General features: G+C 71.3%; 42 protein-coding genes, 2 tRNA genes and 2 pseudogenes. 21 read left to right on the plus strand and 25 right to left on the minus strand.

Annotation, left to right across the window (positions count from 1 at the left end):
• The first annotated feature begins 24 nt into the window (after positions 1 to 24).
• Positions 25 to 786: a DUF3566 domain-containing protein gene (locus tag IE225_RS29975; RefSeq protein ID WP_190060796.1), complete on the plus strand. Its 762-nt coding sequence runs from the start codon at positions 25 to 27 to the stop codon at positions 784 to 786.
• 176 nt (positions 787 to 962) lie between these two features.
• Positions 963 to 1,039, plus strand: a tRNA-Ile gene (locus IE225_RS29980).
• Positions 1,040 to 1,094: 55 nt separating this feature from the next.
• Here IE225_RS29980 and IE225_RS29985 read toward each other — a convergent pair.
• The 13 genes from IE225_RS29985 to IE225_RS30045 form a co-directional block, all read right to left on the minus strand.
• Positions 1,095 to 2,252 carry a site-specific integrase gene (locus tag IE225_RS29985; protein ID WP_190060797.1) on the minus strand — a complete coding sequence of 386 codons (1,158 nt, stop codon included), beginning with the start codon at positions 2,250 to 2,252 and terminating at the stop codon, positions 1,095 to 1,097.
• On the minus strand, positions 2,252 to 2,440 hold the full coding sequence (locus IE225_RS29990) for a helix-turn-helix domain-containing protein (RefSeq protein ID WP_190060798.1): 189 nt from the start codon (positions 2,438 to 2,440) through the stop codon (positions 2,252 to 2,254). The genes IE225_RS29985 and IE225_RS29990 overlap by 1 nt, the downstream gene beginning before the upstream one ends.
• On the minus strand, positions 2,437 to 3,828 hold the full coding sequence (gene repSA / locus IE225_RS29995; protein ID WP_190060799.1) for a replication initiator protein RepSA: 1,392 nt from the start codon (positions 3,826 to 3,828) through the stop codon (positions 2,437 to 2,439). The genes IE225_RS29990 and repSA overlap by 4 nt, the downstream gene beginning before the upstream one ends.
• Positions 3,825 to 4,067: a hypothetical protein gene (locus IE225_RS30000; protein ID WP_190060800.1), complete on the minus strand. Its 243-nt coding sequence runs from the start codon at positions 4,065 to 4,067 to the stop codon at positions 3,825 to 3,827. The genes repSA and IE225_RS30000 overlap by 4 nt, the downstream gene beginning before the upstream one ends.
• Positions 4,064 to 5,110, minus strand: coding sequence for a DNA cytosine methyltransferase (locus IE225_RS30005; RefSeq protein ID WP_190060801.1), 1,047 nt, complete (start codon positions 5,108 to 5,110; stop codon positions 4,064 to 4,066). The genes IE225_RS30000 and IE225_RS30005 overlap by 4 nt, the downstream gene beginning before the upstream one ends.
• Positions 5,107 to 5,277, minus strand: coding sequence for a hypothetical protein (locus tag IE225_RS30010; RefSeq protein WP_190060802.1), 171 nt, complete (start codon positions 5,275 to 5,277; stop codon positions 5,107 to 5,109). Before IE225_RS30010 ends, IE225_RS30005 begins: the two co-directional genes overlap by 4 nt.
• A gap of 5 nt (positions 5,278 to 5,282) precedes the next feature.
• Positions 5,283 to 5,465 carry a hypothetical protein gene (locus tag IE225_RS30015; RefSeq protein ID WP_190060831.1) on the minus strand — a complete coding sequence of 61 codons (183 nt, stop codon included), beginning with the start codon at positions 5,463 to 5,465 and terminating at the stop codon, positions 5,283 to 5,285.
• A gap of 95 nt (positions 5,466 to 5,560) precedes the next feature.
• Complete coding sequence (locus IE225_RS30020; RefSeq protein ID WP_190060803.1) at positions 5,561 to 6,106, minus strand: GGDEF domain-containing protein; 546 nt, start codon at positions 6,104 to 6,106, stop codon at positions 5,561 to 5,563.
• Positions 6,107 to 6,111: 5 nt separating this feature from the next.
• Complete coding sequence (locus tag IE225_RS30025) at positions 6,112 to 6,417, minus strand: SpdD protein (RefSeq protein WP_190060804.1); 306 nt, start codon at positions 6,415 to 6,417, stop codon at positions 6,112 to 6,114.
• Positions 6,418 to 6,435: 18 nt separating this feature from the next.
• Entirely contained in the window at positions 6,436 to 6,621 is a 186-nt protein-coding gene (locus tag IE225_RS30030; RefSeq protein ID WP_190060805.1) for a mobile element transfer protein, read from the minus strand.
• A gap of 22 nt (positions 6,622 to 6,643) precedes the next feature.
• Complete coding sequence (locus IE225_RS30035; protein WP_190060806.1) at positions 6,644 to 7,297, minus strand: DUF2637 domain-containing protein; 654 nt, start codon at positions 7,295 to 7,297, stop codon at positions 6,644 to 6,646.
• Positions 7,298 to 7,500: 203 nt separating this feature from the next.
• Positions 7,501 to 8,838 (minus strand): FtsK/SpoIIIE domain-containing protein, encoded by a 1,338-nt coding sequence (locus tag IE225_RS30040; RefSeq protein ID WP_190060807.1) that lies wholly within the window; start codon positions 8,836 to 8,838, stop codon positions 7,501 to 7,503.
• A 2-nt stretch (positions 8,839 to 8,840) separates the two neighbouring features.
• A complete protein-coding gene (locus tag IE225_RS30045; RefSeq protein WP_190060808.1) occupies positions 8,841 to 9,170 on the minus strand; it encodes an SCO3933 family regulatory protein in 330 nt (109 codons plus the stop codon).
• Positions 9,171 to 9,360: 190 nt separating this feature from the next.
• Between IE225_RS30045 and IE225_RS30050 the strand changes: the two genes are divergently transcribed.
• Complete coding sequence (locus IE225_RS30050) at positions 9,361 to 10,119, plus strand: GntR family transcriptional regulator (protein WP_190060809.1); 759 nt, start codon at positions 9,361 to 9,363, stop codon at positions 10,117 to 10,119.
• A 3-nt stretch (positions 10,120 to 10,122) separates the two neighbouring features.
• On the opposite strand, the gene IE225_RS30055 is transcribed toward IE225_RS30050, so the two are convergent.
• The gene (locus tag IE225_RS30055; RefSeq protein WP_190060810.1) at positions 10,123 to 10,737 is read right to left on the minus strand and encodes a nuclease-related domain-containing protein; all 615 of its coding nucleotides are present in this window, start codon (positions 10,735 to 10,737) and stop codon (positions 10,123 to 10,125) included.
• 1,374 nt (positions 10,738 to 12,111) lie between these two features.
• Here IE225_RS30055 and IE225_RS30060 point away from each other — a divergent pair.
• Positions 12,112 to 12,369, plus strand: a complete 258-nt coding sequence (locus IE225_RS30060) for a hypothetical protein (protein WP_190060811.1) — start codon at positions 12,112 to 12,114, stop codon at positions 12,367 to 12,369.
• A 437-nt stretch (positions 12,370 to 12,806) separates the two neighbouring features.
• On the opposite strand, the gene IE225_RS30065 is transcribed toward IE225_RS30060, so the two are convergent.
• Both IE225_RS30065 and IE225_RS30070 read right to left on the minus strand, forming a co-directional pair.
• Positions 12,807 to 12,989, minus strand: coding sequence for a hypothetical protein (locus IE225_RS30065; protein WP_190060836.1), 183 nt, complete (start codon positions 12,987 to 12,989; stop codon positions 12,807 to 12,809).
• Positions 12,986 to 13,345, minus strand: coding sequence for a hypothetical protein (locus IE225_RS30070; protein ID WP_190060812.1), 360 nt, complete (start codon positions 13,343 to 13,345; stop codon positions 12,986 to 12,988). The genes IE225_RS30065 and IE225_RS30070 overlap by 4 nt, the downstream gene beginning before the upstream one ends.
• 227 nt (positions 13,346 to 13,572) lie before the next feature.
• Between IE225_RS30070 and IE225_RS30075 the strand changes: the two genes are divergently transcribed.
• The 3 genes from IE225_RS30075 to IE225_RS30085 are packed head-to-tail and all read left to right on the plus strand — an operon-like array spanning position 13,573 to position 15,204.
• Positions 13,573 to 13,833 carry a hypothetical protein gene (locus IE225_RS30075; RefSeq protein ID WP_190060813.1) on the plus strand — a complete coding sequence of 87 codons (261 nt, stop codon included), beginning with the start codon at positions 13,573 to 13,575 and terminating at the stop codon, positions 13,831 to 13,833.
• Complete coding sequence (locus IE225_RS30080) at positions 13,805 to 14,332, plus strand: DUF6879 family protein (protein ID WP_190060814.1); 528 nt, start codon at positions 13,805 to 13,807, stop codon at positions 14,330 to 14,332. The genes IE225_RS30075 and IE225_RS30080 overlap by 29 nt, the downstream gene beginning before the upstream one ends.
• Positions 14,333 to 14,355: 23 nt before the next feature.
• On the plus strand, positions 14,356 to 15,204 hold the full coding sequence (locus IE225_RS30085; RefSeq protein WP_190060815.1) for a helix-turn-helix domain-containing protein: 849 nt from the start codon (positions 14,356 to 14,358) through the stop codon (positions 15,202 to 15,204).
• Between the two features lie 699 nt (positions 15,205 to 15,903).
• On the opposite strand, the gene IE225_RS30090 is transcribed toward IE225_RS30085, so the two are convergent.
• The 3 genes from IE225_RS30090 to IE225_RS30100 form a co-directional block, all read right to left on the minus strand.
• A complete protein-coding gene (locus tag IE225_RS30090) occupies positions 15,904 to 20,052 on the minus strand; it encodes an nSTAND1 domain-containing NTPase (RefSeq protein WP_190060816.1) in 4,149 nt (1,382 codons plus the stop codon).
• A gap of 457 nt (positions 20,053 to 20,509) precedes the next feature.
• Positions 20,510 to 21,313, minus strand: a complete 804-nt coding sequence (locus IE225_RS30095; protein ID WP_229880166.1) for a glycosyltransferase family 2 protein — start codon at positions 21,311 to 21,313, stop codon at positions 20,510 to 20,512.
• Positions 21,314 to 21,717: 404 nt separating this feature from the next.
• Positions 21,718 to 22,122 carry a DUF6344 domain-containing protein gene (locus IE225_RS30100; RefSeq protein ID WP_190060817.1) on the minus strand — a complete coding sequence of 135 codons (405 nt, stop codon included), beginning with the start codon at positions 22,120 to 22,122 and terminating at the stop codon, positions 21,718 to 21,720.
• A 302-nt stretch (positions 22,123 to 22,424) separates the two neighbouring features.
• On the opposite strand from IE225_RS30100, the gene IE225_RS33620 reads away from it, so the two are divergent.
• Together IE225_RS33620 and IE225_RS30110 are read left to right on the plus strand one after the other, a co-directional pair.
• Positions 22,425 to 22,553: a DLW-39 family protein gene (locus tag IE225_RS33620; RefSeq protein WP_003999697.1), complete on the plus strand. Its 129-nt coding sequence runs from the start codon at positions 22,425 to 22,427 to the stop codon at positions 22,551 to 22,553.
• A 453-nt stretch (positions 22,554 to 23,006) separates the two neighbouring features.
• The gene (locus IE225_RS30110; protein ID WP_229880167.1) at positions 23,007 to 24,320 is read left to right on the plus strand and encodes a hypothetical protein; all 1,314 of its coding nucleotides are present in this window, start codon (positions 23,007 to 23,009) and stop codon (positions 24,318 to 24,320) included.
• A gap of 91 nt (positions 24,321 to 24,411) precedes the next feature.
• Here IE225_RS30110 and IE225_RS30115 read toward each other — a convergent pair whose 3' ends face one another.
• Both IE225_RS30115 and IE225_RS30120 read right to left on the minus strand, forming a co-directional pair.
• Positions 24,412 to 26,112 carry a serine/threonine-protein kinase gene (locus IE225_RS30115; RefSeq protein WP_190060820.1) on the minus strand — a complete coding sequence of 567 codons (1,701 nt, stop codon included), beginning with the start codon at positions 26,110 to 26,112 and terminating at the stop codon, positions 24,412 to 24,414.
• A 52-nt stretch (positions 26,113 to 26,164) separates the two neighbouring features.
• Positions 26,165 to 26,713: a helix-turn-helix domain-containing protein gene (locus IE225_RS30120; protein ID WP_190060821.1), complete on the minus strand. Its 549-nt coding sequence runs from the start codon at positions 26,711 to 26,713 to the stop codon at positions 26,165 to 26,167.
• A gap of 144 nt (positions 26,714 to 26,857) precedes the next feature.
• Here IE225_RS30120 and IE225_RS30125 point away from each other — a divergent pair.
• Positions 26,858 to 26,930, plus strand: a tRNA-Ala gene (locus tag IE225_RS30125).
• A gap of 105 nt (positions 26,931 to 27,035) precedes the next feature.
• Positions 27,036 to 28,901, plus strand: a complete 1,866-nt coding sequence (locus tag IE225_RS30130; protein WP_229880168.1) for a tyrosine-type recombinase/integrase — start codon at positions 27,036 to 27,038, stop codon at positions 28,899 to 28,901.
• A 204-nt stretch (positions 28,902 to 29,105) separates the two neighbouring features.
• Here the strand turns inward: IE225_RS30130 and IE225_RS30135 are convergent.
• Positions 29,106 to 29,601: pseudogene (locus IE225_RS30135) on the minus strand (transposase family protein); the annotation flags it as partial.
• Between the two features lie 14 nt (positions 29,602 to 29,615).
• On the opposite strand from IE225_RS30135, the pseudogene IE225_RS30140 reads away from it, so the two are divergent.
• Both IE225_RS30140 and IE225_RS30145 read left to right on the plus strand, forming a co-directional pair.
• Positions 29,616 to 30,148, plus strand: a pseudogene (locus IE225_RS30140) (transposase family protein); the annotation flags it as partial.
• Positions 30,149 to 30,356: 208 nt separating this feature from the next.
• Entirely contained in the window at positions 30,357 to 31,127 is a 771-nt protein-coding gene (locus IE225_RS30145) for a hypothetical protein (RefSeq protein ID WP_190060822.1), read from the plus strand.
• Between the two features lie 661 nt (positions 31,128 to 31,788).
• Here the strand turns inward: IE225_RS30145 and IE225_RS30150 are convergent.
• Together IE225_RS30150 and IE225_RS30155 are read right to left on the minus strand one after the other, a co-directional pair.
• The gene (locus IE225_RS30150; protein WP_190060823.1) at positions 31,789 to 32,433 is read right to left on the minus strand and encodes a hypothetical protein; all 645 of its coding nucleotides are present in this window, start codon (positions 32,431 to 32,433) and stop codon (positions 31,789 to 31,791) included.
• Positions 32,423 to 32,866 carry a hypothetical protein gene (locus IE225_RS30155; protein ID WP_190060824.1) on the minus strand — a complete coding sequence of 148 codons (444 nt, stop codon included), beginning with the start codon at positions 32,864 to 32,866 and terminating at the stop codon, positions 32,423 to 32,425. The genes IE225_RS30150 and IE225_RS30155 overlap by 11 nt, the downstream gene beginning before the upstream one ends.
• Before the next feature lie 536 nt (positions 32,867 to 33,402).
• On the opposite strand from IE225_RS30155, the gene IE225_RS30160 reads away from it, so the two are divergent.
• The 8 genes from IE225_RS30160 to IE225_RS30195 all read left to right on the plus strand — a co-directional run bounded on the left by IE225_RS30160 (position 33,403) and on the right by IE225_RS30195 (position 45,881).
• A complete protein-coding gene (locus tag IE225_RS30160; protein ID WP_185867795.1) occupies positions 33,403 to 34,140 on the plus strand; it encodes a DUF2786 domain-containing protein in 738 nt (245 codons plus the stop codon).
• A gap of 259 nt (positions 34,141 to 34,399) precedes the next feature.
• The gene (locus IE225_RS30165) at positions 34,400 to 35,623 is read left to right on the plus strand and encodes a single stranded DNA-binding domain-containing protein (protein ID WP_229880169.1); all 1,224 of its coding nucleotides are present in this window, start codon (positions 34,400 to 34,402) and stop codon (positions 35,621 to 35,623) included.
• A 151-nt stretch (positions 35,624 to 35,774) separates the two neighbouring features.
• Complete coding sequence (locus IE225_RS30170; protein WP_190060825.1) at positions 35,775 to 36,650, plus strand: hypothetical protein; 876 nt, start codon at positions 35,775 to 35,777, stop codon at positions 36,648 to 36,650.
• A 95-nt stretch (positions 36,651 to 36,745) separates the two neighbouring features.
• Positions 36,746 to 37,153 (plus strand): DUF6409 family protein, encoded by a 408-nt coding sequence (locus IE225_RS30175; RefSeq protein ID WP_190060826.1) that lies wholly within the window; start codon positions 36,746 to 36,748, stop codon positions 37,151 to 37,153.
• 191 nt (positions 37,154 to 37,344) lie between these two features.
• Positions 37,345 to 37,752, plus strand: coding sequence for a DUF6181 family protein (locus tag IE225_RS30180; protein ID WP_190060827.1), 408 nt, complete (start codon positions 37,345 to 37,347; stop codon positions 37,750 to 37,752).
• A gap of 337 nt (positions 37,753 to 38,089) precedes the next feature.
• The gene (locus IE225_RS30185) at positions 38,090 to 38,791 is read left to right on the plus strand and encodes a hypothetical protein (protein WP_190060828.1); all 702 of its coding nucleotides are present in this window, start codon (positions 38,090 to 38,092) and stop codon (positions 38,789 to 38,791) included.
• A 493-nt stretch (positions 38,792 to 39,284) separates the two neighbouring features.
• Positions 39,285 to 43,724, plus strand: a complete 4,440-nt coding sequence (gene mobF / locus IE225_RS30190; protein WP_229880170.1) for a MobF family relaxase — start codon at positions 39,285 to 39,287, stop codon at positions 43,722 to 43,724.
• 186 nt (positions 43,725 to 43,910) lie between these two features.
• Positions 43,911 to 45,881, plus strand: coding sequence for a hypothetical protein (locus IE225_RS30195; protein WP_190060829.1), 1,971 nt, complete (start codon positions 43,911 to 43,913; stop codon positions 45,879 to 45,881).
• Between the two features lie 58 nt (positions 45,882 to 45,939).
• On the opposite strand, the gene IE225_RS30200 is transcribed toward IE225_RS30195, so the two are convergent.
• On the minus strand, positions 45,940 to 46,387 hold a 448-nt coding region (locus tag IE225_RS30200), incomplete at its 5' end, for an SMI1/KNR4 family protein (RefSeq protein ID WP_190060830.1).

A 46,387-nucleotide genomic window follows, 5' to 3' on the forward strand; every position in this document is an offset into this window, starting at 1 on the left:
GAGTAGCACGAGGAGTGAGACAGCGTGAGCGGAGCCACGGGCGCCGGGTCCCCCGGTACCTCGACGGGTACCCCGACGGAGGACGGCGGCCGTGGCTCCGCCGCGTCCGCTCCCTCGCCCGACACGCATGGACCCCAGGGGGGAACTGTGACGGACACCCGAGGCCCGCAGACCCGGCAGCAGGCGGCGGAGGCGGGCCCGGCCGCGCAGCCGGCCGCCGCTCCGGTCGCCGAGGGCGCCCAGCCGCAGCAGCAGACGCCGCCGCCGGCCGAGGCCCCGCAGACGCCGCTGCCGCTGCCCGGTGAGCGCAAGCCCGAACAGCCCGCCGGGCCCTACCGCCCGCCGCAGGCCTACCCCTCGCCGGCTCCCGCCGACGCCGTGCGCCGCCCGCGCACCGGCGCCCGCACCACGCCCCGCACCCGCAAGGCCCGCCTGCGCGTCGCCCGGACCGACCCCTGGTCGGTGATGAAGGTCAGCTTCCTGCTCTCCCTCGCGCTCGGCATCTGCACCGTCGTCGCCGCCGCCCTGCTGTGGATGGTGCTGGACGCCATGGGCGTCTTCTCCACCGTCGGCGGCACCGTCTCCGAGGCCACCGGCTCCAACGAGTCCAACGGCTTCGACCTGCAGGCCTTCCTCTCCCTCCCCCACGTCCTGATCTTCACGTCGGTCATCGCCGTCATCGACGTGATCCTCCTGACCGCCCTGGCCACCCTCGGCTCCTTCATCTACAACCTCTCCGCCGGCTTCGTCGGCGGCATCGAGGTGACCCTCGCCGAGGACGAGTGAGGACCGGCGAGGACGGGTGAGAGCGAGTGGGGACAGGCGAGGACGGGTGAGGAGAACGGCCGAGAGAACGGCCGAGGCCGTGCGGGCCCCGCTGCGGACAACCGATTTTGGGACTGCGCACGCAGTGCGCTAATCTTCAGGAGTCAGCGCGCGGGACACCCCCCGCAGAGCGCGGCGGGGCTATAGCTCAGTTGGTTAGAGCGCATCCCTGATAAGGATGAGGTCACAGGTTCAAATCCTGTTAGCCCCACCAGCGAAAAGACCACCTACTCATGTGAGTAGGTGGTCTTTGACATCTACGGCTGACATCAGCCGATGAGTGGATCTTCCAGCAGTTCGGCGAGCATCGCCACGGCTTCCCGCTCGTCTTCGCCGACCACGTGCGTGTACACGTCCATGGTCATGCTGATCTGGCTGTGCCGGAGGATCGCCTGTGCCACCTTGGGGTGCACCTTCAGGAAGGCGAGCAGGGTGCCGCAGGTGTGCCGGGCGAGCCGGACCGTGATGCGGCGGACGCCGGCGCGCTTGACGAGGCGGTCGAAGGTGCGGGAGAAGCCCACCGGGTCGATCATGCCGCCGTGCTCGGAGGAGAAGATCAGGTCCTGATCCGGTTCCTGGTGCCAGTGGTCACCGGCGATCTTCCGTTCCAGCTCTTGCAGCTCCCGACGCTCCTCCAAGGCGCGGGCGCAGAACTCCGGCAGTGGCAACGTGGCCTGTGAGGACTCGGTCTTGAGGTCCTTCAGCACCAGGCCGGCGCCCTTCACCCGCTGCACCTGCTTGACCGGAGTGAACTGTCGAGCCTCGAAGTCGATGTCCTGCCAGCGCAGACCCAGGACCTCACTGCGACGCAGGCCGAGGACGAGGACGAGCACGCAGGCCGCGTAGAGGCGGTGCGCACGAGCCGCCCGCAGGAACGTGATCGCCTCCCGCGCGTTCCAGGCTTTGCCCTTGTCCTTGGAGACCTTGGGCATGTCGACCAGGAGGGCGACGTTGCGGGTCACCAGTTCCTCACGGATGGCTCGGTTGAGAGCGTTCCGGAGGACACGCAGCACCTCGAAGCGGGTGGCCGCGCCGACGTTCTCCCGCTTCAGAGTGGCCATGAAGGCCCGGATCTGCGCCGGAGTCAGCTTGACCAGCGGCTTCCTGCCGAGATGCGGCAGGAGGTAGAGCCGCACCTTGGATTCGTACTTGACGTACGTGTTGTGCTCGCGCTCCGGCTCCACGATGTGCTCAAGCCAGTAGGCGAGCCACTCGCCGACCGTCCACGAGCGGGACGGCACCGGGATGCCGTTGCGTTCCTGGTCCTGAAGCTTGCCGAGCTTTTCGTTCACTTCATCCCAGGTCGAGCCGTACACGTACTTCCGGACGCGGTTGCCGTCGGTATCGGTGACGTACGCGGCGCCCTGGTAGCGACCGTCCTTGCGCTTGGTGATCGTGCCACCGCCGTTGGGCCGACGCTTGGCCATCAGGCAGCCTCCCCCATCTGGCGGCGGATGAAGGACCGTACAGCCTCCTCCGGGATGCGCCGGCAGCCGTCCACCTTGATGGAGACCAGGCGGTGCGTGCGGATCAGGTCGTAGACCTTCGTCCGGCCGACCTTGAGCCGCGCCATGACCTCCGGCACGGTCAGGAGTTCGGCGGGGGCGGTGGTCATGCTGCGGCTCCTTCCAGGGCGAGCAAGGTGGGCAGTTCTTCGCGGGCGAGTTCGCGGCTTTGCTGGAGGTCGCGGCGGATGGTGGCGGCGAGCCAGGATTCGCCGGGGGTGTGGCCGTGGCCGGCGTAGGACCAGTGGGCGAGGGTGAGGGTGGTGGCTTCCTCGTCGTCGGGGTCGGGCAGGCCGAGGGCGGCGCGTTGCTGGGCGGCGCGGTAGTCGGCGCGGGCCTGGCGCAGGGCGCCGAGGGTGGTGGAGAAGCGGCGGGACTTGGTGGAGAAGTGGCCGCGGAAGCCGAGCATGTGGGCCCAGTCGCGCAGCTTGCGATCCGGGTAGAGCGGGTGCAGGTCCAAGCACGCCTCGATCAGCCGCCGCGGGTGGTCGGGCACGCCGAGCAGGATCAGGGCTTCCTTGTTGCCGATGCGGCGGTCCACGGTGCCGGTGGTCTCGGCGGCCTTGGTGGCGTACTTGGCGACGTAGGAGGCGACGGCCTGTTCGGTGATCTCCTGGCCGTCGCCGAAGGCCCGGATGGGGCGGATATCGAGCTGTGTGCCCCACCGCAGGGTGCGGGCCGGTTGGTCGCCGGCCGGGTCGACGTCGACGGCGACGCGGGCCGCGGCGGCGCGGATGGCGTCGGTGAGCAGACCGGTGGTGGCCCAGGGCGGGGGCGGGGTGTCGGGCCCGTCGGGTCCGTCGAGGCGGATCACGGCGTGGAAGTGGACGGCGCCGCGCTTTTGGTACTCGGCGACCTTGCCGAAGGAGACCCGGCACTGCTCGCGGGCCGCCTTTTGGGTCAGGCCGGCGCGCTTGGCGATCTGGCGGCGCAGGTAGATCGTGAAGTAGCGCCACAGCTCGGAGGCGTGGTTGTTCCACAGCACCGCACCGGCGTAGTCGTAGGACTCCGGGTCGAGCGGGGTGCCCAGCTCGGGCGCGTCCTCACGGTGGAGGGTGCCGCAGGCGCAGGGCCGGGTGCCGGGCCGGTTGTGCACCGGGCCGAAGGAGGGGGCGGTGAGGGTGGCGAAGACCCGCGGGTGATCCCGGATGGTCTCCGGGGTGCCCTTGGCGGGGTCGCCGACGAGGCCGGCGCGGATGAGGTGGTAGGTGTCACCGGCGTAGGTCCAGGCGCAGGCCGGGCAGCGCGAGGCGCGCCGGTTGCCGCAGGCCACCCGCAGGACGCCGCCCGGTTCGGTGTCGGTGGAGTACGCATGCAGGATGTGCCCGGTCGCGGCGTCGCGGACAACGGTGGAACCGTGCAGACGGATCGGGTCGGCGCAGCCGCCGGTGCGGCGGATCTGTTCCTGGATGCGGTCGAAGCCGGGGGACCCGGCCAGCCTCAGCAGGTCGGCGAGGGTGGCCGGGTCCAGGCCCGCCGCGGTTGCGGTGTCGGTCACGCGTCACCGTCCGCGGCGCTGTCGGCGATCCGGTCGAGGGCGGAGGCGGCTTCGTCGGCGGCACGAGCCAGGGCGCGCAGGGCGCTGGCGGTGCCCGGTCGGGCGATGAGCGCGAGGTCGACCAGTTGGCCGCCGATGCGGAGGCTGACGAAGGGCCCGCTGTCCTCGGTCGCGTCGAAGACGCTGACGCGGCTGGTGCTGTCGGGTTCCAGGTGGGCGGAGGCGGTGAAGGACTTCACGCGGCCACCTCCGGCGCGGCCTGGAGGACGGGGGCGAGGACGGCGGTGGCCAGGAGGGGCGGAACGGCGTTGCCGATCTGCAGCGAGCGCTGGCCCTTGCTGCCCTGGAAGGGGTAGCCGTCGCGGAATGACTGGAGGCGGGCGCCTTCTTCGGGTTCAAGGTTGAGGTGGCTGGCGGCTGCCTGCTTGCCGCCGACGTGGCCGATGGTGCCGGAGACCGTGTAGGCGGGGCGCTTCCATGCCCAGTGGTCGGGGTTGTCCATGGCCGCGCGCATGGCTTTGCGGGAGGTGTTGCCGAAGGGTTCGGCGCCGCCGGACCGGGTTCCGCCGCCCGTGACCGTGGGGGCGGGGCGGCGGGTGTAGCCCCAGCCGAGGGCATCGGCCATGGTGACCCACGGTTTCCGGGCGGGACCGAACAGGGTGTCCGGGCCGGGGTCCTTGGCATGGGTCGGCTCGGGAGGTGCCACCTGGACGGAGCGGGAGGCCAGGAGGAAGGCCCGGCGGCGGCTCTGCGGGACACCGTAGTCTGCGGCGTTCAGAACGCCCGTCCAGGCGGAGTAGCCGACGCTGCGGAGGACGCCGGCGATGTGCGCGAACAGCGGGGCGGCCGCGGGCACCTGCTCCAGGGCGATCCAGCCGGGGCGCAGGTCCAGGGCGTAGCGCAGGGGCTCGACAACGAGCACCGACCGCGGGTCAGCGCAGGCCGTCCGGAGGATGGCACGGGTGTCGCGCCCGCGGGCGAGGTCATCAAGGCCCTGGTGGCACAGGTCCATGTCACTGTGTCCGGCACGGCGGCCGGCGTTGCTGAACGGCTGGCAGGGTGCCGAGCCGATCAGCCCGTCGGCCTTCCCGCGAAGCGGGGCGGTGGGGTAGGCGGCAACATCAGCACGGATCGTGAGATGCCCGGCGGCGGCACGCGTGGCGCAGGCCACCGGGTCGATCTCGATACCGACATCCCGCAGCCCGAAGGGCCGCAGTCCCTCGGACCAGCCGCCGGGACCGGCGAACAGGTCAAGGACGCGAGGTGAGGACGTGGCGGTCACTTCTGGTCCTCCTCCTTCGGGTGGGCGTCGATCCACTGCTCCGCGCACACCTTGTGGACGGGCCTGCCGCGGTCGGAGCGCAGCGGGGTGGGCTTGGTGCAGATCACGCACGGCTTGTCGCCGGTGGGGTCGTAGTGCTCGGGCGAGCGCCAGTCGAGGAGCGCCACGACGGTCACCTCCCGGCGCGGGCGAGGCCGGCGGTGGCGGGGGCGTGGCCGGTGCCCCGGCAGGCGGGGCAGGCGACGCGGAGGGTGGCGCCGGTGCCGTCGCGGTGGCGGGTGCCGGTGGTGACGGCGACGGTGGCGAAGCCGTCGCAGTCGCGGCAGACGCGCTCCGTCGAGGTGGTTTCGGGCATCATGGGGCTTCCCTTTCGGGTCCGTTGGATTTGGAAGGTGGGAAGGCCGCCCGGAGCGGTGGAAACTTGGCGGTTGAGGCCGCTCCGGGGGCCGCTTAGCGGGTGTTGCGCCGGCCGTGGCCCTTGGCCCGGTACATCGCCACATCCGCGGCGGACAGGGCGTCGGTGAGGGTCGGGGCGGGCAGGTGCGCGGGGCGGCAGTGGCCGACCGAGGCGGAGACCGGCAGGAGGCGGCCGTCGTGCGGGACGGGCCGGTCCAAGGCGGCCTGGAGTGCGGGCAGGCCGGTGGTGTGGGCGGGGTCGGTGACGATGGCGGCGAACTCGTCCCCGCCGAGGCGGGCGGCGATGCCGTGGCGCCCGCACCAGTCGGCGAGGCGGCGGGCGGTGGCGGTGAGTACGGCGTCGCCGGCCGGGTGGCCGTGGGTGTCGTTGATGGCCTTGAAGTCGTCCAGGTCGACCAGGACCACCAGCGCACTCGGGTGCTTGGCCAGCAGGTGCTGGGCGCGGGTGGTCCAGCCGGCGCGGGTGTGCAGGCCGGTGAGCGGGTCGCGGCGGGCGGTGGAGAGGCGGCGCAGCAGCAGCCCGCCGTGCAGGGCCCAGCCCAGGGCCGGTAATCCGGCGGCGATCAGGTGGGTGTCCATGCCGCTCACCGCCCCTTGTGCAGGTCGTTGACGAGCAGGCGCAGCACGACGGCGACCACGGCGACGGAGACGGCGGTGATGGCGACCGCCAGCAGCATGGAGACCAGGACCGCGCCGACGACGAGGACGACGGCGCCGCCGCCGGCGGCGAGGGCGAGCGCGCTGCCGGGGGTGAGCTGCACGGTCGGCCGGTGCGACACCGGCGCCGGGACGACCGGGGCCGGAGTCGGCGCGGTGGCCGGGGCGGTGTCGGCCGCGGGTGCCGGGGTGGTGGGGGCAGTGTCCGGGGACGGGTACTTCGGGGTGAACACGGGCTCGTTCTCCTTGTGTCAGGCGGTGCAGCGGTGGGTGCGGGCGGAGAGTTCGGCGGCCGAGCGGTCGCGGTGGTCGGTGGAGAAGCCGCAGCCGGGGGCGGTGCAGGCGGCGGTGTGCCGGGTCTGGCCGCGGCCGTTGTTGTAGGTGCCGACCTTCACCGGCCCGATCTTGATCACGTGGTAGAAGCGGTTCGGGCGCACGGGGGTTCACCTCCCTTCGCGGTCAGGCGAGTTGGAGTTGGGCGACGATGGCTTGGCAGGTCGGGGCGGGCAGGCCGAGCCGGGCCGTCAGCGCGTCGGCGGTGATCTGCTCGCCGGTGGCGGTGCGGTGGGCGTCGGCGATCGAGCGGGCGTGGTCGAGCAGGGCCGGCGGAACCGTCGGGACGGCGGCGGGCGGCTTGGCCGGGGCCAGTTCCGGCGTCGGGGCCGCGGCCGGGTTGGGAGTGTCGGTGCGGTGCACCTCGACTTCCGGCGCCGCCGGTTCCTCGCCCGGCTCCCGCTCCGGGGCCGGGGTGGCCGCGGCGGGGGCGTGGACGAGGAGGGTGCCGCCGAGGAAGGCCAGCGCGGGCCAGCCAGCGACGAGGATGCGCAGCCAGGCGGGCACGTGGTGCAGGTCGAGCAGACCCGCGGTGGCGACGTTGGCGCCCAGCGACGCGGCCAGCGCGATGGCGAACCAGGTCCAGGACGACCGGTCCCGGCCGGCGCGGAGCCGACGCCAGGCGGCGACCAACAGCAGGTCGACCGAGACCGGATAGGCCCACGCCTTCCACCCGGACTGCCCGGCCGCCGCGGCCAGGTCGTGCAGGTGCGCGAAGGACAGCGCACCGGCGATCACGGCTTGCACCAGCACGGCATCCGGGCGGATCGAGCGCGGCATGATCACTCGTCCTCGTCTTCGTCATCCTCGGCGGCCACGCCGTACCAAGGGCAGTCGCGCTCGTCGTGGTCGACGCCGGTCTCGGCGCCGTCGAGGTCGCCGCAGTGCTCGCAGAACATTTCGGGCTTCCTTCCTGTGATCAGGCATGGGTCGGGCAGGGATATGGCGCGAAGCGGTCGCGCCGACCGTGGAACAGCGAGGGGTCAGACCGTGGCCGGGGCGGACTCGACTGGCGGGGCGTCGGCCGGAGCCGGGAGGCCGAGGGAGGGCCGGTACGGGTCGAGGGCGGGGAGGTCGGGGACCAGGTGGGCGAACCGCCGGCACACCGCCACGACCTCATCCCGCGAGGTGTGCGGGGTGCGGATCTTCGCCCAGCCCCCGGAGGAGTCCGCGGCGACCGCCGTACCGGGACGCTCCGCCGGGATCAGGGAGGCGACCACGACCGCATCCGGGGCCACGTCCGCGAGACCCATTTCCGCGGTCTGCTTGTCGTTGACCCGGTGCACCACCCGGCCGGTGAGCTGTGCGCGCAGCATGGTCGCGCCCTTGCCCAGCTCGGAGCCGAAGCGCTGCCCGCAGATCTCCAGATGGATGCCGACCGCGCGGGCCATCTGCGCCAGCCGGATCAACGCGGTGACGATCCGCTCGCGGCGCTCCTCGTCCTTCCGGGAGGAGATCAGGAACAGCTCCGCCACCTCGTCGACCAGGACGACGATGGGCACCGGCCGCACCGTTTCGGGCAGCTCCCACACGTCCGAGACCCGGTGCGCGCTCAGCAGGTCGAAGCGGTCTTCCATCTCGCCGACCAGCACCTCCAGCAGCGAGGCCGCGTCGTCCGGGGTGGTGGCCAGGGCCGACAGCCGCGGCGCGTACGCGGATTGCTCCACACCGCGCTTGCAGTCGATGCCGACCAGCGCCACCGGCAGCCGCGCCAGGCCCTTGATCAGGTTGCGCTGATAGACGGACTTGCCCGAGTTGTTCGCCCCCAGCGTCAGCGCCATGGGCACCTTGCGGTAGTCGCGGACGAACGCGGTCCCGTCCTCCCGCAGCGCCACCGGCACCGCCAGGCCCTCCGGGCGAGCCCCGCGCGGGAGCCGGACCCGGCGCAGCACGTCATAGCCGGTCATGCGCAACTCGACGTATCCCGGCTTGGTCTCGGCGACGGTCACCGCGTGCACACCCCAGGCGTGCCGCAGCCGCTCCGAGGCGGCCACCAGGTCGGCCGGTTCCAGGCCGGCGGGAAGCCGCAGCGTCACCCGCAGCCCCGTCGACGTCCCCCGCACCCGGCGCACCTTCGGCGGCACCGGCAGCACCTCACGTCGGGTCAGGTTCCGGGTAACGAAGGCCCGCAGACGGGAGGGCTGCACCGTCAGCCCGCACACGTCCATCGTGGAGCGGTAGGAGAGGGCGAACCGGCCCCAGGTGACCGGCAGTCCGACCAGCGACCAGTACACGCGCGGCGCGCGGACCTTCGCATACCCCAGACCGCCGGCCCCCGCGAGGGCGCCCGTGGCCTCCAGCACCATGGACAGATCCGTCATGGTCAGGCCGCCGGGGTGATCGCGACCGCGCGGAACGAGATGCCGTGCCGCTTCTGGCCGTTGAACTCGTTCTCCCAGTCCCGCGCCTTGAGCCCGACGACCTTGACCGGCATGCCCGGCGCCAGGCCCTCCGGGTAGCCCGTCTCGGGGATGGTGACCTGGTAGAGGTTGCCCTCTCCCTCGTCGGAGACCAGCAGGCCCACCGTCGACAGCGGCGCCCCGGTCTCCCGGTCCATCGCCCGCTCCCCCGTCTTGGCGTTCGCCAGCTTCGGCACCGGCGCGGTCGCCACGAACACCACCGCGGTCGACAGGTCGATCTTGAAGGACGGCATGCAGACATCCCCTCGTTCGCGAGGCCGCCCCCCTTGGGCTGCCTCTCTAGAGATGCCTCCATGGAACATCTCTAGAGAGGCACTGTCAAGACGTCTCTAGAGATGTTTCAGGTCGGTCACCGCGGCCCACCGGAAGTTGGGGTTAGGGAGATCAGCGCATAAGGTGTCTAGAGAAGAGAGGAGGGATCACATGGCCAGCCAGGGCGGAGATCGCCAGCCGAAGTACCAGCGCATCGCCGACGCGCTGAGGAATGCGATCCAGGCGGGCGAGTACGGCCCGGGTGATCGGCTACCAGGAGAGAACGACCTGATGGCCACGTACAACGTGGCTCGGATGACGGCACGCCAGGCCCTCAGCGTGTTGCAGAACGAGGGGTTGGCCGAGTCCCGCAAGGGCGCCGGCGTCTTTGTCAGGGACTTCAAGCCTCTACGGCGGCGGGGCATTCAGCGCCTGTCGCAGCAGCAGTGGGGTTCCGGCCGCTCGATCTGGTCCGCCGACATCGGCGACCGTGCCCTGACCGTCGACCAGGTACAGGTCACGGAGGAAGCAGCCCCGGAACGCATTGCCCAAGTGCTCGACATCGAGCCCGGCGCGGCCACCTGCGTCCGCAGCCGTCGATTCGTGCTGGACGACAAGCCGGTTCTGCTGTCGACCTCGTACCTTCCTGCCGACCTGGTGGCGGGCTCGGCGATCACTCAGGATGACACCGGTCCGGGCGGCACGTACGCCCGTCTGGCCGAGCTGGGGTACAAGCCCGTCCACTTCCGCGAGGAGATCCGCTGCCGGATGCCGTCGCAGGAGGAGGCAGCCCGTCTCAACCTGGCGATGGGCACGCCAGTGATCCTCATCTGCCGCACGGCGTTCGCCGAGGAGGGACGCCCGGTCGAGCTGAACGAGATGACCCTCGACTCGGCGTCGTACATCCTGGAGTACGACTTCGACGCGTGAGCGTCAGACCCAGGTCCGGGAATCGCGCGCCACCTCGTAGATGCGCGCGATCTGGTTTGCCGACAGGGTGGGCGTCAAGCCGGAGAGCACCCTGTCCAGGTCCTCAACCGCCAGGACCAGGACGGGAGGGGCCGCGGTCTTGACCGTGAGCCGTGCGGCGTGCACCACGGAGATCACGGGACGGACCGGGACGCCGGTGCCGCAGCGGCGAGACAGGGCTCTCGACACCCGGCGGGCTTCGCTCTGGCTGATCGTTATGTGACTCTTAGGAACACCGTTGACGGTGATCGCGAAGTCGCCGTACCAGACTGTTTTCCCCTTGTGCCGCTTGGAGTTGATGGAGAAGACGCCGGCCGGGCCGATGGCGAGGTGATCGATGTCGGCGCCGCTCGGCCAGGGCACGGCGTGAAGGACGAACCAGCCATGGCGCTTGAGCCTGCTCAGCCGTCGTCCGGTGACGCGTTCACCCACAAGACCGTCCGCCCAACTTCGGATCTCCGAGTTGCCGACGTAGCGACCGACGAGCCGCCGAAGGGGGTTCGGCTCAAGGTCCCGGATCTTCCTCCGCACCGCATCGCCCGGACGGTTCAGCGCTAAGTCTCGCGGTACCGGCTGCATCCCACTCCTCCCTAGCGGCAACGGCCCGTTGCCAGGCCACCACGGAGGCACAACCGACGCCAAGGCCCGTATTGGCCATGAGCTGTTACAGGTTTCTCTACCTCATCAAGGCTCGCTTCGCTCGCTGGTCCTGCGGCCAACAGCACTCTTGGATCGTCGCCAACCCGGCCGCCGCACCCTCCGCCCAAGCGCATCAATGGCCGCTGCCGGCCAGCTTGCCACCGCCACCACGATCCGGCCTCAGGAAGGGAAAGACGCAACAGCAGCTCGCCCCAACGCCCGCTACCGGGGCCACCGCGCACCCCTTTCCACCCGGTTGCCTACTTCCGGTAGGTCGGGATCAGGACCCGAGGGCCGCGCCAAGCGCGGCGGCGCCGGCCGGTCGCCGCCGCGCCGCCTCACTGTCTTCGCCACCGGCCGCACGTCGCCGCCCGTCCGTCGCCGCACGCAGCGGCCACATTCCAACACGGGCACGGGAACGAACGGTGATCCCCAACGGTGCAGGTCAAAGACGCTTTGTGTTACCGCAAGAGGCCGGATCGTGGTGGCGGCGGCATGCGGGCCAGCGCTGCCAGATGCGCGGGCGTTCGTACGGCCCGCTGATCCCGCACCAGGCCACCGGACGGACGCCAGGCGCGGCCATGAGGGGGAACCCAGCCATGGCTGCACCGCATAGGGCGGCCTTCGGTTCAAGCAGTGCCTCCGGCGGGGGATCGGCCGGCACCGGGATGGAGGGGGCGCCGTCGCCGACCGCGGGTTCGTCGTGGCGGATGCCGGGGGCTCCCATCCCGCACACCATCGACCCAGGCAGAGCCGAGCAGACGCGGCCCAGGGGCGTCAAGGTCGTTCGTACAGTGGCGCGCTCCACCTTGACGCCCCTGAACCACGCCCGCTCCACGGTGTGTGGGTCGACGGCGTACGGGATGGGAGCTGGGGAGGGTGGTGGGTGCTGGGGGTGTGCATCGAGATCGAGGGCGACATGGTCACCCTGGCACCGCAGACCGGATCTTCGTTGATCAGCCATCATCAGGTTTAGTGACGTTCATCACTCGCCAAATCGGGGCAAATGTCGTGTAGCTACACGCATCTATGGATGCGTTAGGGTGGGGATGGCCGCGCTTGTCAGTGCGGTGTGATATGGCGACGCAAAGCTGCAGGTCAAGCGGTCGCTGCCTCGTAGCTAGAGATAGCTCAAGTTGACCCTAGTTGGCCTGAGTTGGCACGCGGAGACCGCCATGCCAAGAACTCGGGCTTTGCCTTGGCGGAAACGTAGTGTCGCGGTCGTGCCCTACCGTTGGAGCACCAACACCGAAGGGCGCGCCCGCCTTTGGGAAGAGGAACCGGGCGCGCCCTTCTGACAACCAAGGAGGACGTATGCCCATCCTGGGCTTCGGTGGACTGTCGATGCTTGACACCCACCTGCTTGACACTGTCGCACGCGGGCGTCGCAGTATCAAGAAGATCATGATCCCGCTGACCGTGGTCATGGCGTGCGTGATCAACGCTGACGCGATGACCGCTCTCGTTCGCCAGGCTACGTGGCTGGTGGTCGCAGTGATCGTTCTGATCGTCGTGCAGGCGATCGCCGCGCGTCTCCCGCAGCCGCGTGTCAAGCCCGTCGTCGTTGCCTGACACCACCGGCTGACACCAACAGCGGCGGACACGACCGGACGAGAGCGGCCCCCAGCGGTCGGTAGGCCGTCGTAGGGCTGGGGTACCTGCAGTCCCCAGGCGGCCCGTGATCGACCTGATAAGGATGAGGTCACAGGTTCAAATCCTGTTAGCCCCACAGTGGCGAAGCGCCAAGTCAGAAGGCCGGTAGATCTCCAGGATCTACCGGCCTTCTACGTGTGCCGATCTTGTTACCCCGCTACTACCCCATGAACCCCACGTCCGAGCGGCCGTCCCCGACGGGGAACGGGGACGGCCGCCCTTGGCCCGCCGCCGGCCGGGATCCGGCGGGCGGCCGGCGGCGGGGGCTTGGGTGGCGGGCGCCGTACCGCACAGGCGGCGCCTGCCGTCCCGCCACGATCCGGTTCGCCGTCTGGGGCGTGGCGGGAGTCGGGTGGTCAGGGCCGCGACTGGTGGTGGCGGCGCATCCGCACGTTGCAGTCGCTGACGCGCGAGTAGTCACCGACGGTCTGCGCCTCGGCACGCTGCCGGGCCAGGTCGGCGCACCGTGCGCAGCCGGGCTGCGGCTTCGGCGCCTGAAGCGGGAACCCCAGGCGCGGCTCCGGGGACATGGTGGTCACCGCTGTCCCTCCCGCACGAGTCGGCACAGGGCGCGGTGGACGGCGCACCCGCCCCGGACGGTCTCGCACCCCGCGCAGCGTGGCACGTGGTGGTCGTAGAGCGCCTGCTGTGCGGCGCGGGCGAGGCAGCGGCGGTCAGCGCGTGGGAACCACTGGAACGGCTGCCCGAGCCGTCGGCCGGTGCGCGGCCCGAGGTCGACGGCCGTCGCGGTGCTCAGGGGCTCGCCTCCCCATACACAGCACCCGCCGCGGACCTGCTCCTCGGTGAGCCTGTCGAGCGACGGCAGGGTGAGCACAGCCAGAACGTCGGGCGGCGGGGTCTCGGTGACCGCCGGGACCGCTGTACTTTGTCGCATGTCGGCGCACCTCGCAGCGTCGGCCAAGCCTCGGGAGGTGACGGCCTCGCCGGGGTTTCTTCTTCTCCCGACGCTAGGAATGTGATGTGCAGCATGGCCAGCAATGTTCACGAATGTTCGCAATAATCATGTATTCCTGGTCACCGACATGTTCGCGCCCTTACCCTCATCATCCATGTGGACGAGTGTGTGTACATACGCGCACACACAGAGCGCTGGAGGGCACCGTGTCACTACGGTTCATCGGGATCGACCCGAACACCGGGCAAGGTGAGAGCCCGACCGTGTGGGTCGACGAGAACAGGGGAGAACTCGTCATCCAGGGATGGAAGCCGGACGCGGCAACGGAGGCGGAGTGCGCCCGCTTCGAGGTGCCCGGCCACGCCGTCGGTATCCCCGACCATGAGCAGGTTGTCCGGGTGCCGGCCCGCATGGTGCCGATTCTGAGGAAGGCATGCGATGTCGCAGAACGTGCCCAGCTTCGCTGAGCTGTTGGACGGCGCACGCGAGTCCGCCGTCCACCTGGAAATGCGCGACACGTACAGCGTCGCCTCCGAAGCTGACGCCTTCGCCCGCTGGCGTGAGACCGGTGAGGTCGACACCGACCCCGAGTCGCCGTACTGGGCGCCATGGACCCAGCTCATCCGCCGTACCGTCGCCCGCGGTGTGACCGTGCGCCGGGCCCGGATCGTGTCCGAGCCGGTGAGCGACTACATCCGGTACGAGCACGCGGGCACCGCCGTGAACGTCGCCGCCGGCGAGCAGGTGCGATGGCTGCCCCGCCGTCAGGCGTCCGACATCGCGCTGCCCGGCAACGACTTCTGGCTGATCGACGGACGCCTCATCCGCTGGAACCACTTCACCGGCGACGGCGTCAGCGCGCCCGGCGAGATCAGCGAAGACCCGGCCGCCGCCCGCCTGTGCGCCACTGCCTTCGAGACGGTGTGGGCCCGGGCGATCCCGCACGACGACTACAAGATCAACTAGCTCGAGGGGCCCAGTTGCATCACATGGCCACCTCCCCGTTCTCGTCAGCCCAGGAAGCACGCGAGCGTGTTGCACGGCGCCTGCGCGACCTCCGGGCCGACGCCGGCCTGACCGGGACCGAGCTGGCCCAGCGGTGCGGCTGGACCCATCCCAAGACCTCCCGCCTGGAGAATGCCCGCACGCCGCCCACACCCGACGACATCCGCCGCTGGTGCGCGGCCTGCGGCGCCGACGACCAGGCCGACGACATCATCGCCCAGTCCCGGGACGCCGAGTCCGCCCACATGGAATGGCGCCGGCAGGTGCGCGCCGGACTGAAGCGCCTGCAGGACAGCTACGTCGACCTCTACCAGGCCACCGAATTGTTCCGGGTCTACTCGCCCACTCTCGTTCCGGGCCTGCTCCAGACCGAGGGCTACGCGGCCGCCGTGCTGTCCAGCGTCGCAGAGTTGTTCGACATCCCCAACGACGCCGAGCAGGCCGCGGGCGCCCGGGTGCAGCGCAACCAAATCATTCACCAGCCCGGGCACCGCTTCGTCATGGTCATCGAGGAGGGCGTGCTCTACCACCAGATGGGCGACGCCGACGCGATGGCCGCCCAGCTCGGCTACCTGCTCACCGCCGGCGCCCTGCCCTCGGTCTCGCTCGGCATCATCCCCAGAACCGTACAGCGGACGCTGTGGCCGCAGGAGGTCTTCCACGTCTACGACGACCGACTGGTGTCGGTGGAGCTGCTGTCCGCCCGTGTCCGCGTCACCCAGCCGTCCGAAGTCGCCCTGTATCTCCGGGCCTTCGAGCAACTGCGCTCGATGGCCGTCTACGGCGCCGACGCCCGCACGCTGATCCTCCGGGCGATCGAAGCCCTGAACTGAGCCGGGCACGGCGAAGTGCTCCTCCCGCCATGCCCATGCGTGGTGCGGTGGAAGTTTCCCTGCATCATCAAGGCCCGCGCACGGCGCGGGCGCGCGCCGTCTCTGCGGCGCGGCTTGCCTCTTGTCTGTGCCCGTTGTGCGGTTGTCAGTGCGTCAGGCGGTGTGCCCGACGCGGCCACGGCATCGCATCCCTCAGACGCCGCCACCAACGCACTACCACCGGCGCGTCCACGGTGTAGTCGACGCTTGGCACGTGCTGCCAGTCCGACAGCGGGGCGAGCGGTGTTCCTTCGGGGGAGTACTTCCGGGGCACGTCGGGCATGGCTCCTCCCAACCGGACGATCAGCCGAGGACTCCGACAGGTTGACCGATGTCGCCGACTCCCCATGACCGACTTGATAGGGATGAGGCTACGCTTCAAACCCTGTTGGCCCCACAGCGGGAAGACCCCCGGCCGGTTCCGGTCGGGGGTCTTCGGGGTTCAGGTCGGTGTCGGCCGCCAGGGCCGGTTCGTGGAGGTGTCGTTGCCCGCACCCGCCGGTGCTTCCGGGCCGACTGTCGTTTGCCGCAGGTTTCCGCAGGGCCGTGAGGTCGCGTCGGCGATTCGTCAAGGTGCCGGTGAGGGAGGGCATGGAAGTGCCCGGTCGCTGACGACGGGGGAGACACCAGCGACCGGGCTCATGGCCAAGGGTAACAAGGTCAGTCGTCGCACGGGGGGTCGTAGGAGAGGCGGGGCAGGTACTCGTGCCAGGTCGCCCTGGTCAGGACGTTGCGGGTGGTGGAGCAGATGCGGTGGACCGCCCGGTCGGTGTCGAGGTCCCACAGGCGGATGGTGTCGGCGCCGCTGGAGACGCCGAGCATGCGGCCGCGCGGGCTGAAGGCGAGGAAGTTGCCGGTGCGGGCGTTGGGGCTCATGGACGGGCCGAGGGGCGTCGCGGCGAAGGGGCGGGCGACGTTCCACAGGCGGACGGTGTTGTCGTTGCCGCCGCTGGCCAGGGTGCGGCCGTCGCGGCTGAAGGTGACGGAGACGACCGCCTCGGTGTGGCCGGTGAGCGGGTGGCCGAGCCGGGCGGGACGCCGGGGGTCGGCGATGTTCCACAGCCGTACGGTGTCGTCGTCGCTGCCGCTGGCCAGGGTGCGGCCGTCGGGGCTGACGGCGAGGGCGTTGACCGGGCCCGTGTGGCCGTTCAGCGGCGTGCCGAGCAGGGTGGCGTGGCGGCGGTCGGTGATGTCCCACAGGCGGATGGTGTGGTCGGCGCTGCCGCTGATGAGGGTGCGGCCGTCCGGGCCGAACGTGAGGGCGTTGACGTAGCCCCGGTGGCCGGTGAGCGGGCGGCCGAGGCGGACGACGTGGGCGGGGTCGCCGACGTCCCACAGCTGGATGGTGCGGTCGTCGTAGGCGGTGGCCAGGGTGCGGCCGTCGGGGCCGAAGGCCAGCGCGCGGGGGCCCATGAACCGGGTCCGCAGGGTGAGGGGCGGTCCGTGGCGGACGGGCCGGGCGGGATCGGTGACGTCCCACAGGTACACCGCCCGGTTCGCCGTCAGCACCGCGAGGGTATGGCCGTCGGAGGAGAACGCCAGTGAGCGTTCGCTGCCGTCGCCGGGCATGAACGGGGCGCTCAGCGCCACGGGCCGGCCCGGCGTCCGCACGTTCCACAGCCGGACCCGGCCGTCGCGCGCGGCCGTGGCGAGCACCCGCCCGTCCGGGCGGAACGCGCCGGTGCGGCCGGTCATGTCGGAGGCCGGCACCGACCACAGGCGCACCTTGCTGTCGCCGCTGCCGGTGGCGAGGGTGCGGCCGTCGGGGCTGAAGCCGACGGCGTACATCTCGCCGCTGCTGCCCGCGAGTGGTTCGCCGATCTGCGAGGGGTGCGCCGGGTCGGCGACGTGCCACAGGCTCGCCGTGCTGTCCGCGCTGCCGGCCGCGAGCAGGCGCCCGTCCGGGCTGAACGCCACCGACCACACGGGCCCGGTGTGCCCGGTCAGCGGTGTGCCGAGCCGGGCGGGGCGGCGCGGGTCGGCCACGTTCCACAGCCGGATGGTGTCGTCCGCGCTGCCGGTGGCCAGGGTGCGCCCGTCCGGGCTGAACGCCACGGAGTGCACGGTGTCCGTGTGCCCGGTCAGCGGTGTGCCGAGCCGGGCGGGGCGGCGCGGGTCGGCCACGTTCCACAGCCGTACGGTGTTGTCGTCGCCGCCGGTGGCCAGGGTGCGCCCGTCCGGGCTGAACGCGACCGAGCGCACGGCGGCGGTGTGCCCGGTCAGGACGCCGAGCGGCACCGGCCGGCGCGGGTCGCGCACGTCCCACAGCCGCACGGTGCGGTTCTCGCCGGCGGAGGCCAGGATGCGGCCGTCCGGACGGAAGGCGAGCAGGTAGAGGGTGCCGTCGTGGCCGGTCAGGGGCGCGCCCAGCGGCCGCGGCCGGTCGGGGCGCCGGACGTCCCACAGCCGGATCGTGCCGTCGTCGGAGGCGCTGGCGAGGGTGTGGCCGTCGGGGCTGAACAGGGCGGTGCTGACCCAGCTGGTGTGGCCGGTGAGGGGGCGGCCCAGGGGGCGCGGGCGCGTGGGGTCGGCGACGTTCCACAGGCGGACGGTGCGGTCGTAGCTGGCGGTGGCCAGCAGCCGCCCGCCGGGGCTGAAGGAGGTGAGGTAGACGGCGCCGGTGTGGCCGGACAGGGGGGTGGCCAGCGGCGCGTTCACGATGGACAGCAGGCGGCTGCGCGCGCCCGCGTCACCGGGACGCAGCCGGTGCGCCACCAGGTCCAGCTGCGCGGACAGCGACGGGTCGGTGTACTGGACGCGGTCGGCCTCGGCGACCACCTGCTCGAAGACCGCGTCGTCCCGCTGCCGCCACGCCACCACCGCCGCCCCGGCCGCCACCAGCGCCAGCACCACCAGCGCCGCCACCGCGGCCCGGCTGAGCCACACCGTGCGCCGCCGCAGCCGGAGCGACGCGGCCAGGAAGTCCACGGCGCCGCGGGTGAGGAAGGCGTGCCCGGCGGACCGCGCCCAGGCGTGGGCCTGCTCCAGTCGCGACCCCCGGTACAGCAGCGAACTGTCGCGGCCCGAGGTCTGCCAGGCCCGGCTGTCCTCCTCCAGCCGCTGGCGCAGCAGGTTGCCGGCCCGGTCCTCCTCGATCCACTCCCGCAGCCGCGGCCAGGCTGTCAGCAGCGCCTCGTGGGTGATCTCCACGGTGTCCGCGTCCAGTGTGACCAACCGGGCGCGCACCAGCGCCTCCAGCGACTCCTCCGTCTTGTCCGGGTCGGCCGACTCCCGCGCCAGCTGCCGCCGCGTCGCCCGCCGGCGTGTGGCCTGCGTGTCCTCGGCGACCCGCACCAGCCGCAGCAGCAGGACGCGCGCGGCCCGGCGCGCCGCCGGGTCCAGCTCGGACCAGGCCCGCTCGGCGCTCGCCGCCACCGCGCCCTGGATGCCGCCCGCCGCGCGGTAGCCGGCCAGCGTCAGCCGGCCGCCCTTGCGGCGCTGCCAGGTGGCGAGCAGCGCGTGCGAGAGCAGCGGCAGGACGCCGGCGTCGTGCGCTCCGCGCGGACCGTCGGCGCCGACCTCCTTGACGATCAGCTCCGCGAGCCCCGGCTCCAGCTCCAGCCCCACGGCCTTGGCCGGTCCGGTCACCGCCTCGCGCAGTTCCGCGGTGGTCAGCGGGCCGAGCACCATGTGCCGGTGCTGCAGCGCGTCGGCCAGTTCGGGGTGGGTGAGGCACTGGTCGTAGAAGTCGGCGCGCACGCCGAGGACCACCAGGGCGGGCGGCTCCTCGCCGGGGGCGGCGGGCGAGCAGGCGGCGTGCAGGATCCGGACGAAGGTGCGGCGGGCCGCCTCGTCGGGGCAGAGAGTGAAGGTTTCTTCGAACTGGTCGACGATGAGGATAGGGCGGGTGGGAGGGCTGGGCTCTGATGGGAGGGTGGGAGCAGTGGGCCGTGTGGGATCGGCGGTGTGTGCGGGATCGAGAGGCTTGGCGGTGGGTTCCGCGGGCCGGGTGGGTTCTAAGGGGTGGGCGGGCCGGGCGTCCCGGTCCCGATGGCGGGCCCAGGCCGCCAGGGCCTCGCGTACGACGGTGGCGGCCTCGTCCTCCGCGGCGGTCAGGGCGGCCGCGAGGCCGGGGATGCGGGCGGTCAGCGCGGCGAGCGGGTCGGCGCCCGGGACGAGCTGGAGGACGGCGCGTGCCGGCCGTCCGTCCCGGTCGCCGGGCGCGCCGTCCTGCAGGGCGGGGACGAGGCCGGCGTTCAGCAGGGACGACTTCCCCGCGCCCGAGGCGCCGACGAGCATCACCAGCCCGCCGCCGCGCTCGGCCGCGCGCAGTTGGGCGAGGAGGGCCCGGGTGCTGCGTTCGCGGCCGAAGAACCAGCGGGCGTCCTGCTGCCGGTAGGGCGCCAGACCCCGGTAGGGGCACACGCCGCCGGGCAGCGGCGGGGCCGTGTCCGCGTCCGGCGCCGGGCCGCCGGGCGGGGGCCGTTCCTCCTGTGCGGGCGGCGCGTTCCGGGCGCCGGCCGGGTCGGCCGGGTCGGCCAGGGCCTGCTCCCACAGGCGCTGCCACCGCGCGAGGTCGTACAGGCCCGTGACCACCGGTGCGGGCCGCGCGCGCCGGGCCGGGGGGATCAGGACGTGCAGCACCGCGGCGAGCGCGGAGAACTGTGCCGGTACGTTCCTGCCGCGCCGCCAGTCGCTGATCCGCTGGGCCGACACGCGCACCGGCCGCCCGCGTTCGTCGAGCCGCTGCAACCGCACGACCGCCTCGGCGACGCGCCGCAGGGGAGGATCGCCGGCCTCCTTGTACAGCAGTGCGAGTCGTTCCGCGAAGGCCGTGCGCGCCCCTGAGCCGGAACCCAAGGCTTCCACCCTCCCTCCGCCCCCGTCTGGACGTCCGGACCGGAAAATTCACCTTATACGTCTGACCTGCGGGAACGCGGCGGCCTCGGGGGTGGGGATCTCGTCGGCGGGGGGGTCCGACTGGCAGGATCCCGACGCAGTGACGGAACAAACGCGCAGCGTCCCGGACCGGGGTCCAGCTCAGCGCGGAGACACGTCCGGTGACGCCGTACGTTCTCGGACAACTTCCCGGGGCGGGACCGGGACGGCGGCGGACGGGCTTGTCGAACGCGACGGAGAGCCGCCGAGGGCCCGCGGGTCCGGGGCCCGAGACCCGAGGCCCGAGGTCCGGGGTTCGGCACCGGTCTCCACGAGGGGAGAGACCGGTGCCGGACGTGTTTGTACGGGGGCTCTACGGGGGCTGTACGGGGGCGCGGTCCGGACGGGCGCCGGCCGGCTTCCGGCGACCGGCGCCGGGTGGCTGCCGCTAGCCTCCGGCGACTGATGCCGGACGGCCGCCGGTGACCGGCGCCGGGTGGCGCCAGCCGACGCGGGCCAGGGCGCGCGCCCTCGCCTCGACCACGGCCATCCGCACCGCCCGCTCGGCCGGGTCGACGTGCGCGGCCTGACCGGTCGCCTGCCCCTGCCACTTCCGGTACAGCAACCCCACCTCGCGCGTGAACCAGCCACGGCTCACGGCGCTGAGCGCGAGCAACAGCCCCGTGTCCTCCGAGGCCGGCAGCGCCATCCAGCCGCCCAGGGACAGCAGCAGCTCCCGGCGGACGAAGAGGGTGGCCGGGTGGACCGGGAGGCGGAAGCCGTTCGCCTTCCAGAAACGCAGGACGGCACCGCGCTCCAGGGGGCCGTGGGCGGGGTCGCCGGGGAAGCCGGCCGTCGAGCCGTCGGGCAGCAGGTCCAGGACCCGGGAGGTGGCCCAGCCGAGGCCGGGATCGGCCTCAAGGGCGGCCAGGTCGCGGGCGAGCGCACCCGGGGTGAGCCGGTCGTCGGCGTCGAGGACCTTGACGTAGGCGCCGTCGGCGTGGGCCAGGGCGAGGGTGCGGGCGACCCCGGGGCCGCCGGGCCGGCCCTGGCGGAAGGTGACGCGCTCGTCGTCGGGGACGTACGGGCGCACCTGGTCCGTGCGGCCGTCCTCCTGGATCACCCAGTGCCACTCCCAGCCGTCCGGCAGCTCCTGCGCGCACAGCGACGCGTGGGCCTGAGGCAGGAACCGGGCCGAGGGCGCGTGAACCGCGGTGACGACGATGACGCGCCGGCGCACGGCGGCACTCACCACCTTTCGGGGGGCGACCAACGGCAAGCAAGCCTACGGCCCCAACTGCCCCCGGCGTGACGGCCGGTGGCGCGGTGGTCGGCTCGTCGAGGGAGGAAACGGTCGGCACGCCGGGAGGAGCGGTCGGCGCGCCGGGGACGCAACGGCCGAAGGCCCGGCGGTCCCTCGGCGGGAGGGGCGGCCGGGCCTTCGGTGGCGTGCTGGGCGGGGAGACGACGCGGAGACAGGGGGGCGGGAGACAGGGGGCGGGAGCGGAAGGGAAGGAAGGGAGTGGACGGGGGCGGGGTACGCAAACTCGCCGCTACGTCATGTTCCGGGGAGGGACGGCAGGGTGTACCGGAGTACCGACGTACCGGTGTACCGGTGTACCGGTGTACCGGTGCACCGGCGTGCCGGCGCGCTGATCAGCGCAGCAGGCGGGTGGTGTCGTGCTCGGAACAGGTGGGGAGGTCCGGTGCGGCGCGGTCGGGAAGCGCGGCCGGGGCGGCGGCGGTCTCCGGGCCGACGGAGGACGTCGACGGGGCGCTCGCGCTCTCGACGTCGGTGAGCGGACGGTGCCGGCAGGTGGGGGTCTTGCCGTGGGCCTCGGCGTGGATGCGCTGCTTCATCGTGGGGGGCAGGGTCCTGGCATGGACCCGGGACCAGGGGAAGGTCACCGGCGCCGGTGGATGGGCGCCGCTGTTGCGTGGCGCGGCGGTCTGCGGTACGGCCGCGGCGGCGGTCGTCGTGACGAGTCCGAGCGCCGTGCAGAGTGCGAGGAAGGCGGTGACGATGGCGGACCACAACTTCGTGACCTTGTTCTGGTGCATGTCCCCTCACTTTCGGGTTGGGCGATTTGCGTACTTTGCTCATGATGTGTATGGGGGCCGCGAAGTGGTGGACCGACGCCCGTGGCGCGTCGATGTTCAGATGAACACCACCCGGACGGCCGAAGAGGGACCGAGCAGTCGCACAAGGCGGAGAGGAGGCTGCCGGACCGCCGGGCGGGGTCGCCCACTGCCCCGCCGGAAGGCGGAAGTTGGGCTGCGACGCAGGTCACCGGCCGATATCGGTCGGTGTGTATAGTCGGGCGCCAGAGGACATCGACGTCAAGGAAAGACGAGGTCGCGCGGTGAAGAAGCTTCTCCTGGTCGCACTGGCCGCCATCGGCGGGCTCCTCGTGTACCGCCAGATCCAGGCGGATCGCGCCGAGCAGGACCTGTGGACGGAGGCGACCGACTCCGTGCCCACCGGTTCCTGAGACCACCCGGAACAGCAGGCCCCGGCCGCCCCGCGGTCGGGGTTTTGTGCTGTCCGGAGCGGTACGGAACGGGATCGCGCGGGGCGCACGTGGTGGGCGGGCGCACGTGGTGGGCGGGGCGCGCGTGGTGGGTGTGGTGCCGCGCCGGGTGGTTTCGTGCGTTTCGCGCGTTTCGATCCCGTGCGTTTCGGCCGTCTGCGGAACGGGGACGGGTGGCGCGCGGCCGGGCGGGGCAGGATGGGCGGCGTCCTGCGTTCGGCGTTCTGCGTCTGGTGTCCGGTGCCCGGCATCGGGTGCCCGGCATCCGAAGGAGTGGGACCGACGGCCGTACGACGGGCGGGACGGCCGTACGAGAGATGCACGAGGGGCGGGTGGCACGGAATGCGGTGGGGTGGGCGTCGTACGACCGCCGGGTACGGGCCGTTGCGGCGCGGTGCCGCACTCGGTGCCGTTTTGGGCGTCCTGGCCGCCAGCCCGCTCCCGGCTGCGGCGGCCGCCGACGGCCCGCCCGCGTCGTACGCCCTCGCCGCCGACGGCACCCCGGCGCCGTATGCCTTCACCGCCGGGGCCCTGCCGGTCGCGGGCGGGGCGGGGCCCGCGGACGCCGTGCGGCTGGTGCCCGGCCGCACCTACCGCGGCTCCCTGCCGCACGACGGCAAGCAGTACTACCGCCTCGACCTGGACGCCGGCTCCACGGCGTACATCTCCGCCACCGCCGTGCCCCCGTCCGGCGCCGTGGTCTCCGCCGGCGACGGCGTACGGGTCTCGGTGCGGGACGCCGACGGCACCTCCTGCTCCTTCCGCGCCACGCGTTTCGGCGCCGGCCGCAGCCCGCACCCGATCACGGCGTGGGGCGTGCGCGAGAGCACGCCGGGCGCCCGGCTGTGCCAGGGCGCGGGCGCCTACTACGTTGTCGTCGAGCGCCTCGACGCCAACGGCTCCTCCCCCGGCGCCTGGGACCTGGAACTGACCACCGCCACCGAACCCCGGCTGCGGCACACCACCCCCACCGAGGCACCCGAGGCCACGGACACCCCCTCCCCGGCACCCATGACGGGGACGCCGGTACGGCGCGCGGGCGGCGCGGGCTTCGCGGGCGCGGCCGCCGTCGGACAGGGCGTGTGGACGACCGGCATTCGCCCTGGACAGACCCTCTTCTACAAGGTGCCGGTCGACTGGGGCCGCCGTCTCGGCGCCACTGCCGAACTGGCCGCCGCCGGCGGGACCGGCAGCGGCTATGTGACCGGCGCGCTGTCCCTGTCCCTCTACAACCCCGTACGCGGCTACGTCACCCAGGCCGCCACCGGTTACCGCGGCGTCCGCGAGTCGGCCGCCCTGGAGCCGCTGCCCCCGGTGGCGTACGCCAACCGGTACGCCATCCCCGACCAGGTCGCCGCGACGCGCTTCGCCGGGTGGTACTACCTCGTCGTCCACCTCGCCGCGCAGACGGCCGACCGGTTCGGGCCCGGCCCCTACGGACTCACCCTGCGGGTGCGGCTCTCCGGCACCGCGCGGCCCGGGCCCGGGTACGCGGGTGCGTCCGTGCCGCGGAGCCTCTTCGAGGTGACGGACGAGGACCGGGGCGAGGCGGCAGCCGCGGGCGCGGGCGGGGCCGCGAGCGCAGGCGGTGACGGTGGCGGTGACGGGGACGGCCGGCGGCTGCTGATGACGGTGCTCGCGGCGGGCGGGATCGGCGGGGGAACGGCGCTGCTCACCGTCCTGGGGGTGTGGACGGTGTCCGCGCGGCGGCGGGCGGGGGCCCGGTAGGCGGGATACGGGACGGGGGAGGCGGGACCGGACGGCCGTAGGGGGCCGACAGACGCAGAGGGCCGGTGGACGCAGAGAAAGGGGAGGGCGGCTACAGCTGCGTGAGCGCCCAGAACCCCACGGCGTAGCAGGCCAGGGCCAGGAGGAGGAGCGGGAGCGCGACCGAGACGGGCGGGCCGGGGCGGCGCCGCGCATGCCCGGCGGGAACGGTTTCCGGGGGACGGGCGGTGGGGGGAACGAGGGGGACCTGGGCGGTGTACGACGCGGTCGAGGTGTGGGTGGGGAGAGGGGCGAGGCCGGGAGTCGGAGGGGGCGTGGGCGCGGGGGCGGGCCGGTGCCTGACCGGGGTGAGGGGCTGGGTGGGGTGGTCGCCGGTGGCGTAGGGCTGGGGCGGGGGGAGGTGGAAGCTGCCGGTGTCCGACATGGTGGACGGGGCGGACGAGGTGGATGGGGTGGACGAGGTGGATGGGGTGGACGAGGTGGATGGGGTGGACGAGGTGGGGGTCGGCGTGGGCTCCGGGGTTCCCGCGGATTCCCGGCCTCCTGTGGTTCCCGTGGCCGGGGTGCGCGGGGAGGAACCGTTCGTCCCGGCCCCGTTTGTCACGCCTCCGCCTGTCGCGTTTCCACCGGACACGGCCGCGGATCTGGTTGCAGGCCCGGCCGCAAATCCAGTCGCAGGTCCGGCCGCGGATCTGGTTGCAGGCCCGGCCGCAGATCCAGTCGCAGGCCCGGCTGCGGATCCGGTTGCAGGCCCAGTGGCAGGCCCGGCTGCGGAACCCGGACCGGTGAGCTCGCTCCCCGGTGTGGACCGGGCACCCCAAACCGCCTGAGCCGAAGCCTCCGCTCCCGCCTCCGACTCCGCCCCCTCCGGTGTGGCCCCGGCGTCCGGCGCCTCCACTCCCGTACTCGGCCGCAGCGGCCCGTCGGGCCCGAACCCCGGTGGGAGCGGCCCGAGTTGGTCGAAGACCTCGATCAGTTCGTCGTCGGGCCCCGGTTCCGGGAGGAGTTCGGCGGCCGCGGCGAGGGCCTTGCGGGCGCCGGTGGCGGTGCGGAAGCGGGCGTCGGGGTCGGGCTGCAGCAGCGTGGCGACGACCTCCCACAGCGGTTCCGGAACACCCCGGGGCGCACCGGGCGTGCCGTGCTCGGCGAAGTACTCGACGAGGGCTCTGCTGTCGGGCTTGGCGCCCTGGAGGAGGTAGAGGGCGACGAGGCCGACGGCGAACAGGTCGGCGGGGAAGTCGGGTTCGGCGCCCAGCATCTGCTCCGGGGCGAGGTAACCGGGCGTTCCCACCACGAGGTTGGTGTCCGTCAGCCGGGGTTCGCCCAGTCGCATGGCGATGCCGAAGTCGGACAGGCGCAGGTGGGGGCGGGCGGTGCCGGTGGCCTCCAGCAGGATGTTGGCGGGCTTGATGTCGCGGTGGACGACGCCTTCCGCGTGCACCGCGGCGAGCCCGGACAGCAGCTGGTCGAGGAGGGTGCAGACGTAGGCCGGGGGAAGCGGGCCGTAGTCGTTGACCAGGTGGACCAGTGAGCCGCCGGCGACCAGGTCCATGGTGAACAGCACCTTGTCGTCGTCGGCGGCCCAGCTGGCCGGGGCCAGCACGTGCGGGTGGTCGATGCGCAGCGCCTGTTCGCGCACGAAGCGGAGCAGGGAGTGCGCGTCGCGCTGCTGCAGCACCTTGGCGGCGACGTAGCGCCGGCGGCGGTGGTCCCAGGCGCGCCACACCGCGCCGGCGCCGCCGCGCCCGATCGGGTCGGCCAGTTCGTACCGGCCGGCGAAGACCTCACCCATGGCTGCGCGCCGCTCCTCCCCCTTCGGCCACCCCCCTGTGCTCCCCCGCGCTCTAGCTCTGGTGGGCCTGGTAGTGCGCGACGGCGTCCGCGGTGCGGCCGGCGCCGTAGACGCGGAGGAACTCGGCGAGTTCGGGATGGGTCGGGGCGAGGGTGTCGGCCGCGTCGATGATGTCGCCGGCGGCGGCCACCGAGCGCAGCAGCGACTGGATTTCGCGGACCACCCGCTTGACCGTCGGCGCGCCCGAACTGTTCGTCGTCTGCGTGGTGTTGCTGAGCACCGAGCCCCCCTGCGACTTCCTGATCTCCTCCATGCGCTCGGTCGCCTCGGCCGCGCTGACACTGCCGTCCGCGACCTGCGCCGCCAGCTCCTGCAGCAACTGGACCCGCTGGACGACCGCCGGATTGCCGATCTTCGCCCGCTGGCCGCTCATCAGCTGCGACAGCATCGGCGCCGACAGTCCCAGCACCCCCGCCAGACGGGCCTGGTTGAGCCCCAGGTCGTCGATCAGCCTGCGGAAGAGCGCCCCCAGCGGCTCCCCGTACCAGTTCCGCTGCAGCTCCCGCGCTCTGGCGGTGGCTTCCTGCTGTGCGGCGTCCATTGCGTCTCCCCATCGCTTCCCCGAGAACCGCGGTTCGCTGTAGCGAACCACGTCCGAGCATCTTACGGAGAGTGGTCGGCCACGGGGACCCCCCATCTCTTTGCGGGAACCCCGGCGGGACCCGGTACCCTGGTGGTCGTTCGCGGGGCCTTAGCTCAGTTGGTAGAGCGCTGTCTTTGCATGGCAGATGTCAGGGGTTCGACTCCCCTAGGCTCCACGGCCTCGAAGCCCCTCTGACCTGCGGAAACGTGGGTCGGAGGGGCTTTTGCGCTGCTTCGGATGGGCACGGAGTGGGCACATCGGTTCGGTTACGGTCCTGACCGTGGCGTACATCGAGATCAAGCAAAGGAAGGACGGGCAGGTCTGCTACGTCGTCCGCTGGCGCGCGAACGGGTCCCGCACCGGCAAGCGGGAGTCGGAGATCTTCGACGACAGGAAGGCCGCCGAGCGGTTCCGGGACTTGGTGAAGGGGCACGGTGAGCAGTGGCCGCCGGGCTGGATCCGTGGCCAGGGCTTCGTCGCGGACCTGTGCGGCCCGGAGGAGATGTTCGAGCCGTTTGCCATGAAGCAGATCGAGCTGCTGACCGGTGTGCAGGGGGACACCAGGGCGAAGTACCGGCGGCTGGTGGAGCAGAACATGTCGCCGTGGTTCAAGAGCTACTCGGTGCGCGACGGCGAGGGCGGCATCACGCGCGAGATGGTTCAGCGGTGGGTCAACGACCTGGCGGCCGGCAGGCCGGCTCCGCACGATCCGAAGGACCGCAGGCCGCGGACGAAGTACAAGCCGAAGACCATCGCCAACCAGCACGGTCTGCTGCACGCCATCCTGCAGGCGGCCGTGGACGCCGAGCCGCCGTTGCGCTCGACCAATCCGTGTGACTTCACGCGTCTGCCGCGTCTGGACGGTGAGCAGGTCGAGGAGGAGATGGTCTTCCTCGAGCGGGAGGAGTTCGCCTGGGTCCACCGGTGCCTGGCGGAGGACGCACGGGATCTGGCCGAGGCCCTGGCGGAGACCGGCGCCCGCTGGGGCGAGGTCACCGCGCTGCAGCCCCGCGACCTCTGCCGTCGTAACGGCCTGCCCGCGATCCGCATCCAGCGGGCCTGGAAGCGGGACGAGGACGGCAGGCCGTACCTGGGTGCGCCGAAGACGAAGAAGAGCCGCCGCACCATCGTGATCACGAGCAGGCTGGAGCGGATGCTGCGGCGCAGGGCGAAGGGCAAGGCGCCGGACGATCTGCTGTTCACCGGCCCGGAGGGCGGCCGGTGGGATGCCGGAACGTTCCGGCGCCTGCGGTGGGTGCCGGCGATCGAGCGGGCGGCGCAGGAGTTCGGTCTGACGAAGCGGCCTCGCATCCACGATCTTCGTCACTCGCACGCTTCGTGGCTGATCGCGGCGAAGGTGCCGCTGCCGGCGATCCAGGCCCGGCTGGGCCACGAGTCGATCACCACCACCGTGGACCGGTACGGCCATCTGCTCGACGCCCTGGACGGCGAGGTACTGGCCGCGGTCGAGTGGGCCATGGATCCTGCGGCGCCGCTGCCCGGATTCCTCCTGCACTCCGGACTGGCGGACGCCATGAAGGGAATGCCTCAGCTTCCGCACCAAAGCCCCGGTGCGATGCCGAACGGCTGGACAGGCGCAGCAGACGTAACCTGGCCGGGACCGGTACACGGCATCGGGCCCGTCTTCGTGGTCACCCTTGCGGGACGCGAGGTGCCGTTCGCCGACCGGGACCTTGCGCAGCAGGTCGTCGACCAGTGGAACGACGACCACGCCGAGGAGATGGACGCCTTGCGGGCCTGCGGCTGGCCGGAGGACAAGGTCACCCTTCGCGGCGCCACCGGTCCGGAGGAGCGTGAGCGCTGGACGGGGGGCGGGCCGGTGTGGAGGCGGATGCCAAGCCGGCAGTTGGTCCATTCCGCCACTGTCGCTTACCGCGCGGACGGGACGCTCGCCCACGAGCCGCTGCCGGTGACGAGCCGGTGGACGTGGGAGTTCGAACAGGAGACCTTCACTCTCAGCGCGGCCGAGCATCGCACGGCGCTCCGGCCCGACGGGACCATGGAGACACACATCCGTGGGATCAACAAGGCAGCCGTGCGAGAGGTCTTCGACAGGGTGTGCGGCGGAACCGCGAAGGCCTGTGCTCAGCGCTCGCACTCCATCGTGGAGCGTACGCACAGCTGACCCGTGGCGTATCAGGCCGGCTTACAGCTCAACCCGCTCGCGCTTTGGAGGACGCCTGCTGTCCAACGCGACGGGTGTCGCCATTGCTGACCGAAAGTCATCACATGACCCTGCTTCTTCCAGTTGGCGAACCTCGCGATCAAGGCACGGACGCGATGCAGTAGCTCTCGCCCGGGCTGGCGGCCGCCGACTGAATGAGCGTTTTCAGCGTTGACGCTCCAGGGTGAGGATAGCGGCGGTGATGGATGACAGGCGGTTCGGGCTGCAGCGGGCTCTGCGGAAGATCTGCCAGGACTGCAGTCGTGCGACATCCCGTTCGACCAGTGCTCGTGCCGCTGACAGCGCCCGGTTTGTCGTGCACTGGGGCGGTGTGATTCTCGGCGGAACGGGCGTCGGATCGGTGTGGTCACCCAAGGCCCGGCGCCCAGGTGGGTCCGATCGGCGAGGACGGGGCGCCTGGGCGCTCGCGGATGCGGATGATCCGGTGGGTGCGGCCGGGCGGCGCGGGTGAGATCCACGGCAGTCGCCCGCTCAGATCGGTCATGACCTGTACGTTCACGCCGTGGCGGCGGTGCTTGAGGGAGCGGCCGACCCGGCTGTCGCCGACCTGGTCGCACGCGGCGGGCGTGCCGTCGAGCAGGACGTATTCATGATCACTCTCCCATCGCACCCGCGGCAGTCCGGGCGCTCGCTTGGACAGGTGAGGGTCAGAGCGAGGTCCTGGCCGCCCTCGCCCCGACCCTCGCCGAAGCGGCCCGGACGGCATGACGAAGGCATTCGTGCTGCTGGATAGGACCCTGCTGCCGATCGACCGGATTGCGGCGGACCGGCCCTTCTACTCGGGAAAGCACATAAAGCACGGGATGAACGTGCAGCTCCTGGCCTATCCCTTCGGCCGGCTGCTGTGGGCCTCACCGGCTCTGCCCGGTGCCGTCTACGACGTCCGGGCTGCCCGTGAGCACGGCATCATCGACGCTCCCGCGGACGCTGACGCCACATGCTGGGCGGACAAGGGGTATCGAGGCGCCGGAGGAACGGTTCGTGTCCCGTGCTGGGGCCGCTGGGAGGCACTCTCCGCGGGCCAGCAGGCGGTCAACCGGTCCCACGCGAAGAACCTCGCCCTTGTCGAGCAGGCCGTCGCCACCCTCAAGTCCTGGCGGCTCCTCCGCAAACTGCGGTGCTCGACCACCCGCATCACGAGCGTTGTCCAAGCCGTCCTCTGCTTGCATCTGGCCAGCTCAGACTGAGGATGAAAAACCCTCAATTGCCGCTACTCGTCTGGACAGCCAGCTTGATGCTGAAGGGCGGCAGCTGACTGGCTCGACGCTGTACAGCCGTCTGCATCGGATCACAGCACCCCGACCTACATGTCCCTCTTTGGAGTAGTAGCAATTGCAAGTCCGCCAGGCATGTCTGAAGCTGTCATTGTCTGCACGTCACAACACTGGAGAGGCGATGGAAGAGCAGTCTCCGCAGGGAAACGGGTCTCCTGATGGTCGGCGAGAGCCACAGGTAGAGCTCAGAAAGCCACCTAACGGCGATGGCGGCGGAGGGGATGGCGTAGTCCCTGTCACACCGAAGCCGCCGCCACTCCCTCCACCTTTTCAAGCCGCGAACTACATGTTCAGGCTCGACGGGTTCACCATCTCCGAGACCCGGTCACCTCGACATGACACAGTGCACGTCAGCTTCGGCCTTCAAGTAGGAGACAAGAAGTACCCGCCGCAAATCAAGAAGATGGGCGACCTCGGCGAGGGAAATTACCCTGTCGACCTAGAGTTCGGCCCCGTCCCTGTAACGGACGCCGGGGAACGTGTGATTTTCAACTACACAATCCTCAATAATGGGCATGACAGTGACGCGAACATCGCTAAAACGCTCATCGACGCCACGACAGCCCTGTTGAGCAAGAAGTTCGGTGCAGGGACTTTCTGGACGGTGGTTCTCACTATCCTCGTCGACTTTATCGGCGGCATCTTCTTCGCCAACTGCGATGGCGTGGTTGCTGTGGACCAAGTGGAGCTCTCAGGGGAAGAGCTCTGGGCGAGGACCGTTGGTCGGGGTTCGGCTCATGAAACTCGCTATTATCCGGGAACTGATTCACCGGTGGGCTGCGGGAGTAATTCAGCCTATTGGGTTTCTTGGTCCATCCTTGGTGCAGGCGTGATCCCTCCGGAAATCAACCCTGTGGTCTCAGTCCCGGCCAAGGCTAGAATTTCCGTTTAAGGTCATCATGGAGGATCAGTCATCCGCGCAGCCTGCCTTGGTCTACCTGCTCGCCGTTATTGGAGCTTGGCCAAAGAGGGGCCGCCCTTGACCTCCTCCACTCGGAACGGACGCTCGCTGATCCCCAAAACGAGGAGTGGATCTGTAGCTTGATACCATAAGGGGGGCGTCAGGACTCCGGATGCGTGCTGCGGGGTTAGGTGGGAGCTTGGTCCCGTAGCTCGTTTTTGGGCATAGCGACATGACTGCTTCTACCGTCACTTAACAGAGGGCGCGGATCGACGCCCCTATCGTCTCGCCGCTCGGAACGAGCCGTCCACACCCTCTTGACCTTCGGTTACAGAGGATGAAAGAGGCGCAGTGAGGGTTTTCCATCTTCGTGGCTTCGGGGCAAGCTATTTTGGAGGGTTGCACGAGCCTTTGCTACGCCGGGATCTTGTTCGGCGGCCGGTAACCCATGCATCCGCCGTGGCGGCGCCCAGCGCAGACTTCGGCGGCTGACCGGCCACCCAGTGCCGCGTCAGTCCTGGCTCACACCGTGTCGAGGCCCAACGGATTGATCGTGTGGAGCAGCGCTCAGATGGCAGAACGCACTTGAACGGTTTCCACTCGTGTGGAATCAACACGTCTCATGTCGCAGCCGGTATGTAGCGCGAAGCTATCACCAGAGGCTGAGAGGTCGCCCTGCTGACACGGCAGTCTCGATGCGACGGGCGATCTGTTCTTCTGACTCACCGAGTGCCCGGCCAGCACGGATGGCCGCCGCGATGGCGCGTGAGCGGCCGGCGGGCCCGCGCACGTCGGCGAGCGGGCCGGTGGGATCGCGGCGACGTGCCAGCCACTCCGCGCGGTTCTCCGCCGGGGTGCCCAGCCGCAGGTGTCGGGGTTGCTGGCAGGAGTGGTTGTCGCAGGTGTGGCAGATGGTCGGGTGGTCGTCGCCCCAGCCGAGACGCGGGATGACGCCGTGGGCCAGCTGGTAGCCGTACAGGTGGCCCGGGACGGTGCCCCGTCGCGTGCGGCCGGGCAGGGACGCGGCGCGGAAGCTGGCGTGGCCGGTGCTGGATATGGCACCGAAGAAGAACCAGCAGTCCGAGTCCGATGAAGTGCGGTGGACCTTGGCCCAGTACCGGGACCGCACCGACTCGTCCGCCAGCCAGGTGGCCCACTCCGCGGCCGGGATGCGCACCGGCGCCGGTTCTCCGATCAGCGCGAGCTGCTGCGGGTGAGGCCCAGGCGGCAGGGAGGGGGAGTGCCCTATCGCGGAAAGCGGGAACAGCCCGGGCTCGACGTGCGTGTCACCCGGCATCGGCAGGTGTGTGGTCCGAGACGGCGGACGGGGAAGGAGCGGCGGTGTTCGGTGCGGAAGCCGCCGGAGGGACGGGGAGCCCCGGGCGGCGGGGGCGTCGACGTTCCGCCCGGGTCTGCAGTGTTTCGATGACCTCTTTCGCCCGGGCGGCGGTAACAGGCTTCGCCTCCCGCTCCAGCTCCTCCGCCGGCACCCCGAGCAGGTTGGCCACCAACTCGGCGTCGTTGTCGTACAACCGCAGGACGGCTGCGACCGCTTCTCTCGCCGCCCGGTCGGCCCGCTCCTTCTCCTTCGCCGCGTCCTGCGCGGCTTTCCGCTTGGCCAGGGCGTCGGCTGCGGCCAACTCTCGCGTCTTGGCCTGGAACGCTGCGATCGCCCGTACTCTGCGGCGCAGTTCTGAAGCGCTGACTCCGCTCGTCGACGTCGTGCTCACCGGTGCTCTCCAGCAAGATCGATGCCTTCGGTCCGCACCGTAGGCGGGGGCCCGGGAAGAACTCGAACCAGACGGCGACGCCGGCGCGAGGAGTTCTGCCTCCGGCGGGTCCTCCCTCGGAGGGGGAGGGGCGCGTTCGGCTGCGGTTGGAGCTTCGCAGTGGTTGAGGTGGAGGCGGCGGGGTTCCCTCCTCGGTCGGACGACCCAGCATCGCGCGTCGCACCGCAGGGGTGCGCGGTCGTACGTCCGGGTCCGGGGCCTTTCCTCGTGCCTCGGAAGGCCCCGGCTTCCGGGCGCTCCACCGCGCACCCCTGCGCCACGCCGCGCAGGGCGGTGCCGTCCGACCGAGGAGGGAACCCCGCCCGAGCCGCCCGCCGTGCCCGGGGGCGGGCCGCACATCGGAGTAAAACCCCAGGTCAGGTTGCACGTCCACCAAAAACATGGTTTAATTAATGGTGTCGAGAGGGGGAGGGCAACCCCCCGACCGGCACCGTTCGGCCGACCGGCGAACGGACGCTCTCACCGGAGGAACCCACATGACCAACGCGAAGGAGCATCCGAAGCTCGCACAGATCCGGGCCCTGCTGGCGAAGGCGGAGGCGACCAACTACCCCGAGGAAGCGGAGGCGCTCACGGCGAAGGCCGCCGAGCTCATGGCCAAGTACGGCATCGAGCAGGCTCTGCTCGACGACGGACGCGCGGGCGGCGACGCTCCGATCGACCGCAAGATCACGATCGCCAACCCGTGGGCGATGGAGCGGGTCATGCTGATCAACCGCATCGCTCTCGCCATGGGGTGTGAACTCATCCACCTGGGCCGGATCGGCAACGGGCCGTCCCGCCTCGTCCACGTCTTCGGCTTCGAGTCCGACGTCCAGCGCGTCGAGCTGCTGTACACCTCCCTGCTTCTGCAGATGCACAGCAGCCTGGCCGCGCAGAGGGTCCCGGTCGGCGAACGTGCCCGCGCCTGGCGCCGGTCGTGGCTGCTCGGTTACATCAGCCGCGTGGGCGACCGGATCGAGGACGCCGAGCGCAGGGCACGCCAGGAGGCGAGCGGCCAGGTCACAGCCACCGGCCGCAGCGCCGCCCTGGTCCTGGCCGACCGGAAGGCCGTCGTCACGCGCCGCTACCGCGCCGCCTACCCGCGCACGCGCAAGGCCAGGGCCACCACCTTCACCGGCACCGGATACGGAGCCGGCTGGGCGGCCGGAGGCCGCGCCGACATCGGCGGGCACCGCATCGGCCGCACGGCCGCCGCGGCCCTCATCTCCTGACCGCACCGCCGGGGGCGGCGCGAAGCCGCCGCCCCCGGCCCGTCGAACGGCGCTCGTCGGGAGCCGGACCACTCCGGTTCGCCGACAACCGGGTGTCCGGTTCGGCCACGGCACCCGGCGAGGAGTGCCGTAACGAGGAGTGCCGGAAGGGGAGGGCAACCCCCTTCGGCACTCGCCCCAGTGCCTGTCCCGAGTCGGCCGCAGCGGAGGGCGACCCGCGCGGCCGAGACCGCAACCTCTCACCAGCAGGAGCACCACCATGCAGAGCGCTGTGATGCGCTTCGACGTCCCGGCCGTCGAGGCCGGCCGTGTCCGCCGACTCGTCGAGGCGACCAACGCCCGCGCCGCCGTACACGGCCTGACGGCCTACTCTCTCGACGTCTCCGAGCCCTTCCTCACGGACTACCGCGACCCGATCGACGGCCGCATTGTCGGCAAGCGGCGCATGGTCACCGTGACGATCTTCGGGGAGATCCCCCGCCACGACGGCTGGACCGTCGTGGCCCGGCTGGACCACGACGACGAGGGCGAAACCATCCTCAGCCTGTTCCCCGGTCTCCCCGACCACCTCGCCGACGCCGTCCGCGGGCAGCGCGTGCTCGACAACTTCTGTCACGGCTGCCGGGCGGCCCGCCACCGCACCGCCACCTACCTGGTACGGCACGACGACGGAGAGTTCCGCCAGCTGGGCAGCACGTGCGTCGAGCCGTACACCGGACTGCCGATCAAGGGACTCCAGGCGCTGTGGCGGTTCCACCAGATCAAAGACTCCGACTGGGACGGCGACGCCGAAGGCGGGTACCCCGCCGACCTCCGTCTGCCCGTCTCCGACGTCCTGCGGGTGACCGCCGCGGTCGTGGCCCAGGACGGCCGGTTCTACAGCCGGTCGGAGGAGTGGAGGCACGTGCAGCCGACCGCCGACGCCGTCTCCGCGTACTTCTTCGACCGTCGCGCTCCGATGGAGTGGCGTGCGGCGATCGACGCCGACACCGACGCGCCCGCGACGGCCGCCGCCGTACGGGAGTGGGCCGTCCAGGGCTACGGCAGCTTGAACGACTACCGGCACAAGGTGGCGCAGTTGGCCAAGGGGGAGACCGTCGACCCCCGCCACCTGCCGACGCTGGTCTCCGCCATCGCGGGATGGCACCGCGACCGGGAGAAGGCCGCCGCCGAGCGCGCCGCGCGGCGCTCGAAACCGCAGGGCGAAGTCGGCCGGCGCCTTACGTTCGCAGCCACGGTGACAGCCGTGATCGAGCTGGAGGAGCGGTACTTCGGTCGCCGCGTCCAGCGCCGCCGCCTGGTGAAGTTCCAGGACCGCGAGGGCAACGTCTACGTGTGGTTCAGCAGTGCCGCCGCCGTGCCGGACCCGGGAGACGAGGTCGAGGTCACCGGCACGGTCAAGGAGCACGGCAAGTACGGCGAGGTCGCCCAGACCGTGCTCACCCGGTGCCGAGTCGTCGAACGTCAGCCGGTCGCAGCCTGACCGACTCCGGCCGGGCGGATCCGCCACCGCCCGGCCGGCCTCGTACAGCGTTTGCCCGAAACGGCAAAACATGGTTTAATTAATTGTGTCGGAGTGGGGAGAGCAACCCCCGGCCGACATTCGTCCCACCCCTCTCACCAGGAGGACTCCCATGGCTCGCAAGCCGAAGATGACCCTGGAGGAGCGCCGCGCCTATGGCGCGAAGATGCGCGCCGAGCTGGAAGCCGTCATGAGAAGGGCCTACGGCGCCCTGGAAACCGATCCGCAGTTCTGGGTCGCCGTCGTGCGTACCGCGGCGAGACTCCAGGACCGCAGCCCGGTCAACGTCGTCGCCATCACGGCCCAGTTCCCGGCCGCCACCTGTGTGATGAGCGCCGGCGACTGGAAGAAGGTCGGCCGCCGCCCCGTCAGGGGTTCCTCGGCGATCCGTGTCTGGACGCCGATCAAACGCCGCTCCGCCGTGGAAGACGGCGAGGACATCGACGGCGAGCCGACGCCTTCCGCGCGCGTCCAGGGCGGGGTCTCCGGATACAAGGCGGGGCCCGTCTTCGACATCACGCAGACGGAGGGCGAGGCGTACGACCCGCCGCTCGCGCTCACGCCGCCCCCGGCCGAAGTGGTGCGGGACGTCCTGGCCGGCCAGTACCTGGAGTATTACGAAGAAGAGCCGCCGGGAGCCGACGACTTCGGCTCTGCCGAGGATGTGCCGGACGGCGCGGTCCGCGCCCTTCTGTTCGCCCACGCGTGGCGCCGGATCGACCAGAGCGACGCCCCGCTGCCGAGGCAGCGCGAAGCGGAGGCGGCCTCGGCCGCGCACCTCGCCGCACTCCTGCTCGGCGTCGCTCCGGGACCGGTCGCCGTACCCCCGGTCGCGGGCGTCCTCGCCCCGGGCGACAAGCCGCTGATCCGCGAATCCGTCATACGCGTCATCGAGACGGGTCGTGCCATCGCCGACGCGGTCCAGGTGGACGCCAACGCCCCCGACATCGTGGGTGACTACGGCGCCGCAGAGCCGGTCTCCGGTTGATCACGACATTAAACATGGCTTAATTAACGTTGCCGGGGGGAGAGGGCAACCTCCCTCCCGGCGCCTCTCACCGGACAGGACAGGACGTGATCTCCATGAAGCCCTCGTCTCCGACCGCGGAGGACTTCCCCACGGCCACGCTCGTTCTGGCAGGCCCCTGGTCCCGCGGCCGCCGACTCGAATCCCGACCCGGTGTCGTCGTCGGCCCCTTCGGTGTCGCGGAAGAAGCCGTCTGCGTACTCGTCTGGTACTTCACGCTCGGCGCGCCGGAACCCGGCACGACCGTGCAGGCGATGCTCCCGGACGAACTCACGCCGCTGGACGACACGCTGACCACGATGCACGAGGACGTGTTCCGTGACCTCGTGCGCAGCCTCCGTCGAGGACGCATCGCCCACGACGACGGCGAAGCCCTGTGCGCGGCGGTACGTCAGGCCTGGCTCCGGCGCATCGGCCTGGCCGACGCAGCCTCCGGCGACCGCCGCACGTCCCCTCACGACTGACCCGCTGCACGCCGGCCCGGAGGAGGGCGACACCTCCGGACCGGCGGCCGGGCGGATGAGCGTCCAGGAGATGCGGCAGAAGCTCACGATCGCCGAGTGATTCCGGACCTCACCGACGGGCTCAGGGCGACTCAGGCCCCGGGCCTGCCGTCGTACGTGCGCCACCACCGACAGACAGAGACCACGGTTCCATGCAGCACACGAAGGAAGCCACCGAGACCCACAGCTCGCCTCGCCGGCGCGGCGCCGCCCAGCCCAGCAAGGGCGACGGGGTCTTCCGCGTCGCCGTCCCCCTCCGCCCCCGGCTCAGCGCCTCCGAGCTCACCCGCGCTCTCCTCGCCGCCCGGAAATCAGAAGACCTGGACATGCTGAGGCCGGTCCAGATCCGCGCGCTCATCGCCGAGGTACTGACCCGGCACGGCTACGACCTCCTCGACCGCTCGGCGTACGACCCGCACGACCCGCGGCATCAGGCCGCCCGCCGAGCCGTCCGACGCGCCTACGGCTCACGCTTCGTCGGAGCCCCCGACGAGATGCGCTTCCTCGCCGAACCGCTGACCGAGGTCTTCCGCGACGGCTTCGGGCACGGCCGGGCATGACGACGGCCCCCGACCCTCACCTCGTCCGCCAGGAGACCACGACGACCAGGAAGGTGGTTTAATTCCTCTGTCGGAGTCCGACGGAGGAACGTGATCAGCTACGACGTCCAGACTTCAACAGAGACGGCCGGCGCACAAGGGCAACGGGCGCCGGCCGTCGGTGTTCTCTCACCAGAAAGAACCCCACCATGCTAAGCGACCACCGCTCCGACCGTCCGCGCATCGACGGCCGCACCCGGCTCAGGCCAGGTGACAGCATCGGCGCAGACCGGCGCGGCACCTTCGTCGCGGAAGGTCCCCATACCCGGGAGCCGCACCCGCACCCGGAGGGCGGCGCATGACCGCGCCGGCCACGGTCAGACCCCGGCACGAACAGGAGAACACCGTGCACCGCGAGAACGGCCGCACGCTCTATTCGCGCGCCGACCTGCAACAGGTCCACGGCCTGAGCGAGTCCACTCTGCAGAACCTCTGGACGAACCGGGCGGACAACGCCCACCCCGACGCCGTGATCGTCGACGGCGTCATGCACTGGTACGACGACGAGTGGACCCCCTGGTACCGGGAATTGCAGCGCCGACGGGCCGCGGCCGCCACCAAGAACGCCCCGAACCTGGCGGGCGACCCGGAGGAGGAGGTCGGTCCGGCCGAGGCCGCGCGCATCTGCGGTTTCGCGGACACCACCACCGTCTCCCACTACGTCAAGAGCCCCCCGGCCGGATGGCCGGAGCCGGACAGCTACGACCTGCTGCCCAGCGGGCGCCGACGTCCGAAGTGGAAGCGGTGGAAGCTGTGGCGGTACGTCGCCGAGCGGAAGGGCCGCGGCCACGCCGGAGGCCGGCCCAAGGGCCGTCGAGGACTCGCCTACCCCTACCAGGGCGACGAGCGCCTCGCCCTCGCCCGCCGGCTCCTCGCCGCCAACCCGGATGCGACGAACGCCGAGCTGATACCCCGGCTCCAGGAGATGAGCGAGAAGCCCTACTCGCGGCCCACCTGGAACCTGATCCTGAAGACGGCACGGGAGCATCCGGAGGACTGACCGTGACCGACGACCGTCGCCCACGACACGGCGGACGACCGGGTGAGCGCCCCGCCCGCTCGCGGCCGGCCGTCGACTGTGACGTCATGATCTGCACGACGTGCGGAACCGACGAAGCCGTGCGCGAGATCCGGTGGCAGTCACCGGCGTCGTTCGGCGAGTGGCCGACGGGCGGTCGGCGCTGAGGAGGGGTGACCGGCGCCCCCAGTCACCAGGAGCCTCGCCGCCGTGCGAGCCCCTACGGACAGCCCTGCCGCCCGGATCACCTGCCGCAGTCGGCGGATGAATCGCTGCACCCCTTCAATGCCGGGTGACAGCACGCAGGCCTGACCGTCTCCGCCTGGAACGCGGACGAGCGCACAGCCGATCACCGAGTCGCCTCTGCAGCCGGAGGACCAAGGTATCGTCGCTACGCGACGATACAATCAGCCAAGGTGTCCGAAACTGGCCGTAGTTGAAACGGAGGGGTACCGGGCCGGTGGGGTGGGTGACGATGATCGGCCCGTCCGACGGGCAGATCGAGTACCGCCTGACCGGCGGCCACGGCTGCGGCAGGGGCACCATGGTGGACGCCGCCCCGCTCGTCGCCGCGATCGAGGTCAAGGCCGCCGAGACCGGCACCCCGGTCGCCGCGCTCCTGGGCTCGGCCGAGGCGAAGCGTGCCTTCTACCGCGCCCGCACGCAGCTCCGCAAGACTCCAGGCACCGCCCGGATCAGCGGCTTCGATGCCGTGGAGGTCGCGGCCGCCGCGGGGTTGGACGCCCGGGACCTGTACGGGGAAGCCGTTCTCCCCGCTCCGGTCGGCGACGGCCAGGTCGACTACCACTTGGACGCGACGGAGCGCCCCCTGGTGTGGATCGGCAACGGCCTCACCGAGTTCGGCATCACCCCCGGCAGCACGCTGACGCCCGAGCAGTTTCCGTGGGCCCGCCGTCTCATGCGCGGTGAGGACCCGCGTACCGGACGGACCCTCGTAGAGCCCAAACTGGCCGTCGCGCCCGCCGCGAAGCTGCCCGCCGCACCGCTCGTGCGAGCCGTCCGTCGCACTGCCGCCGAGCGGGGTGTGCAGCCGGCCGAACTCCTCGACTCCCGGCGGAAGAAGGCGGCCTTCGGACGGATGGAGCGGCAGCTCACCCGGCACGGGGAGTCCCACCGTGTGCCGGTCTCCGTCCTGCTGAACCTGGCCGAGGGGGCGGGTGTCGACGCCGTCGCGCTGTACGGGGAGGAGGCGCTGGAGAAGGCGCTCGCGGCGGAGGAGGGCGGGCGGCTGGACGCCCGTCCGCTGCTGCACGCCGTGGCGCGGAAGGCCGACGAGACGAACCGTCGGCCGGAGGAGCTGTTCACGGCCGCCTCCCTGAAGCGCCGCTTCCTGCAGACGGCCGCCGAGGGCGAACGACGACTGCGCGACCTGCCGATGGCGGCGCGCGAGGCCGTCGCCCTGGCGAAGGCGGCCGGCCTGGACCCCGAGCAGATCTGGGACACGGAAGAGATCAAGGCTGCTCTGCGCGAAGGCCGCGTCGAGGTCGGCAACCGCGGCGCCGACCTCACACTCGATCTGCCCAAGTCGAAATCGGTGTTCCTCGCGTACGCTCCGGACGAGCTCGCCCGGGAGGTGGAGGCCGTCTACACCGGCGCGGGCCGCGAGGCGGTCGAGGCCCTGGAGCGCTGGACGGCGTACGCGATGCGCGGTCGGCACGGCGACGGGCGGAGCGCCGAGACGATCCCGACCAGCGGGTTCTGCGGATGGATGATGGTGCACCGCGCGGCCCGCCCGGTCGGCGGCGCGCCGTACGGCGATCCGCACTTCCACCTCCACTTCACCCTGGCCAACATGGTCAAGGCCGCCGACGGCCGCTGGTCCACGACGGCCGCCGGAGGACGCGACCTGCACCGCCACGCCCGGGCGGCGCAGGCCCTGATGAACGCCCGCATCCGCCGGGAGCTCACCGACCGCTACGGCATAGGCTTCCGCCGCGACGAGCGCACGGGCGCATGGGAGATCGCGGCGATCCCCGAGGCCACGATCAGGCTGTTCAGCAAGCGGGACGACCAGGTCCGCGAACTGCTGAACTGGCTGGGCATCGACTACGACAGCGCCACCCTGCGCGAGCGCACCGCCGCCTCGGTCGCCTCGAAGGCGGCCAAGAACGGCGAGGCGGCGGCCGCCGCGGACGACGTGCTGCGCGGGTACTGGCAGGCCGAGGGACGTGCCGCCGGCGACGACCCGGAGGCCATCACCGCGGCGGCGATCCACAGCGCTCCGCAGGACCGGAACCCGGACCTGGACGAGCTGTGCCGCATCGTCTTCGACCCGAAGACCGGCCTGACCAGCCACTCCAAGGAGTTCACGCACGCCGCCGCCATCGCCGCCGTCCTGGAGGCCCTCCCGTACGGCGTCGGCGACGCGGAAGAAGCCGAGCAACTCACCGAAGCCGTACTGCGACACGCCGGGCATGCGGTCAAACTGAACCCGAAGGGCCCGCAGCACTTCTCCCACGCCGACCGGTACACCACCGCGGACATCGTCGCCGCCGAGACCCTGATCGTCACCGAGACCCGGCGGCGCCTCGACGAAGGGGCCGCCGTCGTCGGCCGCGACACGGTCGAGATGACCCTGTCCGCCGTCGAGGCCCAGCACGGCCCCGGCTTCCGGTTCTCCGACGAACAGCGCGCCGTCCTGGAGCGCCTGCTGACCGCCGGGCACGGCATCGACGCCGTCATCGGCGTGGCCGGCGCCGGCAAGACCACGATCATGGACGCGGCCCGGCAGGCATGGGAGGCGCAAGGGCTCGTCGTCGCGGGCGCGAGCACGGCCGCCGTCGCCGCCGCCAATCTCAAGGCCGAGGCCGGCATCCCCTCCCGCACCGTCGCCTCCTGGCTCACCGGCATCCGCACCGGCGGGCCCGGCCTGACCGGCGTGGACGTCCTGGTCCTGGACGAGGCGGCCATGTGCGACGACCGCGATGTCGCCGAGCTCCTCGCCCACGCCGCCGAAACGGGCACCAAGGTCGTCGGCATCGGCGACCCCGAACAGCTGCACTCGCCCGGTGTCGGCGGCCACTTCGCGGCCGTCCACCGCCTCGTCGGCGGCCTGGTGCTCACCGAGAACCACCGGCAGAAGGACGCCGTCGAGCGACGCGCACTGCAGCTCTGGCGCGACGACCGACGCGCCGAGGCACTTCGCACCTTCGCCGCCACCGGCCGTGTGCACGCCTTCGCCGACAAGGACGCGACGCTCGCCGCGATGCTCGCCGTGTGGGCCGAGAAGCGCGCCGCCTACACCGACGACCACGACGCCGTGGAGCAGCTGCTCATGCTGGCGGCCACGAACGAGATCGTCGAAGAACTCAACCTCGGCGCACGCGCCCTGCGCAAGGCCGACGGCTTCCTCACGGGCCCGGAGCACACGTACGCGCTCGCCGGCGGCCGCGAGCTCGTCCTCTCCGTCGGGGACCAGGTCCTCCTGCGCACCAACGACTACCGGTCCCGGCGCACCCGCGGCGAGCACGAGGACGTACTGAACGGCTGCCGCGGCATCGTGCGCGCCGTCGACGACCGGCGCCGCGTCCTGGTCGAGTGGCGGGAGAGGACCGCCGACGGCCACCGCACGGTCGCCGAGTGGGTCGACGCCGACTACATCGCCCGGGGTGGACTCAGCCTCGGATACGCGATCACCGGCCACAAGTCGCAGGGCCTGAGCGTGCAGGAGGCGCTCGTCTACGGCCCCGGCGCACAGGCCAACGCGCTCTACACCATGCTCAGCCGCGACAAGAGGGAGTCACACCTCTTCCTGCCGCTGTCCGTCTACGAGACCGACGCTGACCGGGCCGCCGCCGGCGAACCGGGCACCGAGCAGGAGCAGCTCGACCGTGCCGTCGCCGGCCTCATACGGGAGATCGAGACCGGCACCGAGGAACGCATGATCCTCACCGAGCTCCCGCTGCACGCCGTTCCCGCGCCGGCCCGCGGAATCGTGTCCGACCTGTCCGTTCGCAAGACCTCCGGCACCCGGTCGGTGAGCGGGCAGGGGTACGGGACGGGCCGCGCCTCAGAGGGGCAGCCGGCGGGACCCGGCCCGTCCGAAGGCGACCGCGCACGCGTGCGTCCCTACCGGCACCTCAGCACGGACGCGCTGCGCGACGCCCTCAGGAAGGCGGCGGTCGCGGCCCGTGCGACCCGGCGGGCGGCCGAGGAGGCCGAAGCGAACGCGGACCGGGCGGAGCAGCAGGTCGCGTCGGACACAGGCCCGAACGTCCTCGCCCTCAAGCGGCGCCATGAGGAGCTTGCCGCCCGAGCGGAGGCGATCCGAGAAGTCAGAAGCCTCGACCGGGTGCTCGGTGAGACAGCCGAGGCACGGCGCCGCACGCGGGCGCGCGTCCGGCAACTCGAACGGGAACTGAACGAGACCTCCCGCTTCGGACGTCTCGTGCTGCGCGGGCCGGACCGTGCCCGCGCGGAGCGGGAACACGGCGCTCTTCGCCGACTCCTGGCCGAACAGGACCGCCGGCTCGACGAGGTGCGCACGCGTCTTCGTCATCTTTCCGCGGTGGCCGGACCGTTCCCGGAACACGAGGACGTGCTCGTCGAGGCGGAAACCTCTCGACGAGACCGCGGCAGCCTGCTTCAGCACGCCCGGCAACAGGATGCCCGGCGAGCCGGACACCTCCGCGCGGAAGCCGTCCGGGCGCGAAGCGCTGCTCTCGGAGCCGCGCACCGGGAGAGAAGCCTCGCAGCGGAGCTGGCTCACCGCATGTCGCGAACGTCCGGTGAAGCCGAATCGCCAGGTGAGGCCGCACGAGGCGCGGAGAGGAGGCCGTACGCCAACCCCTTCCGCGCGCAGGACGCTGCCGCTCGGCAGCCCCGGTGGGCTTCACCCGAGCAACCATTCGCGACACCGTCGGCCCGGGACGTCGACGCGCCGCCCGACCGATGAGCGCGCGTGGCGGTCATGGCTGCATGCGGCGAGAGCCATACGCCTGAATCGAAGGTGAGTTGGGGTCTTTCTGGAATCAACTCCCTTTCAGCCAAGCTCAGTTAAACCATGACCTCTGTCATATGCGCAGCACACGGCGTCTGCTGGACTCGCTTCGAACATGCGTACGTTCGAGGAGGAGCGAGCTTGAGACGCTTACACCCACTGTCGGCGTTGCGCCGTCTGGCCGCCGGTGCCGCACTGGCCCTGCTGGTCGGAGCCGGAACGTCGTACGCCGCCGACTTCCACCCGAGTCCGGGAATCGGTACCGCACCCTCGGCGCGGCCGGCGGCCGGGCCCGAGAACACGGCGGCTGCCGGGGGCCGCCCGGTGTCGGGCAAGAATCCGTCGGCCGGCCCGCAGTTCACCAAGAAGGACGGCGTGTGGAGCGTGGTCACCTCGCGGGTGGTGCTGCGCAACACGGTCACCGATCCCGACGGCGACAAGGCCGACCTGACGTTCGAGGTGTGGACGACCGACGCGAACGGGAATCCGAAGGACCAGGTCAAGCTCACCGACGCCAACTCGTACGGCGTCCTGGTCTCCGACTTCGTGGCGTCGGGCAAGACCGCTCAGGTCACCGTCGACTACGGCAAGCTGAAGCCCGGTGTGACGTACACGTTCCGGACCTCCGCCTACGACGGCGGCCTGTACGAGACGTCCTGGTCGCCGTGGGCCGACTTCCGCATCGATCCCTACGTGACCTTCCCCGCCCCGCAGGCGTCTTCCACGATCGACTCGACGAAGCAGGACGTCATCCCGATCACGCGCACCGATCCCGGTAACGTCGCCGCCGGCCTCCGGGCAGGACCGAAGCGGAACTGTTCCACGGCCGACACCGAGGGCCGCAGGCTGTGCATCGAGATCAACCCGCCGTCCGAGGACAGCGACCGGTCCTCCCCGTCCCTGCGCGCGCCCCTCGGCGACGACCTGGTTTCCTGGTGCGGCGCCAAGGACAGCGGCAAGGACTACATGAACCGCACCGAGGCCTGCCTGAAGAACATCGGCAGTGCCACGCTGATCTTCCTGGACTCCGATCCGGAGCTGCCCTCCCTCGGCACGGCCACCTTCGACCTGCAGCAACAGATGAAGCTGTACACCAAGAAGGGCGACAGCGGCAGCGACCTCGGCGAGTTCGATCAGCAGCTCGTCGTGATCCCCACGCACATCGACGAGGCTCTCGAGGGCGTCAACCTGAACTGGTACGCCACCAACAACTGCGACGCCTGCTCCACCTCCCCCATCAAGTGGCGGGACATCAACCAGAACGAGACCACCGCGCACTGGACGCCGGATCAGGCGAACCCATTCGGTGAGCGCTGGGGCACCATCCAGACGGCCTGGAGCGGCACTGGCAAGGAGATCATCGACCTCGGCTGGTCCATCCGGGCCACGGTGGACGCCAGCGCCACCGTGTCGGCGACCGCCGACTTCGGCACCAGCGGTGACACCCGTGTCAGGGAACTCGCACCGCGCTGCGACAACATCCTCAAGGGAGTCGCCCCCGGCTGCGCGTTCCCGTACTTCAAGCCGATCTACACCGTCGACACCAACCTCTACCCTGCCGCCGGCGCCTACTACTGGCTGATGCAGGAGAAGATGACCTCCCACCCCGGCTCGAAGAAGTGGGACTCCCTGCTGCACCGTCTGGGCCCGGACACCACCGTGAAGCGGCCGAGCGACGGGCAGCCATGGACCACGAATGACAGTCGCGACAAGATATGTCCGAGCAGTTGGAGCCCGCATCCGGCCGACGCCTCCCTGGGTGCCTTGTCCTGTGACGAGTACGCCATGGCCTCCACGCACGAGAGCGGCGGCTTCCCCGGCGGCCCGAACCAGGTGGGCTCCGGCAACGACTGCGCGCAGCTGACGGCCGACAAGATGGGCACAGGCACGTCGTTCGGACTGCTGGCCGACACCCGTGTCGCGACGGCCGGACCCTCGTGGGAGAAATGCGGGCGCGCCTCGATTCCGACCGCCCAGAACACGGGGGCGTTCAAGAATCTCAACCCGGCTCCGTGGCGGCTGCTCGACGACGACGGGTTCTTCGTCAGGACCCCGGGCTTCGAGCACTGCGCGAACGCCAACACCACCTGCGCCTGGAAGAAGATCGGGTAGCAGTCCGTGGACCCGTGCTGCGCGGGCGGGAACGGTCGTGGCCGTTCCCGCCCGTCGTTCAGCCGGTGAACGGCTCCCAGCCGTCCCCGGACTCGCCGGTGGGCCCCCAGCGCAGGGCGCCGCGGATCAACCCCGGTGTTGGAGGTCCGGCAAGGTCCGGCACGTCGAGGGCGTCCGCCATCTCCTCCAGGTAGGTGGTCAGCGATTCGAATTCGGGATGGCGATCTCCGTACCGGTCCCAGTACCACAGCTGTCCGCTGTCGGTGTCCAGGCAGAGCCCGATGGCCTGGTCGTGGGCGTTGAACGCGCACACCGGAATCCAGCCCTGCTGCCAGGCGTCCTTTCCCATCCGGACGTAGCGGCCGTGCAGTTCGATCGCGTCGTCGAGGGTCATGAGCGCCCAGTTGCCGAGCATGAACTCGGCGCCCCGCTGGTCGCGTACGCCCGCGCACAGGCTCCACAGGGCCTTCAGCCCTCCCCGCAGCCGGACGCCGAAGGCTTCCTCG

Source organism: Streptomyces echinoruber, from assembly GCF_014651135.1.
Classification (GTDB): Bacteria; Actinomycetota; Actinomycetes; order Streptomycetales; family Streptomycetaceae; genus Streptomyces; species Streptomyces echinoruber.

Bases quoted from the DNA above. Each gene is read 5' to 3' on its own strand.
- IE225_RS30180 (WP_190060827.1), top strand. From the start codon at position 37,345: ATGCAGCACACGAAGGAAGCCACCGAGACCCACAGCTCGCCTCGCCGG.
- IE225_RS30050 (WP_190060809.1), top strand. From the start codon at position 9,361: ATGGCCAGCCAGGGCGGAGATCGCCAGCCGAAGTACCAGCGCATCGCC.
- IE225_RS30175 (WP_190060826.1), top strand. From the start codon at position 36,746: ATGAAGCCCTCGTCTCCGACCGCGGAGGACTTCCCCACGGCCACGCTC.
- IE225_RS30165 (WP_229880169.1), top strand. From the start codon at position 34,400: ATGCAGAGCGCTGTGATGCGCTTCGACGTCCCGGCCGTCGAGGCCGGC.
- IE225_RS30015 (WP_190060831.1), bottom strand. From the start codon at position 5,465: ATGCCCGAAACCACCTCGACGGAGCGCGTCTGCCGCGACTGCGACGGC.
- mobF (WP_229880170.1), top strand. From the start codon at position 39,285: ATGATCGGCCCGTCCGACGGGCAGATCGAGTACCGCCTGACCGGCGGC.
- IE225_RS30060 (WP_190060811.1), top strand. From the start codon at position 12,112: ATGCCCATCCTGGGCTTCGGTGGACTGTCGATGCTTGACACCCACCTG.
- IE225_RS30070 (WP_190060812.1), bottom strand. From the start codon at position 13,345: ATGCGACAAAGTACAGCGGTCCCGGCGGTCACCGAGACCCCGCCGCCC.
- IE225_RS30055 (WP_190060810.1), bottom strand. From the start codon at position 10,737: ATGCAGCCGGTACCGCGAGACTTAGCGCTGAACCGTCCGGGCGATGCG.
- IE225_RS30185 (WP_190060828.1), top strand. From the start codon at position 38,090: ATGACCGCGCCGGCCACGGTCAGACCCCGGCACGAACAGGAGAACACC.
- IE225_RS29985 (WP_190060797.1), bottom strand. From the start codon at position 2,252: ATGGCCAAGCGTCGGCCCAACGGCGGTGGCACGATCACCAAGCGCAAG.
- IE225_RS30040 (WP_190060807.1), bottom strand. From the start codon at position 8,838: ATGACGGATCTGTCCATGGTGCTGGAGGCCACGGGCGCCCTCGCGGGG.
- IE225_RS30150 (WP_190060823.1), bottom strand. From the start codon at position 32,433: ATGCCGGGTGACACGCACGTCGAGCCCGGGCTGTTCCCGCTTTCCGCG.
- IE225_RS30170 (WP_190060825.1), top strand. From the start codon at position 35,775: ATGGCTCGCAAGCCGAAGATGACCCTGGAGGAGCGCCGCGCCTATGGC.
- IE225_RS30085 (WP_190060815.1), top strand. From the start codon at position 14,356: ATGGCCACCTCCCCGTTCTCGTCAGCCCAGGAAGCACGCGAGCGTGTT.
- IE225_RS30160 (WP_185867795.1), top strand. From the start codon at position 33,403: ATGACCAACGCGAAGGAGCATCCGAAGCTCGCACAGATCCGGGCCCTG.
- IE225_RS30100 (WP_190060817.1), bottom strand. From the start codon at position 22,122: ATGCACCAGAACAAGGTCACGAAGTTGTGGTCCGCCATCGTCACCGCC.
- IE225_RS29990 (WP_190060798.1), bottom strand. From the start codon at position 2,440: ATGACCACCGCCCCCGCCGAACTCCTGACCGTGCCGGAGGTCATGGCG.
- IE225_RS30115 (WP_190060820.1), bottom strand. From the start codon at position 26,112: ATGGGTGAGGTCTTCGCCGGCCGGTACGAACTGGCCGACCCGATCGGG.
- IE225_RS30045 (WP_190060808.1), bottom strand. From the start codon at position 9,170: ATGCCGTCCTTCAAGATCGACCTGTCGACCGCGGTGGTGTTCGTGGCG.
- IE225_RS30035 (WP_190060806.1), bottom strand. From the start codon at position 7,297: ATGCCGCGCTCGATCCGCCCGGATGCCGTGCTGGTGCAAGCCGTGATC.
- IE225_RS30080 (WP_190060814.1), top strand. From the start codon at position 13,805: ATGTCGCAGAACGTGCCCAGCTTCGCTGAGCTGTTGGACGGCGCACGC.
- IE225_RS30020 (WP_190060803.1), bottom strand. From the start codon at position 6,106: ATGGACACCCACCTGATCGCCGCCGGATTACCGGCCCTGGGCTGGGCC.
- IE225_RS30145 (WP_190060822.1), top strand. From the start codon at position 30,357: ATGGAAGAGCAGTCTCCGCAGGGAAACGGGTCTCCTGATGGTCGGCGA.
- IE225_RS30120 (WP_190060821.1), bottom strand. From the start codon at position 26,713: ATGGACGCCGCACAGCAGGAAGCCACCGCCAGAGCGCGGGAGCTGCAG.